The 43,680-nt window shown below is 42.8% G+C and carries 44 protein-coding genes and 1 pseudogene (1 of these 45 cut by a window edge); 22 read left to right on the forward strand and 23 right to left on the reverse strand.

What is annotated here, in order from left to right; genetic code table 11:
- Positions 1-2,543 carry the 5' portion of a hypothetical protein gene (locus F6K51_RS10840; protein WP_293020219.1) on the reverse strand. 2,221 nt of this gene lie to the left of the window's left edge, so the window shows 2,543 of its 4,764 coding nt (coding positions 1-2,543); its start codon is at positions 2,541-2,543; its stop codon lies beyond the left edge, outside the window.
- Positions 2,540-3,841, reverse strand: a complete 1,302-nt coding sequence (locus tag F6K51_RS10845) for an AAA family ATPase (protein WP_293020295.1) — start codon at positions 3,839-3,841, stop codon at positions 2,540-2,542. Before F6K51_RS10845 ends, F6K51_RS10840 begins: the two co-directional genes overlap by 4 nt.
- 454 nt (positions 3,842-4,295) lie before the next feature.
- Here F6K51_RS10845 and F6K51_RS10850 point away from each other — a divergent pair, with 454 nt between their 5' ends.
- Together F6K51_RS10850 and F6K51_RS10855 are read left to right on the forward strand one after the other, a co-directional pair.
- Complete coding sequence (locus F6K51_RS10850; RefSeq protein ID WP_293020221.1) at positions 4,296-5,321, forward strand: Yae1 family protein; 1,026 nt, start codon at positions 4,296-4,298, stop codon at positions 5,319-5,321.
- Between the two features lie 103 nt (positions 5,322-5,424).
- Entirely contained in the window at positions 5,425-6,426 is a 1,002-nt protein-coding gene (locus F6K51_RS10855) for a hypothetical protein (protein ID WP_293020223.1), read from the forward strand.
- A gap of 36 nt (positions 6,427-6,462) precedes the next feature.
- Here F6K51_RS10855 and F6K51_RS10860 read toward each other — a convergent pair whose 3' ends face one another.
- Positions 6,463-7,098, reverse strand: coding sequence for a restriction endonuclease subunit R (locus tag F6K51_RS10860; RefSeq protein WP_293020225.1), 636 nt, complete (start codon positions 7,096-7,098; stop codon positions 6,463-6,465).
- 22 nt (positions 7,099-7,120) lie between these two features.
- Here F6K51_RS10860 and F6K51_RS10865 point away from each other — a divergent pair, with 22 nt between their 5' ends.
- Positions 7,121-7,285 carry a hypothetical protein gene (locus F6K51_RS10865; RefSeq protein ID WP_293020227.1) on the forward strand — a complete coding sequence of 55 codons (165 nt, stop codon included), beginning with the start codon at positions 7,121-7,123 and terminating at the stop codon, positions 7,283-7,285.
- On the opposite strand, the gene F6K51_RS10870 is transcribed toward F6K51_RS10865, so the two are convergent.
- Positions 7,248-8,852 carry a Gldg family protein gene (locus tag F6K51_RS10870; protein WP_293020229.1) on the reverse strand — a complete coding sequence of 535 codons (1,605 nt, stop codon included), beginning with the start codon at positions 8,850-8,852 and terminating at the stop codon, positions 7,248-7,250. The genes F6K51_RS10865 and F6K51_RS10870 overlap by 38 nt on opposite strands.
- 96 nt (positions 8,853-8,948) lie before the next feature.
- A complete protein-coding gene (locus F6K51_RS10875; protein ID WP_293020231.1) occupies positions 8,949-9,167 on the reverse strand; it encodes a hypothetical protein in 219 nt (72 codons plus the stop codon).
- A gap of 494 nt (positions 9,168-9,661) precedes the next feature.
- Here F6K51_RS10875 and F6K51_RS10880 point away from each other — a divergent pair, with 494 nt between their 5' ends.
- Positions 9,662-11,578 (forward strand): serine/threonine-protein kinase, encoded by a 1,917-nt coding sequence (locus tag F6K51_RS10880; protein ID WP_293020233.1) that lies wholly within the window; start codon positions 9,662-9,664, stop codon positions 11,576-11,578.
- On the opposite strand, the gene F6K51_RS10885 is transcribed toward F6K51_RS10880, so the two are convergent.
- From F6K51_RS10885 to F6K51_RS10895, 3 genes are all read right to left on the reverse strand, one after another.
- The gene (locus tag F6K51_RS10885; protein ID WP_293020235.1) at positions 11,571-12,491 is read right to left on the reverse strand and encodes a pyridoxamine 5'-phosphate oxidase family protein; all 921 of its coding nucleotides are present in this window, start codon (positions 12,489-12,491) and stop codon (positions 11,571-11,573) included. The genes F6K51_RS10880 and F6K51_RS10885 overlap by 8 nt on opposite strands.
- 384 nt (positions 12,492-12,875) lie before the next feature.
- On the reverse strand, positions 12,876-13,676 hold the full coding sequence (locus F6K51_RS10890) for an ABC transporter permease (RefSeq protein WP_293020297.1): 801 nt from the start codon (positions 13,674-13,676) through the stop codon (positions 12,876-12,878).
- Between the two features lie 211 nt (positions 13,677-13,887).
- Complete coding sequence (locus F6K51_RS10895) at positions 13,888-14,916, reverse strand: ABC transporter ATP-binding protein (RefSeq protein WP_293020236.1); 1,029 nt, start codon at positions 14,914-14,916, stop codon at positions 13,888-13,890.
- Positions 14,917-15,055: 139 nt separating this feature from the next.
- On the opposite strand from F6K51_RS10895, the pseudogene F6K51_RS10900 reads away from it, so the two are divergent.
- The 5 genes and pseudogenes from F6K51_RS10900 (at position 15,056) to F6K51_RS10920 (ending at position 18,517) form a co-directional block, all read left to right on the forward strand.
- Positions 15,056-15,700: pseudogene (locus tag F6K51_RS10900) on the forward strand (DUF1565 domain-containing protein).
- Positions 15,681-16,028: a hypothetical protein gene (locus F6K51_RS10905; protein WP_293020238.1), complete on the forward strand. Its 348-nt coding sequence runs from the start codon at positions 15,681-15,683 to the stop codon at positions 16,026-16,028. Before F6K51_RS10900 ends, F6K51_RS10905 begins: the two are co-directional and overlap by 20 nt.
- Positions 16,029-16,105: 77 nt before the next feature.
- Complete coding sequence (locus tag F6K51_RS10910; protein WP_293020240.1) at positions 16,106-16,540, forward strand: S-layer homology domain-containing protein; 435 nt, start codon at positions 16,106-16,108, stop codon at positions 16,538-16,540.
- Between the two features lie 332 nt (positions 16,541-16,872).
- The gene (locus F6K51_RS10915) at positions 16,873-17,685 is read left to right on the forward strand and encodes a hypothetical protein (RefSeq protein ID WP_293020242.1); all 813 of its coding nucleotides are present in this window, start codon (positions 16,873-16,875) and stop codon (positions 17,683-17,685) included.
- 325 nt (positions 17,686-18,010) lie between these two features.
- A complete protein-coding gene (locus F6K51_RS10920) occupies positions 18,011-18,517 on the forward strand; it encodes a hypothetical protein (RefSeq protein WP_293020244.1) in 507 nt (168 codons plus the stop codon).
- A gap of 297 nt (positions 18,518-18,814) precedes the next feature.
- On the opposite strand, the gene F6K51_RS10925 is transcribed toward F6K51_RS10920, so the two are convergent.
- Positions 18,815-19,336, reverse strand: a complete 522-nt coding sequence (locus tag F6K51_RS10925) for a phycobiliprotein lyase (RefSeq protein WP_293020246.1) — start codon at positions 19,334-19,336, stop codon at positions 18,815-18,817.
- Positions 19,337-19,457: 121 nt separating this feature from the next.
- A complete protein-coding gene (locus tag F6K51_RS10930) occupies positions 19,458-20,129 on the reverse strand; it encodes a HEAT repeat domain-containing protein (RefSeq protein WP_293020247.1) in 672 nt (223 codons plus the stop codon).
- Positions 20,130-20,483: 354 nt separating this feature from the next.
- Between F6K51_RS10930 and F6K51_RS10935 the strand changes: the two genes are divergently transcribed.
- Complete coding sequence (locus F6K51_RS10935; protein ID WP_293020248.1) at positions 20,484-22,916, forward strand: GAF domain-containing protein; 2,433 nt, start codon at positions 20,484-20,486, stop codon at positions 22,914-22,916.
- 121 nt (positions 22,917-23,037) lie between these two features.
- Here the strand turns inward: F6K51_RS10935 and psbN are convergent, their stop codons facing one another.
- A complete protein-coding gene (psbN, locus tag F6K51_RS10940) occupies positions 23,038-23,169 on the reverse strand; it encodes a photosystem II reaction center protein PsbN (RefSeq protein ID WP_008180512.1) in 132 nt (43 codons plus the stop codon).
- Positions 23,170-24,573: 1,404 nt separating this feature from the next.
- Here psbN and psbH point away from each other — a divergent pair.
- Both psbH and F6K51_RS10950 read left to right on the forward strand, forming a co-directional pair.
- The gene (gene psbH, locus F6K51_RS10945) at positions 24,574-24,777 is read left to right on the forward strand and encodes a photosystem II reaction center protein PsbH (RefSeq protein WP_293020251.1); all 204 of its coding nucleotides are present in this window, start codon (positions 24,574-24,576) and stop codon (positions 24,775-24,777) included.
- Positions 24,778-25,083: 306 nt separating this feature from the next.
- On the forward strand, positions 25,084-25,386 hold the full coding sequence (locus tag F6K51_RS10950) for a TatA/E family twin arginine-targeting protein translocase (protein WP_075899160.1): 303 nt from the start codon (positions 25,084-25,086) through the stop codon (positions 25,384-25,386).
- Between the two features lie 273 nt (positions 25,387-25,659).
- Here F6K51_RS10950 and F6K51_RS10955 read toward each other — a convergent pair whose 3' ends face one another.
- The gene (locus F6K51_RS10955) at positions 25,660-26,388 is read right to left on the reverse strand and encodes a response regulator transcription factor (protein WP_075899162.1); all 729 of its coding nucleotides are present in this window, start codon (positions 26,386-26,388) and stop codon (positions 25,660-25,662) included.
- Positions 26,389-26,614: 226 nt separating this feature from the next.
- Here F6K51_RS10955 and F6K51_RS10960 point away from each other — a divergent pair, with 226 nt between their 5' ends.
- Together F6K51_RS10960 and F6K51_RS10965 are read left to right on the forward strand one after the other, a co-directional pair.
- Positions 26,615-26,809, forward strand: coding sequence for a hypothetical protein (locus F6K51_RS10960; protein WP_293020254.1), 195 nt, complete (start codon positions 26,615-26,617; stop codon positions 26,807-26,809).
- Positions 26,810-26,929: 120 nt separating this feature from the next.
- Entirely contained in the window at positions 26,930-27,556 is a 627-nt protein-coding gene (locus tag F6K51_RS10965; protein ID WP_293020256.1) for a CPP1-like family protein, read from the forward strand.
- 710 nt (positions 27,557-28,266) lie between these two features.
- Here F6K51_RS10965 and F6K51_RS10970 read toward each other — a convergent pair.
- Positions 28,267-28,965, reverse strand: coding sequence for an HAD family hydrolase (locus tag F6K51_RS10970; RefSeq protein ID WP_293020258.1), 699 nt, complete (start codon positions 28,963-28,965; stop codon positions 28,267-28,269).
- 155 nt (positions 28,966-29,120) lie between these two features.
- Here F6K51_RS10970 and F6K51_RS10975 point away from each other — a divergent pair, with 155 nt between their 5' ends.
- The gene (locus tag F6K51_RS10975) at positions 29,121-29,414 is read left to right on the forward strand and encodes a hypothetical protein (protein WP_293020260.1); all 294 of its coding nucleotides are present in this window, start codon (positions 29,121-29,123) and stop codon (positions 29,412-29,414) included.
- 99 nt (positions 29,415-29,513) lie between these two features.
- Here the strand turns inward: F6K51_RS10975 and F6K51_RS10980 are convergent, their stop codons facing one another.
- Positions 29,514-30,929, reverse strand: a complete 1,416-nt coding sequence (locus F6K51_RS10980; protein ID WP_293020262.1) for an NYN domain-containing protein — start codon at positions 30,927-30,929, stop codon at positions 29,514-29,516.
- A gap of 504 nt (positions 30,930-31,433) precedes the next feature.
- On the opposite strand from F6K51_RS10980, the gene F6K51_RS10985 reads away from it, so the two are divergent.
- Complete coding sequence (locus tag F6K51_RS10985) at positions 31,434-32,939, forward strand: UbiD family decarboxylase (RefSeq protein WP_293020264.1); 1,506 nt, start codon at positions 31,434-31,436, stop codon at positions 32,937-32,939.
- Between the two features lie 347 nt (positions 32,940-33,286).
- Here F6K51_RS10985 and F6K51_RS10990 read toward each other — a convergent pair whose 3' ends face one another.
- Positions 33,287-33,655, reverse strand: a complete 369-nt coding sequence (locus F6K51_RS10990) for a hypothetical protein (RefSeq protein ID WP_293020265.1) — start codon at positions 33,653-33,655, stop codon at positions 33,287-33,289.
- A gap of 97 nt (positions 33,656-33,752) precedes the next feature.
- Between F6K51_RS10990 and F6K51_RS10995 the strand changes: the two genes are divergently transcribed.
- Complete coding sequence (locus F6K51_RS10995) at positions 33,753-33,980, forward strand: hypothetical protein (RefSeq protein WP_293020266.1); 228 nt, start codon at positions 33,753-33,755, stop codon at positions 33,978-33,980.
- A gap of 286 nt (positions 33,981-34,266) precedes the next feature.
- Positions 34,267-35,034 carry a hypothetical protein gene (locus F6K51_RS11000; RefSeq protein ID WP_293020267.1) on the forward strand — a complete coding sequence of 256 codons (768 nt, stop codon included), beginning with the start codon at positions 34,267-34,269 and terminating at the stop codon, positions 35,032-35,034.
- Positions 35,035-35,440: 406 nt separating this feature from the next.
- Here F6K51_RS11000 and F6K51_RS11005 read toward each other — a convergent pair whose 3' ends face one another.
- Positions 35,441-35,608, reverse strand: a complete 168-nt coding sequence (locus F6K51_RS11005) for a hypothetical protein (RefSeq protein WP_293020269.1) — start codon at positions 35,606-35,608, stop codon at positions 35,441-35,443.
- A 712-nt stretch (positions 35,609-36,320) separates the two neighbouring features.
- Between F6K51_RS11005 and F6K51_RS11010 the strand changes: the two genes are divergently transcribed.
- Together F6K51_RS11010 and F6K51_RS11015 are read left to right on the forward strand one after the other, a co-directional pair.
- Positions 36,321-36,641, forward strand: coding sequence for a recombinase family protein (locus F6K51_RS11010; protein WP_293020299.1), 321 nt, complete (start codon positions 36,321-36,323; stop codon positions 36,639-36,641).
- Positions 36,604-37,272, forward strand: a complete 669-nt coding sequence (locus tag F6K51_RS11015) for a helix-turn-helix domain-containing protein (protein ID WP_293020301.1) — start codon at positions 36,604-36,606, stop codon at positions 37,270-37,272. Before F6K51_RS11010 ends, F6K51_RS11015 begins: the two co-directional genes overlap by 38 nt.
- Positions 37,273-37,409: 137 nt before the next feature.
- Here F6K51_RS11015 and F6K51_RS11020 read toward each other — a convergent pair whose 3' ends face one another.
- From F6K51_RS11020 to F6K51_RS11040, 5 genes are all read right to left on the reverse strand, one after another.
- The gene (locus tag F6K51_RS11020; protein ID WP_293020270.1) at positions 37,410-37,538 is read right to left on the reverse strand and encodes a hypothetical protein; all 129 of its coding nucleotides are present in this window, start codon (positions 37,536-37,538) and stop codon (positions 37,410-37,412) included.
- 102 nt (positions 37,539-37,640) lie between these two features.
- The gene (locus F6K51_RS11025; RefSeq protein ID WP_293020271.1) at positions 37,641-38,987 is read right to left on the reverse strand and encodes a transposase; all 1,347 of its coding nucleotides are present in this window, start codon (positions 38,985-38,987) and stop codon (positions 37,641-37,643) included.
- 80 nt (positions 38,988-39,067) lie between these two features.
- Positions 39,068-39,634 (reverse strand): hypothetical protein, encoded by a 567-nt coding sequence (locus F6K51_RS11030; protein WP_293020272.1) that lies wholly within the window; start codon positions 39,632-39,634, stop codon positions 39,068-39,070.
- Positions 39,635-39,774: 140 nt separating this feature from the next.
- Positions 39,775-40,689, reverse strand: coding sequence for a DUF1822 family protein (locus tag F6K51_RS11035; RefSeq protein ID WP_293020274.1), 915 nt, complete (start codon positions 40,687-40,689; stop codon positions 39,775-39,777).
- Positions 40,690-40,725: 36 nt separating this feature from the next.
- Positions 40,726-41,382 carry a hypothetical protein gene (locus F6K51_RS11040; protein WP_293020276.1) on the reverse strand — a complete coding sequence of 219 codons (657 nt, stop codon included), beginning with the start codon at positions 41,380-41,382 and terminating at the stop codon, positions 40,726-40,728.
- A 187-nt stretch (positions 41,383-41,569) separates the two neighbouring features.
- Between F6K51_RS11040 and F6K51_RS11045 the strand changes: the two genes are divergently transcribed.
- Positions 41,570-41,755, forward strand: a complete 186-nt coding sequence (locus F6K51_RS11045; protein ID WP_293020277.1) for a hypothetical protein — start codon at positions 41,570-41,572, stop codon at positions 41,753-41,755.
- Here F6K51_RS11045 and F6K51_RS11050 read toward each other — a convergent pair.
- Complete coding sequence (locus F6K51_RS11050) at positions 41,752-41,931, reverse strand: hypothetical protein (protein WP_293020279.1); 180 nt, start codon at positions 41,929-41,931, stop codon at positions 41,752-41,754. The two genes, F6K51_RS11045 and F6K51_RS11050, sit on opposite strands and share 4 nt — an antisense overlap.
- A gap of 84 nt (positions 41,932-42,015) precedes the next feature.
- On the opposite strand from F6K51_RS11050, the gene F6K51_RS11055 reads away from it, so the two are divergent.
- Complete coding sequence (locus F6K51_RS11055) at positions 42,016-43,008, forward strand: BadF/BadG/BcrA/BcrD ATPase family protein (protein ID WP_293020281.1); 993 nt, start codon at positions 42,016-42,018, stop codon at positions 43,006-43,008.
- Between the two features lie 40 nt (positions 43,009-43,048).
- On the opposite strand, the gene F6K51_RS11060 is transcribed toward F6K51_RS11055, so the two are convergent.
- On the reverse strand, positions 43,049-43,680 hold a 632-nt coding region (locus F6K51_RS11060), incomplete at its 5' end, for a DUF4351 domain-containing protein (protein ID WP_293020283.1).

Here is a 43,680-nt window from a genome sequence, read left to right on the forward strand (position 1 = left end):
ATAAAAGTAACGAGATAGTCATGTTCCAATTGATAGCGATTACTCGGATGTTCTGGCACACGTAAAACTAATCCCGATTTAACTAAAATATTTAATATTAAATCTAGGTTTTCTGTCTCATTTATCCCTTCCAATATATTGGAGTATAATTCTGCTTTAGTCTTGAGTATTCGATTGTTATTTTCATCTGTTAGACAGTATAAAAATAGTTCTGCATTACGTTCATTTTCTTTACCACAGTCTTTAATAACTCCATTTAAAAATTCTTCCAATAGCTTTTCTTTATAACCGATTTTTTGATATTCAACCAGTTTAGTTATTTTATCTTCTTGCAATTGTGATCCTACAATCTGCAACTCAATGGGACGAACTTCCCCTAGCTCTCCTGCTAAATCTTTGACTAACTCATTAATTAAATCTTTATCTAAATAATACTGATTATTTTTAGATAACTTTTCAAAAATAATACGAGCTTCTTGAGGATGAAAATTACCTAAATAGTAACGATTATTTCGATCGTCAATCGCTTCTATTTTAGTTAGCCTCTCTAAGAGTAACAAAAAGTGCCAAGAATCTTCTCTTTGCGAGAAGACTATATGAAGATAAGGTATTTGATCTATACATGTTTTTATGAAATTTGCAAAAGTCTGTCTTTCAATTCGATTTGAAAAGCGTAAAAAGAACTCTTCAACCTGATCAAAAATTAAAACTGTTAACAAATTTATGTTATAATTTTCTTGTAACTCTTCCAAAATACTGTTGACTGATTCGGAATTAATAGATGCACTAAAGCCTCTTGTATGTAGAGCCTCTGCCAATAATTTGCCCAACTCTCTGACCCAGTCAGTATAGACTCCCATGACAATTGGCAATACATCTCGCTGACCAATAGCTCGCTGCTTGAGAACTGGAACTAATCCTGCATAGATTAAAGAACTTTTTCCTACCCCAGATGGACCATAAAGGACGGTTAATTTATGATTAGGTTTGCCAATTTTTTCAAGCAAATTATTGATATCGCGTTGTCTGCCAGAAGCGATGATTTCGTCTGCAACCATTTCAGTCTGCTCAAAGGCTGGAAGTTGAGAATTTGCTCTCCTTCGTTTTGGCTCTAATCTCCCTGTACCTATAAAGGCTCGCAAGCCAAACTGTTGCTCAATGGATATTCGTTTTTGTTTAACTCTAAAAGCAGTTAAATAGTCACCCTGTTTAAAGTATGCTTCTCGCAAGCTTGCCAAAATCATAATATAAAGCTCTGGAGCATAATGGGCTTGAGTTTCTGCTTTAGATCTCTGGAGATACTTGATACTCTCTTGATAGTTACCAAGACCATTTTCTGCTATTGCTAATAATAATAAATACCAAGCTTTATCAACAGATGACATCCCATCTAATTTGGCTTTATGTTCCGATGAAGTGACTGTTGATTCAGCTGACAAACTAGTTGGCAGGATGGAGAGTGCTTGCTCTGCTAATCCCTTAGCTTCAGTCCAAGCTGATTTGGCTAAAGCTACCTCCGCCAGAAAACCATAATCTTTAGCTAACTCAATTGAATTACCCTTGGCTCTATGGAGTCTTAGAGACCTTTGGGCTAAGGTTTCCAAGTCTTCCCATCGTTGTAAGCGTTGCAAGACTCTGGCAAATTGAGTAATCAATCGGTTAGCTAAATCCTGATCAGATATCTGAGCTAAACTATCAATACATTGTTCAACTAAATTTTTTCCTGCAGTTGTTCCATCATAAGGACATAAACCGATATGAAATAAAACCATCCCTTGCCAATCGATGCGGGTTAGTCTTTGCCATATCTCTAAGCTTTTATGAAAGTAAATTAAGGATTCTTTAAACTGTTGTTTAGCATAGTAATTGCGACCTACCATCAAGTAAAAACTAGCTTCTAACTCTGGCTCTATATCCTGGTTATGATGGTGTAAATCTTGCCAAGCTGACTCAAATTCTGATAGATCATCTATCCCCCGATTCAGATCATACAAAAATTTGTCAGGATCAGAGTCTGGAAAGGTAGCCAAGATCTCCTTAGCTTTTTGAGAGAGAGTATAGATTAATTCATAAGATAAGGAATCAGGAGGGGTTTGAAACTCCCTAGTTGTGCCCCAACTCTCGAAATCAGGAGCAACCCGAACCAATTTGGTTTGAACCTGATCATTAATCCACAGCACTAGGGGGAAATGGAAATTTTTCCGAAACTCTTCCCGCACTTGGTTAGTAGCAGCCAGCAAGCTATCAATATCATCAACAGCCTCTAAGCCAAAGACCATCACAGCCCCTGGGTGCTGATCTCCTAAATCCTGCCGAATCTTGCGATAAAGTTTGCTATCAGACTTTTTCAGCACAACCTCGCGGATTTGAACAGGACAAGTTTCTAGCAGCCGCTCAGTCATTTGCTGCTGTACATAGGTATAGTTACAGTGTGCAAAAATCAGTGAAAATTGCCCCTGAGAAGCTTCAATTGCCCAAGCCAATCTTTGCAACGCACGCTCGTTGTAGGCAGCAACATCTTTGGTTTTATCGGAGGCACTCATAGCTGTAGTTCCTTAGCTTCTGCCAAAATCGGATTAACATCAAACCAAGGTTCTTCTTGATCATAATACTCATAAACAAAGCGACTGCGGATTAAGATTTGATATCCATCATCTCCAGTCACTTTCTTATCCTTAGCTACTTTACGCAGTAAATCCCATTCATCATCAGTGATCGCTAACACAAGTTTATGATGCTGAGCCTTAATCATACGTTCTAGACCATTACGGGAAAGGGGTAGTTTTCCTTCCTCCATGATCCAATCATTGAGAAACCGAAGCAAATTCCGCACATGACCGCCACTAGCACTACATAAACGGTCTAAGGTTTCAGCACTGTCAAAAATTGCTGTAATTTTAGTCAGACGCTGGTTTGGCTGTAAATCTGGGAATGCTCTTGCCAGCACCATCTGTCGCAGCAGTGCCATTCCTTGTTCATGTTTACTACCGTCCCGTAAATGCACAGGTACCATTGGCAGGACTTTGGGGTCGGTCATAAACCGTTCAGTCACCATCCCAAAGTCATTGGAAAACCGCAGTGACAGTGGAATAGTGTAAACCACGTGACAGTGCAGTCCCCCCAACTGTGATCCTCGATCCGCAAACAAATATTCTGGCTGAAGACGACCAAAGGGCTTTTGAATAGAATCCACCCGGTCAAGGTTATCAACAATAACTACTAGTCCCTTTTTCCCGGTCTGTTTCAATTTCTTGATAGCAGGCTCCAGCACCTCTTGATTAATGGCTTCAATAAGTCCATTGGTTCGAGGCTCTAGATATCCTCTCAACTTATCCCGCTGCTTAGGGCTAGCTTTCGCTTGACTGGTAATGGTGGCAATCCCTACAGAGAATTCTACCTCCGATAGCTCCATCGGTGTTTTTAAGATATCTTTGACTTCACCAAATAACCTCTGGAAGTACCCTGGTTGAAGGCTAATGCCAGCACTTTCCAGACTTTCACTGACTCGACGAGCGATCGCCAGTAAAATATCGCTGATATCAACATCACTCATTTCCAAGTCTTGATCAGACTCGAAGTAAACCACATGAAATCCTGACAGTTCTAAATCCACCTTTAACCTGAGCAACTCCGTAGACTTGCCGCAGCCAATATGCCCAGTAAACAGTTCACAGGTAGGTTGATTAGGTGAAAAGATAGCAATCTTTTTTCTAAGTTTTTCAATAATCTGACCGCCGCGTACTGAAGATAAATCAATGTAATACTTGCGATCCTCCTCATTGTCCACCGCTAAGGTTTTACTGGGGTTGGTCGCTCGGTAAAACGTTTGTAAATCGGTCATCTTACTTTTATATTGGTAGAGTTTTTTCCCTATTCTGTACCAAGCTGCGGTTGGAACATGGAACGGTTCATCCGAGCTGGCATTCTGCACCCACTCTATTTTATCTCATTTTCGGTTGAACACTTATAAATAGTAGGGAACAGGGAATAGGGAATAGGGAACAGGGAATAGGTAAGAGTAGGAAAGAAATCCGATAAATTTTTGGGGTGATGCGAAATAAGTATTGATTTTTATGGTCAGTTTTTAAAAACTTATTACAGTTTTTTGCTGTATTTTTTTGGAATCACAAATTCCTAATTATCGGTTATAATAATTATGAGTTAAAGATAATTTTCTCCTACTCCCTACTCCCTACTCCCTACTCCCTACTCCCTACTCCCTACTCCCTACTCCCTACTCCCTACTCCCTATTCCCTATTCCCTACTCCCTTTCCGATAGTCTTTAAAGTGTTCCATGACCAGAAACGTCCATGACCAATTTGCCAAACAATGTCTTAAAGAACTCCTCGACCCCCTGGGGAAAGTGGAAACAAGCTGGAAAGTGCCTGGGGAAGTTCAAGAAATTGATGTTTACTTTTTGCCATCCCAGCCACTAACCACCAATGGACAAAGCCTAGGATTACTCGGACAACTGGCCACAACCCCTGCTATTTTTGAACCCTTCCGCAACCCAGTCAGTAAATTTGAAGTGCTCACTTGTATCGGTAAACTGATTCAGGTTCATGGTCAAGTTTTCCGTCAGGCTAAGCGAACTAATGCCCAAGTTAGGGTGATAGAACTGCCTCGTTTATGGATTCTCTCCCCAACCGCTTCCGAAGAGTTTTTAGAAAGCTTCAATTTCCAAGCAGATCTAGTTAATTATCCCAGGGGGATGTACTTTCTGGGTAAATCCTTGTATACGGCAATTGTGGCGATTCACCAACTGCCAGTTACCTCAGAAACCTTATGGTTGAGAATTCTTGGTAGAGGTAGAGTGCAACAGCAAGCAATTGAGGAGTTGAAATCCCTACCGAACGGGAGTCAGCACAAAGACAATATCCTAGAATTAGTATATGACATGCTGGCGATATTAGACGCACGTATCAAACAAAATCAAAACCTTGAGGAAGATGACCGGGAGTTAATCATGCAATTATCTCAGATATATCAACAACGACTGGAATTGGCTACCGAGCTTGGCAGACAAGAGGGAATAGTGCAAGGTAAACAAGAAGGACTAGTCGAGGGCAAACAAGAAGGACTAGTCGAGGGCAAACAAGAAGGACTAGTCGAGGGCAAACAAGAAGGACTAGTCCAAGGCAAGCAAAACGAACGTCGTAGTATGGTCACTTACTTATTGCGTAGCCGTTTTGGTGAACTAGACCAGGAACTGCTGGGAATCATTGAGCCATTGATGGCACTCTCTCCAGAAGAATTTATCCCCCTACTCTTACAATTGTCTCGACTAGAATTATTGACTCGATTTGGAGAGCGAAATTAGGTGATTAATCCCCAATGTCGTGCCGGTTGACTAGCTCGATCATCCGCTTATTACTTAACTCGTAATTAAATACTAATTAAATCAATAGTCCTGAGGGTGTTCCATGACCAGAAACGTCCATGACCAAAAGCCCATCCAATGTCTTAAAAAACTCCTCGACCCCCTGGGGAAGGTAGAAACGAACTGGGAAGTGCCTGGGGAAGTTCAAGAAATTGATGTTTACTTTTTGCCATCCCAGGCACTAGCCACCAATGGACAAAGCCTGGGATTACTCGGAAAACTGGTGACAACCCCTGTAATGTTTGAACCGTTCCGCAACCCAGTTACTCAATTTGAAGTCCTCAGTTGTATCGGTAAACTGGCCCAGGTTCATGATCAAGTTTTCCGTGAGGCTAAGCGGGCTAATGCCCAAGTTAGGGTGACAGAACTGCCTCGTTTATGGATTCTTTCCCCAACCGCTTCGGAAGAGTTTTTAGAAAGCTTTAATTTTCAACCAGATCTAGTTAATTATCCCAAGGGGATGTACTTTCTGGGGAAATCCTTGTATACGGCGATTGTGGCGATTCACCAACTACCAGTGACCCCGGAAACCTTATGGTTGAGAATTCTCGGTAGAGGTAGAGTGCAACAGCAAGCAATTGAGGAGTTGAAATCCCTACCGAACGGGAGTCAGCACAAAGACAATATCCTAGAATTAGTATATGACATGCTGGCGATATTAGACGCACGTATCAAACAAAATCAAAACCTTGAGGAAGATGACCGGGAGTTAATCATGCAATTATCTCAGATATATCAACAACGACTGGAATTGGCTACCGAGCTTGGCAGACAAGAGGGAATAGTGCAAGGTAAACAAGAAGGAATAGTGCAAGGCAAACAAGAGGGACTAGTCGAGGGCAAACAAGAAGGACTAGTCCAAGGTAGGCAAAACGAACGCCGTAGTATGGTCACCTACTTATTGCGTAGCCGTTTTGGTGAACTAGACCAGGAACTGCTGGGAATTATTGAGCCATTGATGGCACTCTCTCCAGAAGAATTTACCCCCCTACTCTTACATTTGTCTCGACTAGAATTATTGAATCGATTTGGAGAGCGAACATAGTCGCTAGGGAGTATGTTCACAAATCAAATGGAAATGCTATAGAAGCGCTATAGCTTTAATAACTTGTAGTAATTTAATCGATGACTCCGATTCCATCAGGTTTAATACTGGCATCAACTGATAAATCGGAGGATTGCCAGCTTGGAGATAAATAAACTGATAAATGTATCCGTTAGTCGATAGTCCCCAAACTGAGTCTTGATGGTCTAAACTCTTATAGGCATAGGTCAGTAATTGAGGTAACCCGACGGATACGTCAGCACTACTGTTTTTAGTTTCGATAACTAAGACCCAAAACGATACTTTATCTACTGTCTGTTGAGCTTTGTTAATTGCTAGAATATCTAGTCTGCCAGTAATTTTGGTATCCTGCTCTTGAATATCAATATCAGCAATCTCTTCTTCCAAGGAAATCTTTATTGGAGAGCGATAGAAGCCAGCTAATCGCAGTAAGGGAAAAACAGTTAGGGCTTTTACCAGTCCTTCAGATACTTTACCCGCGATTAAGTAATTATCAAAATCAGTCCGAATTTGTTCCAATTCCCGTTGCTCAAATTCAGTAATAGTGTCTAGGGATAACCGGGAAGTTAATGAACTATTGTATTGCCGTTGAAAGCCAAAGGTATGATGCACATCTTCTAGAGATAGGTGACTAGCTTGTATAATTGTCATAAGTTTATAGGATTATGATAGGTTGATAGGGATCCGTGTAGGAATTCTAAAAATTCTTGATCCCATATTCCCTACTCCCTACTCCCTACTCCCTATTCCCTGTTCCCTGTTCCCTACTCCCTTTCCTATAGTTATATCAGTTATCAATACTAACGGCGTTGCCACCATACCAACCCAGCTGTGGTAAACCCGACTAAGGGCATAAGTAACAGGGCAGTCCAACCCAGTAACTCAGCCTGGATTGCTGTTAGGTTAATCCGTCGATTGTTTTGTTCTTTAGGGCGGATAGATAGGACTTGATCATCTTGCTTGCTTAACCAGCTGATGGTGTTGAGAAAAACATCACCATTTAATTGCTGATCAAACCAACCATTGGTGGCAAAAGTAGAGTTACCATAGACTACTAGACGAGATGAAGAGGTCTTTTTGTTACCATCCTCTTGAGGAGTAGCTTGATCAATCCCTTCCGCTTGGCGGCTTAATGCTACACCTAGGATTAACGGACCAGGGCGATCGCTTTCTGGATTCAATTCCAGTGGCTGCTGTTTAGGATTGCTCTCAGCCCAAGTTCTGTCATTGGTAATTAGCAGAGGAGTTTCCTGGATACCATCTACTGGGGTAATTAAGAGCGATCGCGCCCAGGGATAAAAGGAAAATCCGTCGGCAAATTCCGTGGTAATGGGATGATTCCCGTAGCTGGTGACCATGGGAGTTGCTGCACCAAGCACTAAGGAACGTTCTGGAGCAGACGGGTCAATCACTAACCTACTGTCTAGCTTAATTCCCCAGTCTTTGAGAAAGCTATCCAATTCAGGATTAGTATCAGGGTCGAGCATCAATAGTAAGCTACCACCCTTAGATAGATAGTTACGTAACCCTTTGACTTCTTTTTCTAATAATGGTCGCATCGGACCTGCACTAACCACGATTGATGCATCGGCTGGAACCTCTGAGCGTTCAGCTAGGTTAAGGGGTTGAACCGTAAAATTTTTATCCTCTAGAACACGTACTGCCTCAGATAATCCCCCTTCTACTTCTGCTAAGGATTTTTCTCCGTGACCTTGGAGGAAGTAAACCCTAACCGAAATTTCCCGAGTCAGGGTTTCGATACCACTAGTAAGACTAGCTTCTGACAGAGGTTGGGTATCATTAACAGCTTGCAATAATTGTTGCTTGTCTTTATATTGTAGATAAACTTCTCCGATAGACTGAACACCAAATTTCTGAGCTAGTGCTGGTTTTAGCTGAGGGTCAACAAACTGAAATTCAAAGTTTGACCCATACCGACGAAAGTTCTCTAACAACTCTCGGTCATCTGGATTGGGTTGTGGATTAAAGATCCAAACCTTAAGGGGCTGTCGTAAATTTTGCACCACTTGCTGGGACTGGGGTGACAGAGTATATAACTTATTTTCTGTGAAATCGATCCGTTGGGTATAGCGCACCCCTAAAAAGTTAATCAGCCCCAAAATCACTAACATAGCTAAGGTAGAAATAATAGCATTGGTTCCGACTTGGGTAGAACGGCTTTGCCAGAATTTCGGAGCCAACTGGGCTAAAAATACTAGCCCCACAAGACTAATGACAATACCAGCAATCAGTAACCCTAATGCGTCTGGGGACCATTTTTCAGTCATAATCCTGACAGTGATTCCCGCCATGGTCAGTAGTGGCCCGAGCCAGAAAAGGTAAAGGAGATACTTCTTGGTTTTGCTTGTCTTCATCTCAAACCTCACGGCAGCTGCAACTATCATTACTGATTGTAAGCATTCAGCTTAACCCCCTAGGTATTAGGCATTAGGCTTAGGCGTTAGGCATTAGGGGGTTTGACAGGGTAATCCTGGGTTCCCCTAGCGGCTGTTTGAGAGCATCCCATGGAACTTCACCGGGTAATCCTGGGTTCCCGTAGCGGCTGTTTGAGAGCATCCGATGGAACTTAAGACGGTAGTAATGCGATCGCGTAGCAGCGCTGAGCATCCCGTAGCGGCTGTTTGAGAGCATCCGATGGAACTTAAGACGGTAGTAATGCGATCGCTATAGAGTCGAAAATTAAAATAACTAATTTTCATAAGTCCTAATTATTTAGCTATCAGCTATCAGCTATCAGCTATCAGCACTCAGCACTCAGTCTAGGGAGCCGTGTAGGAATTGTGATAATTTTTGATGCCATATTCCGTACTCCCTACTCCCTGTTCCCTATTCCCTATTTCCTTTGCTATAGTCATTCCACACATCCAGCCACACTATTAGTTGGGTGTATTAGTTGGGTGTATAAATTGGTAAATAAGTTTACACTATTTTTATCCATAAAAAGATTATCCTTCATAGTTTTTTTGTAAACTTTGTATAAAGGCTTTGCTTGAATATAAGGTTTGTATAAAATTTATGGGGACTACAATTGCTCCACAATACTTACCAGCTCTAGCTTTCAGGTCACTATCACCCCAAACTCTAAATAGACTTGGGGTGTCAATTACTTAAAATTCAATCCGTTATTATTTTGTTTAAGTTGGAGTAATATAAAGCGTATACATTTTATAACTGATGCACAAACCTACATTCAATGAGCGAATTTCCTGATTTTTCTAACTATGGCTACCAAGTCAAAAAACGATTAGGTCAGAACTATCACAGTGGTCGAGTAACTTATCAAGCCATCCATCTTCAAACTAAGCAAAAAGTTGTAATTAAGCTATTTCAATTTGCTCAATCTAACAGTAGCTGGCATGGTTACCAATCTATTGAAAGTGAGATTAAGGTACTAAAACAGTTACACCATCCTAGGATTCCTCGGTATCTTGACTCCTTTGCTCCTGAGGGTGGTGTTTGTTTGGTACAGGAGTACAAAAACGCTCAACCTTTGTCTGCATACCCAAGCTTTACACCAGAGCAAATTCAGCAAATTGCAGTTCAAATTCTCGAAATTTTGGATTATATCCAACATTTTTATAATCCGATAATTCACCGAGACATTAAACCAGAAAATGTTTTGTTAGATTACAAAATGCGGGTTTACTTAATTGATTTTGGTTTAGCTAAAATTGCCTATGGTTCAATTTATGGAAGTACTACGATGGCTGGCACAGCTGGATTTATGCCACCAGAAAAATTATATAATCAACCCCTCAATAAAGCATCAGATATTTATAGTTTAGGAGTGACACTTATTTGTTTGGTTACGGGAATTAAAACGGCTGAAATTAGTAATTTAATTGATTTAAGCAATCATCGTCTAAAATTCAGGCATTTAGCTTCAGGTTATAGCAAAGAATTTCTTGACTACCTAGACAAGATGGTAGAACCTGACCCTAAAAAGCGTCTTGCCAATCTAGAACGTATTTTTAAATCGGTTCCATCCCCACAGCCAATTCAAAGAAAAGTACTAGCCGAGTTTAGCAACAATCTCAAAGTAAATAACCTGAATAAACGACTAAGTTATGCTATAGTTACTGTAATCACTTTAGGGTTAGGTCTTACCTATGGATTAAACCAAATTGAGCAACTAGTAGTAAGTAAAATCCAACAGCATTTGATAAATGGAGACTATGAAAAATGTATTAACTTAGCTCAAGACGTTCCGGAGTTTTTGAGCATCAATGAAAAATCGATATGCCTCTTAAATGACTGTTCTGTAGCACAACTAAATAAAGCAACTAAACTAGTAGATAACTCTCGACTTATATATAAAGCAATTACTGAAGCAAAAAAAATACCTGCTGAGAGTAATAGTTACGAAGAAGCACAAACGTTAATTACTCAATGGAAAGAATGGCAAAGTGATCAAAATTTAATTAAAAAAGCTCAACAAGACCTAAAAAAACGTAAATGGCAACAAGCCAAAGCAATGGCAGCACAGGTTAAGGCTGAACGTTTCCAGCACCAAGCAATCCAAATTATTAAAACTGCTGAAACAAAACTAAAATATGCTGAATTAGAAAGACTAGCTGCTGAATTAGAAATACAAGGAGAAAAGCTGATCATCAAGGCAAATCACTATGCTAATCAGCGACAGTATAGTCAAGCAATATCCATCGCCAAACGGATTCATAACGCTACGCCATCTTATCAAGAAGCACAACGATTAATTGCTGAATGGCAAAACGAAATACCTCAAGTTTTTATAAATTATTGGTCATCCCCAAAAGTTAATGGCGCTCGCTTCGTTGTCGAGAAACTAGAAAAGTGGAAAAATGGCCAATTAAAAATTTATTTTAAAGCTTATAATTACACTAATAAAGATAGCAGATTTTCCGATTTTATCGCCGTTGATAATTTAGGAAATACTTATAGAGGTTATTCAGGCTCTAGTTGGGATGGAACAGTGATGCCTTCTAGGATACCAACTAAAGGTTCTATCACCTTAAAACAACCACTAGATCCTAATGCCTCAGTGATTACACTTAGTTTTCGTCGTGTTTATACTTATAATCCACTAATTAGACTAATCACTCTCAAAACAAAAGGAATCAGAGTTAAGTAGTAAGACTCTCCTTCTTAACAGCAGGATTAGCGGGAGAATACTCTCCAAAGCGCCAGCGTATAGGGCTAGCATTAGTTGTCTCTAAGACCTGCTCAATATGAAACTCCACTAACCGTTGCGCTCCTGGAACGGTAGTGAATTGTGACTGATCCCAAATCACCTCGGCTGTTCCGGTCAGTTGTAAGGTATTGCCTCGCTCAAAATCGATGAACAGCAGACCAGCACGGGGATTCACTGTCAGGTTACCTAGGGTTTGAAACATATTATTGCCAGCATAATCGGGAAACACTAGCTGATGATCACTGATCACCTGGATAAATCCCGGATATCCACCCCGATGAGAGGCATCTGCGCCAGTTTCTGGATTGAAACTGGCAATGAAAAAGGTATCAGATTGGGTAATCCAGTCTTGCTCGGTTGTGGTCAAAGCCTCAAAGCTGCGAATTTCAGGCTGCGTTGACTCAGGGATATCAGTCTCTAGATGACGCAGCTGGATGTATTTGGGACAGTTGAAAAATACCTCAGTGGTCTGCATCACAATCTGCCCTTTGCCTTCTACTCTACCCAAGCCATTCATCCGCAAGCGTTTACGGGTAGTTAGGTCAATCACCAGAAGTCCCAGTACTCCATTTTTCGCCAAGTTTTCGTACAACGGATCCCCATCGATAGGGATACAGTTAATCTCGACAGTTTGATTATCTAAAACTCGGACAAAACCAGGTTTACCAGTCAGCAGTGATGCCCAAACCAAGCCATTGGTATCCACACTACTAGCGATCGCTAATTGTTGGGTTGTCAGGAGCATCTGAGCAGCAGTTTTGATCACGGGAGTAATCATCGAGCTGAGTTTCTCAGCTTCTTCGGTTACCCCAGCCCGAGTTTGAACAGCAATCTCTCCAGTGTGAAAGCTCATAATCTACTCCTTTGGGGATCGTGACACAGAAAACAGCAGTTTTCTTATACACAGAATTTCTGTATATGTCTGTATCTAAAATATAAAACTGTCCAGATTTGGGCTAAAGAAGACTATCACCGAGCACCGGACAGGATACAACCAGTCAGGGGTGTTAGGTCAATAGTTGCCTATCCCTGAAGTTTCTATAATTTCAGACTACTGGGAAGACAAGAGCAAAATGTCTCAGTTTTTGTCTCAGTTTTTTCTGGTGTTGTTTAACTGACAATGACTAGCCTCAGTTCGATGTCATAAATTGCTGTAAAAAATTGTCAGGTTTTGAGGAAAGCATTCAGCTATCAGCTATCAGCTATCAGTTATCAGATATCAGCATATGCTTACATACTAAGAACGCTCAAATCTCAATGCATCAATAGACTGAGCAGTTAGAAAAATACCGATAAAGATATAACTCAAAAACAGAATTATACTACTAGTATCCAAAACACCCTGAATCAGATTTTTATAATTTTCCAGCAACGATAAATGACCTAAGGCTTCCCCAAGGGGTCCACTAACATTTTTAGCAATCAAATCAATCACCCAAAGTCCTAAAACCAGAGCAAAGGTGAGGATTGCTGACAAAATTGAGCTATCAGTTAGGGAAGAAATGAACATCCCCAGAGAAAGCACCGATGCTGCCAGTAAAATTAATCCGACGTGGGCTAGTAACGGTAGCACAGGTTGAACCGGGGGGTCTGTAGCACTAAATGCGATCGCTTCATAGGCAAGTAAGGGTAGCACCATAAAGCTATAAAATGTTACCACTCCCAAGAGTTTACCTACGGCTACAGCCCAATTCGTTAGTGGAGAAGTGGCCAAAAGCTCCAAAGTCCTGCGTTTGCGTTCCTCAGCATAGAGTCCCATGGACAGAATTGGTAACACAAATAACGACAGTGAACCCATCACTTCCAAGAATTGACGCAAAAATACATAGGCAACATCCACTGGTGGTATCGGTAAACCCAATTGTTCTGCCGTTGCAACTTGGTTAATAATACCCTCTTGATCCAAAAGAATTTCTACAAAAAAGGAGCCAGACAGCCACCAAAATACACCGGCGATAACATAAGCGAATGGTGAAGCAAAATAGCCCTGTAATTCTTTCCTAAAAATTGCTAATATATTCCAAATTATAATCATTATTTATTTTATTAAAAAGGGTGCTTTTTGGGGTTTAAGGTTTAAAATTGAAGGTTTAAGGTTTAAGGTTTAAGGTTAGTTAGTTTAAGGTTTAAGGTTAACTCTTAGTTAGTTTGAAGGTTGAATGTTAGTTAGGTAAGGATTAGTTATTCAGGATTAGTTATTTTAAGGTTACTTAGTTAAAGGTTTTCAAAATAACTTTCATCCTTCATCGTTAATCCTTCATCGTTAATCCTTCATCAGATTCCTGAGACTCCTGTAAATCAGACTCCTCTAAATCAGGATCGGGTTCAGGCAGTGGTTTTTCGGTGGTAGTCAGTTTCAAAAAGACATCTTCCAGGGTAGCGCGAGTCCGTCGCATTTCGTATATCCCTACACCAGCTCCCACGGTCACAGCTGCAATATCCCGTGCGGGTTCTGCTCCCGGTGCTGATACGATGTGGAATAAAGAGCGTCCGCCAGGTAAATTTTGATCATTAACCAGTTCCACCAGGCAAACTCCTGGTATAACTTGTAATAATTTCTGTAACTCCTGTGCATCACCATCTATTTCTAACTCATAACCTGATCCCCCGGTTAACTCCGCCAGTAACTTGTCTGGACTATCTGTTGCTACAATTTTGCCTTCATTGATAATGGCTACCCGGCTACAGGTCATACTCACTTCTGGTAGAATGTGGGTAGATAGGATAATAGTATGGTCACCAGCAAGGCTCTTAATTAAGTTACGGACATCAATAATTTGCCGAGGATCAAGACCCACTGTAGGTTCATCTAAAATAATGGCCGGTGGGTCATGTACAATCGCCTGAGCGATACCCACCCGTTGACGGAAGCCCTTAGAAAGCTTGCGGATCAGTAGCTTGGCCTTGCTCGTTATGTTACAGCGCTCCATGGCAGTTTTGACCTTAGTAGTGCGATCGCCTGCAGCAACACCTTTAATACGGGCAACAAAGTGCAAAAATCCTTCAACGGTCATGTCCGGATACAGTGGCGGAAATTCCGGTAAATAACCAATTCGGCGTCGTACTGCCATAGAATTTTCATGAACATCATAATTAGCAATTCGGGCAGTACCATGGGTTGCTGGTAAATAGCCTGCCAAAATTCGCATGGTAGTGGTTTTCCCTGCACCATTCGGTCCAAGGAACCCTAGGATTTCTCCTGGTTCAACCCTGAAAGTAACATTCTCTATCGCTGGGGTGGTGCCATAGATTTTGCTTAGATGCTCTACTTCTATCATATTTTTAAGTATTACGTGTTAAGTATTAGCTGTTAAGTATTAGGTATTAAATCTTAAGTATTAAATCTTAAGTGTTAAATCTTACGTGTTAAATCTTACGTGTTAAGTATTATGTGTTAATTGCCATTTACTGACTAATATGGTTAAATCTACTATTTACGTTAACCCAGTCACTGGTAAGGATAGCGATACTGGTGATAGTGTTCCGTTTAAAACCTTGACTAAGGCACTTTCTATTGCCACTGCTGGAACTACCATTCACTTAGCAGCTGGTACCTATAATGCTGCTAGGGTCTAAGTTTTTCCCCTCGTTATTCCTAAGGGAGTGATGGTTCTTGGCAATGAACCGACCAAGGGTAAGAATATTGTGATTTCCGGCAGTGGGAACTATGTCAGCCCGACGTTTAATCGTCAAAATATTACCATCCGTTTAGATTCCAAGGCTCAATTAAGAGGAGTAACGGTTACTAATCCGGGCAAATTGGGGACAGCGGTCTGGATTGAATCTACCTCACCGATTATTGCCAATAATACCTTTACTCGCTGTGGTCGTGAAGGGATATTTGTTACTGGCACAGCCAAACCCATGATTCTGGATAATGTATTGTACGCTAACGCTTCCAGTGGCATCTTTCTGGTGCGTAATGCCAAAGGGGAAGTGCGAGGCAATGTTTGTCAAAAGACTGGTTATGGGATTGCCATCAGCGACTTGCCCCCAGCAAAATCTGACCAGAGTTCAAGGTCTGGTATCCCTAGTCAAGGGTTTGGGGTTAACAGGTGGTGAGTCTAGGGAACTCGGGTTTTATCGCGATCGCGTTCAGATTCCCAGCTATGCTACCCAAGCGGTAGCGACAGCAACTCAAAGACGAATGGTAGTGAATTATCCCCAACCCAATCAGCTCAATCCCATGAGGCCGATTACCCGTGGTGAGGTGGTAGCATTGATTTACCAGGCATTGGTAGCAACAGGCTCTGCAGATGCGATTGGCCGTAGGCCACGCGGGGCGCGATCGCATCTCCTTATATTGTTAACCCTAACCCTTACATTACCTCCTTCAGCGATATACCTGGACACTGGGCAGAAGATTTTATTCGCCGCCTCGGTAGTCTAAACCTGATTAGTGGCTTTGCCGATGGCAGCTTTCAAGCAGATGCCCCTCTAACTCGGGCTGAGTACGCTGCCCTACTGGTGAAAGTGTTTGACCCCAATCCGATCCGTCCAGCTACCCAATTTATTGATGTCCCCCTGAATTTCTGGGCATTACCAGCTATCAACCAATCCTATCGTGGTGGCTTTCTCTCGGGATACCCCGACCAAACCTTCCATCCTCAGCAGACCTTGCGGCGTGTTGATTTGATTGCCTCTCTAGTCAATGGGCTGTCTTTAGCCAAAACTGTAGACAAGTCAGTGAAAGAGTCTTCTGACATTTCCAAAATTTACGAAGATTGGAAGGATATTCCTGCTTATGCTACCGAAGCAGTTGCGTACGCTACCATCGCCAAAATTGTCGTTAACCACCCCAACCCGACCCTGTTGCATCCCAAGCGGGAAGCAAAGCGAGCTGATGCGATTGGCCGTAGGCCACGCGGGGCGCGTTCGCATTTATCTATCAGGCCTTGGTGAAAACAGGACGTGTCACTGAGTTCAACTCACCGTATAGTGTTGTCATGAGTCCTGAGTCCTGATTTCAGTGACCAACCAACTCACTACCAAAACTAGTTGCAGGTTGTAGGTTACAGGTTGCAGGTTGCAGGTTGCAGGTTACAGGTTACAGGTTGCAGGTTGCAGGTTACAGGTTGCAGGTTGCAGGTTGCAGGTTGTAGGTTGCAGGTTGCAGGATATAGGTTATATTACCAAGCGACGTTGCCAGAAGCCGCTGTGGCTCCATAATTTGCCACATGTGCGACCTTTCCACCTGGAATCGTACCACCTTCCCACCTTGAACCCTTTTACCCATGACCAATGACTCAGATTTAGCCATTGCCTATGCCCTTGCCTTGCTCAGTCACTATGGGTTTGAGCTCAGGGGTTACACTGTAGAAGAATTAGTCAATCTATGGCTTGAGAACTATCCTGCCAATTGGGTGCGTCTAGCGGTGATTGAGGCACTTTATCAAGGGCGTTACAAAGCGATATCTGTAGAGCAAATTTTGGCAGTCTGGTTACGACGAGGACAGCCTATATATCGCTTTAATCATGAGTTTGAGCGGATGGTTTGTCGTAAATTTCCCCAAAATTTAACCGCTCCGGTCGATAGTAGATCCACAACCGAGAGCTTAGAACTAAGTTTACAGTGGGTAGACAATGTTGCTGAAACCTCTCTAGGTACTAGTTCCGATGAAATTACACCAGAGCAAGGGATGCTTGAGTCAAAGACACTCCAAGCACCACCAACAGGCCAACAGGAAACTTCCCCCCCAGCCAATACCATATCATCCAAAATACCTGAAAAATCAGTCAAGCCCAGAGAAAGCTTCCCAAAGCCTCTGAGCAAAGCCCGTGCTAGTCCTAGCTACAATGTAGATTGGTCAAGTTATGAGCTTAACAAAAAGCCAATTCACCAATTTCATCCACCACCAGACTCTTCAGATGTCTACCTTAAGCTGAAGGCAGTTGTCCAGCACCAAGACTCTGGTACAGTCACAGCTACCGTAGTCGATAAGCAGGTCAGTGATTCAGCTTCGAGTGCCTTGGAAGATCAGGAGGTCGAAAGTAGCTCAGAGGTAGAGAGTCCTTACCAGGCCACTGTTAACCTGGATCAAAGTTAACCATCCCACGATTAATCCCCGTGGGATGATTGGCCGTAGGCCACGCTACGCGAACGGATCTAATCATACCAAATCCTCCCTGATCCCCCTATGGCATACCCCATTGTGATTCAATTATTTTTTATAAACTTTCATCAAACTATCAAGTAATATTCATTAAAATTTCATATATTAGGTAGATATCTAGCAATTAATTTATATAATTAATTCCAATATAAAGTCCTTTATTCACAAAAAAAAAATTATATATTATTATCTAGCTATTAATTTATATAATTAATTCCGATATAAAGTTCTTTATTCACAGTAAATCTAGGTAAATTGGATGCATGAAAAAAGTTTTTGTTTTCCCCTATTTTCTGGTTTAATAGCCGGACTAATTTTTGGAATACAGCTGACTTTATTTGTACAAATAATTTTTGAAAACTACTCTGCCCGAGCCTGTGCCAAAATTCCCGATGGCAAATTTGCTGTTTTTGTACCAACAAGTTATTTATTGAATAAAATAAATCTTAAACGAGTCGTTATATCTAACAAATGGGCTTACAATTACAATTGTAAGCTATTTAAATCCAAGCATGATTATATTAAAAATTCTAAGGTCATTAAGTCGGATTCATTTATAAAAGATAACTATGCCCCAACCGGTTATATACAGGTGCCATCAGAGAGATATATGCTCAGGAAAGTGTGGCGAGGTACCCTGATTGGCTATTTTTCTGAATATGAGGCAAATTTAGTCAGGAACAAAGTCCTGGAAAGTGCTTACAGTAAAGAACCAAAACCTATCGATAAGCCTTTTGTAGTCAATAACATAAATACTAATAATTGAGACTGTAAGCATTCAGCGGTCAGCGGTCAGCGGTCAGCGGTCAGCGGTCAGCGGTCAGCGGTCAGCGGTCAGCGGTCAGCCGTCAGCCCTGAGACATTCGCGTAGCCTGGCCAACGGCCAAGGCTAACGCTACTGTTCGCGCAGCGTGCGCGTAGCGCAATCGGTGCTTATTTTATTCAAAAGTATCTCAAGTAGCCTGGCCACAGGCCCAAAGCTGATAGCACCTCAAGTAGCGCATTAGCTGATACGCGACACGCTGATACGCGACACGCTGATAGCTGACTCAATGCTTAACTTTCACGTAACACCAAGACGAATTTCTGTGGCCAGAGAAGCCATGGTTAATTGCCCCCCCTGCTGGAGAACGTTAGTGCGTAACCGAAAGTTAGGGCTAGCAAACCAAAAACGTTCTTCAGCATATAGAGTTTTCCCCTCTGTAATCATTGTTAAAACATCATCCTGGCCGATACTGTAACGACATTTTAAGGAAGTTCCTTCAACATCACCATTAGTCCGCAATAGCTTGCCAATGTCAGGATTTTCTGGGTTGGGAACAGGTACAACAACAGTCGAACCAGTTTGCTTTTTCTGTTCTCCTACTACTGTACCGTCCCAAATCACTTTTACACCAAATATAGCCATACCAGGCTCTATTTGGTATTGTTTACAGAGTTTGATCACCTCTGGGGCATCACCAGATAGCATTTCCATAGTGATGTTGGACTTACCATTTTTAATGGGTTGAGAAGTAATATGATTACTAGTACGTTGAGAAAACCATCTGCCAGCACTCTGCTCAAAAAACTCTTTAATATCCATTGGCTAAGATTGTAAAAATTTGTGGTAGATCGTGGTGGATCAGTGATGTTGGTAATTTCAATCAAGTGGTTCACTATTGATTCTATCGTGCTATGGTTAGCCGAATTACCAGGATGCTACGCTAGCTTGAGGCTTCAGACAAACGCAATAGAGCCATTTGAGCGGCTTCAGATACTTGAGGATGGCTGTCTTTTGCCAAATAGTTTAATGCCGAGATACTTTTGTCCTGACCCAGTTGACCGAGGGCTTCTGCTAAACGTTGACGCACTATCCAATCCTCTGACTGGGCAAAGCGTAGAATATCGTCTATAGCTTCTGTAGCTTTAATTTCCCCTAAAGCAGCAATAGCAGCTTGTTGGACTAGTACTTCCTGACTATCTAAGGCCTTGGTCAGCACATCACGAGCACGGGGATCTTGGAGATTACCTAGGGACACAGCAGCACTAAAACGTACCAACCATTCAGTATCTTCGTAGAACGCCCTAACTAGAGGTTCAAAGGCTTTGGGGTCACCTAGATATCCCAAAGCCCCAGCAGCAGCAGCACGAATTCCGTAATCTGGGTCAGTTGCCATGAATTTGACCAAAATTGGGTAGCATTCTTCCGTAGGCTTCACTCCCAGGGCGAATATAGCCATAGAGCGAACTGGTAAATTGGGATCATCAAGTACCTTTTTAATTAGGGGCACGGCATCACTGGCTTGAACAGCCCGTAGTGATGCCAGAGCCATCAAGCGATCGCGCATGTTGGGGCTTTCCAGCTGAGCCGAAAGTTGTTCTAAATTAGAGGGCATCGTAGTTTGTTGGGGTTTGGTTGACAATTAACCTCAGCGGAGTATGAGCATCGGTTGTGATCGGTTGAGAATCTACCCAGCTGTCTGGTAAAGTAATCGCTCTGACCTGCTTGCTAGATCAATCTTTATACACAATTGTCGCTCTGAGTCATGGTTTTGGGAATGCTATGGCTGTATCTATGGAAATTTTTTAGTCAACTAGCTATGGCAAATCAATTCAACTTTCGGCATCTGAGTACAGGGAAGAATAGAAAACAGGCTGATGTGAGAAATACAACAACCCAAGTCACTTCTGCCACAGTTGCTGATGGTAACTGTTGAATTGAGAGCTGATCGTTCGATTTTGAGACATCAATGATGAGATTAGAGCAGTTCCAGATTCTACGTGAGCTTACAGTCGATGAGGCAGCCTTTGAGCAGCTTCAAGAAATTTTATTAGCTCAGGAAACCAAATACCAAAAGGCACAAGAGCAAATTCACTTTCAGGCTTGTTTATTAGATAACTTACCGAGTGGGATTATTGCCATAGATATGGATGGAAAAATTATCCATTGGAATAGTTATGCCTGCAAGCTATATCAATGGCAAGCCCAAGATGTTATTGGGTCGCAGCTATCCGAGATCATGTTTCCCCCTAGAAGTGATGCTCCCATCAAAGAAATTTTTGCTCAATTGTCCCACTTAGAGGTTTGGCAGGGTGAGTTGCTCATTCAACGCCAAGACGGTAGCCGATTGGCTAGCGATTTTACCATTAGTGTCCTGCAAGATCAGGTAGGGAAACAGATTGGTTTTGTAGCAACTGTCGTTGATGCTAAAGAGGGCAAACAGGCAGAGATTGACCGTAGGTCACGCTACGCGATTGGCCATAGGCCACGCTACGCGAACGCACTGTCTAACCAGGTGGCTCAAGATAAGCTGAGGCAGGCAATGGGTGATTCCCTTCGGGAAAACTTTGCAGCCCGCATTCGTAAGTCTTTAGATGTGGAGACAATTCTAAATACCACAGTTAATGAAGTTCGTCGATTGTTACAAGCAGATCGGGTAGCGGTTTATCGCTTCGAGTCGGATTGGAGAGGTAGATTTACAGTAGAGTCTGTAGAATCACCCTGGCAGCCGATTACAGGTAGGGAAATGTATAATCCCCACTTCTGGGAAACCCATGCTAATCAGTACCGGTATGGTCCAATCCAAGCCATTGAAGATATCTATTCTGATTCTGGGGGCTTGTCCTCCTATGAAGTTAATTGCCTAGCTCAGCTTCAAGTCGTTGCTAACTTGGTAGTTCCGATTATCTGTCACCCTCAACTAGACCAAAACCAACCTAAAGACTCACCTCTGTGGGGACTATTGGTTGCCCATCAGTGTAGTAGACCACGACAGTGGCAGCTTTGGGAAAGAAATTTGTGGAAATCAGTAGCAGACCATGTAGGAATTGCGATTCAGCAGGCTCAAATTTATCAGGAAAACCAACTCAAAGCTCAACGGGAAGCAACGCTCAATAAGTTTACTCAAAAGATTCGTAGCTCTCTTGATTTAGAGCAGATTTTTACCACAGCCACTCAAGAAATCAGTCAGCTGTTGGACGTTGACCTAGTAGAAATTCAAGAATATCTGCCACAGCGGCAGGTTTGGTTAACCGTATCTCAATCCAGTAAACAAGCTAACTTGAGTAGCCCTTTGGGTGCTGAAACTCCCGATGTGGACAATGAGATTAGTCGCAAGATCAAAAATCTGGAAGTGGTGCGTATTAACAATAGCTGCAACTTAAACCTTCAGGACAGTTGCCATCAGTTACTTGTACCACTAAGGTTTCAAAACCGCCTCTGGGGAAAATTGTGCCTGATCAATATTCATAGTGACTACCAATGGTCTGATGGCGCAGTGACTTTGGTGCAGTCGATGGCTGAGCAACTTGCGATCGCAATTCAGCAAGGCCAGCTTTATCAGCGGCTGGCTAACCTCAACACCGACTTAGAACGGCAAGTACTCGAGCGCACCCAACAACTACGAGAGAGAATCAAGGAACTACAGAGACTAAACATCCTCAAAGATGATTTCTTAAGTACCGTTTCTCATGAACTGCGCACACCTCTATCCAATATGAAAATGGCAATACAGATGCTCAAAATTGCTCCAGAGAGTCAACGACGACAGCGCTATACAGAGATTTTAGAATCTGAGTGTTACAGAGAAATTGAACTAATCAACGATTTACTCGACTTGCAGCGTTTAGAAACCGCCTCTTATCAGGTTTCGCGAACAGTAGTAGACTTGAAAATCTGGTTACGCCGAATCATTGATTCCTTTTGCTCCCGTATCCAGGCACAACAGCAAATTCTGAAGTTGACTCTGTCAGATAATTTGCCATCGGTTTTGATTGACAAGACCAGCTTCGGGCGAATTGTGACAGAACTGTTCAACAATGCTTGTAAATATACTCCAGGCAACAGGCAGATTATTCTTGAGTTTTTTTACCAAAACAATCGGGATCTGATCCCATCAGATACCGTACCCAAGGTAATATTTAAGATCAGCAATCAAGCCGAGATTGCTGATACGGAATTACCCCACATCTTCGATAAGTTCTATCGCATTCCTAATGCTGATCCTTGGAAGCGAGGTGGTACAGGATTAGGTCTGGCTTTGGTGAAGCAGCTAGTCAAGCAGCTCGACGGCATCATTCAGGTAGAAAGCTCTCAGAGATGGACTACATTTACCGTGCAAATTCCGGCTCCTCAAGGCTCCGAACTCAATGAACACGAAAACAGTTTGACGATCAAGTTTTAATCTACCTTCTATGCTTAAGGGACTGCTTTGTCTTTTGCCTAAGGGTAGCGGTTAACTGATAGTTGAGTTGTGCTACCCTAATCACTTGTGACTTTCCCGGTTTTAATGGAAAACTATTATATTAGTCTTCATGTTCTTCAAACTGATCGACTAATTCCGCTGAAGGGGGTCCAAAAGCGGTGTAAATGGATATACCAGTGATACCGATTACAAAAACAAGGATAACAATGCTAAGGACTATTGCGGGTTCCATGGCTCAAATCAAATATAAGTGTGTCTGTTGATGCAGTGGCTTGTGGGGGAAACCCCATTGAGGCTACTGCATCGTTATATGAGTCTGTTTTCTTTTTGACATTCTGCTCTCTAAAATCTCGACAAACCTATACATTTAGTTCTCTCTAGATCGAGAGCATGGCAGGGGATACCCCGACCTGTGCTTGGACGATCACGCCAAAGGCGAGCTAAACGGGATCTATTGTCAGAAGTAGATTCAGAGTCAATTGTAGCTTTTTTTGATGTTGTGTTAACAAATTTTAATTTTATTGCTTTTTTTTAAGAATACCACAGAATATTAATACTGTTAAGATACATTTCCAAAACTATAACTACTAGACAAACTTAGACAGTAGTTGACAAAATTTATTTTTTGTCAACTACTGTCTAAGTTTGTCAACTACTAATCTTCAAAAAGATTAGTTGTTGTGAACGGCAGGCTTGAAAAATATCAGGTACTGTGTTAACAGTGTGTTAATTTTCTTGGGAAAAGGTGAGTTGGCGCCTCATCACGGGGTATGTAGCCCAAAATCCGGAAAATTTTCACGACCTTTACCTCACCAGGTACTTAGGCAAAAACCACGCTTTGATAGTCCTGGCAGTTAATCATGTCTATTGGATGTGCCACTGCCGCAAACTCTCTCAAACAATTTCCGAGTCTGGATTGATTGAATTCAAGCGACTTGTGCAACATTTAACCTGTACAAACCTACTCACAAGCAGATAGGACGATGGTATAGCATTAGTTTTAACTAATGGTTGTTGCCGACAAAGCAATGCCAAAAGCATTGCGCTAATTTTATTAATGGAGGCTCTGCTGCCTACTCTCAAACCGCACTGTAACTTCACTCAGTCCATTATTTTACGTCGCTTAACTTACGACCAGCTGTCTTCGCTTTTAGTTCTTCGTTGGGCGGCAGTGTTCCGAAGTTAAACAAGTTACTAACTTATTTCATTATAAAACAGTGGATAATGTTTCACAAGGTTTAGATAGCTATAAGGCTAATAGTTGCACCTCGAGTATAAATGTCTTTGGTTTAGTGCCTCCTTAGTGTAAGCTGAAATCAAAACATCCGCTCGTCGTGATAGCCCCTTATTTCTAAGGAGGGGTTCAAACGCGAAGTGAACGCACCCCGCGTCTCCTATGGAGAACGGGTTTTGACCCGACGTGTCTATAATCTTAAGAAGGTATGGGAGCTTTGACACTCCCGCACCGGTAGGATTCTGTTTAAATTTCTAAGTAGATCCTATCTGACTTGAAGCGAAGTGGCACGGTTTCAAGCTGCAACTTCGGCACCTTGTAGAATCCCCCGTGCGAGCAATCCCTCGCACGGGGGAGATGTCAATAACATAAATCTCAATTAACATAAATCTCAATTTACCCATGGCACAAAAAACTCGGCTAGGAGATATTCTCAAACCCCTTAACTCGGAATATGGCAAAGTTGCCCCAGGTTGGGGCACTACCCCTGTAATGGGAGTCTTTATGGGGCTATTTTTCGTCTTTTTGCTGATTATTTTGCAGATTTACAACAAATCAATCATCATTCAAGGTTTCAATGTTGATTGGACAAGCCTAGGGCAGTAGTCTACTCCATGGCTTAACTGCTAATCATTAACATTTCAAATATTTCAGCTCCCTCCCGGCTTGTCCGGGTTTTTTAATGCTGTTGACAGCAATGGATAGGCTAGGAAGTCCCTGGGATGACTACCTAACTTAGTTAAACTGGCTGAGTTAAACTGGCTGAGTTAAACTGGCTGAGTTAAACTGGCTGAGTTCAACGGAACAGCGGTCAATTTGGGTCAAATGTGGAATACTAAGAACAGCAAACTAGTAACAGCAAACCAGTAAAAGCAAACCAGCACTTGACAAATCCCAGGAGGTTATATAATAATGAACGTTTTTGGTATGGGTTTACCGGAAATGGTGTTGATTATGGTCATTGCCCTATTAGTATTTGGCCCTAAGAAGTTGCCAGAAATTGGTCGTAGTTTGGGTAAAGCCATTAGAGGCTTTCAAGATGCTTCCAAGGAGTTTGAAAATCAGTTTAAGCTAGAGGCACAACAAATAGAGCAAGGGCTGAACACCCCTACCCCAAGTGAATCTGAGAAAACTGCCACCAAAGAAGTTGCTACAGCAGAAGTTGCTACAGCAGAATCAAACAATCATGCTACGACGTCTTCTCAACAAAGCTAATCCCAGGGAAGTCGAGCCACTTCAGCAAGAGGCTAGACCCAAGCAGGCATGATGACTAGTACTGCTCCGGGGAATTAAAAATTATGGTATTAACAATTCTTGCATGCTTATTACATAAGCGTTTTGCTATTTTTGAATCGTATATTTATTTCCGCCGTGCTGTACTAGATGACTCTTGAACTGTAAGCCAGTAGCTCATTGGTCGATTGCCTTGGCAACCATTGACGCTCCACGAGCAAGGGGTTTGAGTAGTCGTGGAGTGTCAACAATGAGTTAGCTACTGGATTTACCATTTTTCTCATTCTTCTTACTAGAAGGTGCCTCAAACTTGTAGCCAACACCTCGAACTGTCTGAATTAAGGAAGGGTCACTGGAATTAACCTCAATTTTACGGCGAATTTGACCGATATGGACATCAACTACTCGCTGATCTCCCACATAATCGTACTCCCAGACTTCCTGGATTAACTCAGAACGGCGCAAGACTCGACCTGGATGACAGGCCAGAAAATGGAGTAGATCAAATTCCAGAGCAGTTAGAGGGATAAGTATTTCGTTGATAGTTACCTCCCTGCGCCCTGGATCGATCACTAAATGGTCGAAGACGAGGCGTTCTGCTTCAGTAGCAGTAACAGCCCGCTTCCGTTTCAAAATTGCTCTAACTCGATTTTCCAGCTCTTGTAAATCAAAGGGCTTGGTGATGTAGTCATCAGCACCTTGTTGAAATCCTTGATTTTTGTCAGCAGCATCCGACCGACTGGTGAGCAAGAGGACAAAGACATCAGTGCGGGTCTGCATTTGCTGACACAGGTTGTAGCCAAGGGCGTCAGGCAAATTCACATCTAGAATGACTAAATCTGGATTAAATTGCTCAAATGTGGCAAGAGCCGTCTTGCCATCTTGAGCAGCCTGCATTTGAAAATTCTTTTGACTTAAGAAGCGTAGAATTAAATTTCGGATTGCCGGATCGTCATCTACGACAAGAATCTTGGCGGCGGTCATAACTTTCCACGGAAAACGGGATCACAAATTTAAGACGCAGAGTGTTTTGACACCAACGGTGCTGTTGGGCATTGTAGACAATTATCCTCAGATTATTAGGCAATGCCAATAGTTGGTAAATCGCATAGGCAGATCAGTTATTTTCAAAATTCCCCCACAGTAGGACTTCCCGAACCAAGGGAAAAAGTCTTTTTTTCTGGTTCTAAAGAGCAAAAAACCCATAGCCTTGATGGGTCTATATGGATTTACTAACGGTTCTAACATCATTCAGGAATTCTCCGGTGATTTGGTCACAAAACAGCAGATGCACCGGCATTGTGTTGACTTCACTTCGGGACTGCTGCTTGAAGATCAAGCTACACTAGCACCCAGGGGCATTGGCACCACCCTCAACCAAAACGACTCTGTGACCAGTGGTTAGCCAGAGCAAGGTTGAGAGTTTCTCGTGCCTAACCTTAACATATACATAACTAGTTTAAAGTTGCTGTCATACTAGTGAAAAGAAGGGATGTGAAAACAAGGGATGTCTCGGAGGTCTTGAATGAGTGATAACAATCCCTATGATCAGCTTGGGGTTACGGAAGAAGCGTCCTTTGATGAAATTCAGGATGCCAAAGGTCGCCTGATGCAAAAGCATCGTGGTAACCAAAAGCTTTTAGATACCGTAGAGGCGGCCTACGATGCCATTATTATGGATCGACTTAGGATGCGCCAGGAAGGAAAGATTAAAGTTCCTGATCGCATTCGTTTCCCAGAGAAGGTTTCTCAAGCTCCACCGAGTTTTCCCCAAACACCAGTTAATAACTCTCCTGAGTGGCTGAAACGGTTGTGGGATACTCCGACAAGAGAAGACATCATCTGGCCGAGTGCAGTGTTCTTAATCTTAAGCAGTGCTACTGTCCTTTACACCTCATCGGCAAACTCGATTTTGCCGTTGGTGATGGCTATAGGCTTCGGATTCACGATCTATTTCCTAAATCGGAAAGAACAACAATTTGGTCGTGCGGTGTTGCTAACCCTGGCAGGTCTGTTTTTAGGTGTGGGATTGGGTAGTTTGCTGGGGAATTCTCTGGGAAGCCAATTCACCAACCTAGACTTGACAACAGAAAAACTGGCTACATTGGTGACATTTGTATTGCTATGGCTGATTAGTTGTTTCTTACGTTGAAAATAGGCATGGGGGATTGGGGATCAGGACGTGCCTCCAAAAGCACGTTCCTTGTCTAGCTAGGGTGCTTTTCCCCTTGATGTGATATCTGCCAAACTTCTCTACCCTTGCTTGGGTTTGCCTGGTGGAAACCACGCCAGTCGCTCATGGGGAGCGACTGCATCATGGCCATAAAAAGCAATTTTTATGAAAATTGCTTTTTTAAATAACCACAAACCTTGTAAGCCAAGACTTTAGCGCGATTATTTTATAAAAATTTTTCATAGCCACAGGCTAGAGAGCCAATTTTTTTAACTATGTTAAGAAACTTAAAGTTGCTCAAACCCTTTTTGTGGCGTTTCGTCAGTCTTTGAATGAATAGGAGTAGAGTGGGCATCCTGCCCGCCCCAAAAGATCAAGAACAGGCAAGATGCCTATTCCACAGGTGCGACCCAAGGGCGCGAGGGATTGCTCGCGCCCTTGGAGGCGCGCACCTACTCTTAAAATCATTCCATTATTAAGCAACGCCCTTTTTGTTCCCTAATCCGAAGTTCCCTTGTCTGCACAGCTAGTTAGTGATATAATTACCTAAATTTCGAGACAATCTAACCAGGATAGCCATAGCTTTTTTGACATAAAAAATGACTTGAACTTTAACAGTTCATTTCATCCTACCCTGACCGAGGGTCAGGCGTAGGGCGCGCTCTAGCCGGATCAGCTAAAATCGCAAATCATACGGCTTGTAGCAGTGCTGTGTCTAGAACTAAATCTACCGCTTCAGTGAGATTATTGACGATAAAATCTGGTTCGTAGAGATTGAGCTGGGTGCGATCGCGTATTCCAGATAAAACTCCAATTGCTTTAATACCGTGGGTTTTGGCAGCCACTATATCCGCTTCTGTATCGCCAATCATCCAGACATCAGACTGAGCTGGGAGTTTTTTGAGGGCTTTTGCCATTAGCAAAGGTTTATCCTTAGTGTCACCGGTCTTAACATAGTCGTTGCTCAGGCAATACCGTCGGTTAGGGGGAAAAAATTTATCCAGGTCTAAGCGACTGAACGCTTCATCAAGCTCCCGCACCCGACGCATGGTCATGACGGCTAAATCTACACCTGCTTCTTGTAATTTTTCCAGGGCATCTATAGCTCCGGGAACCGGTTGATCATGAACCAAGTAGGGCAGAGTGTGTACAGTTTGACGGCGCAGCTGAGCAAATGCTTCAGCTTGGCTGGGATCGAGACCTGAACGAATTCCAATAATTATCTCGGGAACACGCCCCCTCTTACACTGCCAAAACTCCGCCTTGGACATGGGCAGGATTGGCTGGTTAGGGCGTTGGATTTCTTTGAGACAAAACTGGTAAACCCGATAGTAACGCTCCGACACATTCATGATCGGACCGTCAAAGTCTGTAAATACTCTAATCATTATCTAACAAAATGTAATATTTATTTACATTATTATCTCATCCCGTGAGTATTTATCACTAAAATTACGAATTTGTAACATTTCCAATGTCTTAGAACTTACCCATTACTCCTGACAATGGTAGGTTTTTGAGATTTGGGTCGGGAAATGGGGAAATGGGGAGATGGGGAGATGGGGAAATGGGGAGATGGGGAGATGGTGAGAATTCTCTGTCTGTTGCACCTTATGCCGTCACGAATCGGGGAAACGGGGCATCTTGCTGTGGAACGGGCATTTTGCTGTGGAACGGGCATCTTGCTGTGGAACGGGCATCTTGCTGTGGAACGGGCATCTTGCCCGTTATCAATATTTTCACCGCAGGCAGGATGCCCACCCCACTTATTCATATTGATCCGAAGATACTGATCTTGTGGGGCAGGCAGGATGCCCACCCCACTCATTCATATTGATCCAAAGATTCAGCAATGCCAGATTTTTTACCGATTCCCGACTCCCGATTCCCCACTCCCGATTCCCGATTCCCGATTCCCTGACAATTGCCGCGAATTCTACTGTTCAATAACTAGTGCATTCAACCCGTCTAACCTTAAAGCAACTTGATAAGCTTTACCAACTTTCTTTAGTTTAAACGCTCCCAAGGATTGCAAAAATTTGGGGAATGTACCTTTGAAATTTAAGTCTCTCATCAACTGAGTAATGGGTCGAGAGTATTGTTTTTTAAATTCAGTAGCTATATGAGCGATCGGAACATAAGGTTCTTTATAGTTTGTCTTCAAATCCTTGAGGAGTTTAACTAGTATCTCTTCCAAATCTGATTTAGATTCAATTTTAGATAAAGGCTTAACAGTAGGTTTTAACTGAATAGTATTCAAAGAAGAGGTCTTTTTAATGAAAGAAATTGGCTTGTCAAATAGAGTTATATAAAAATTTGAAGTCCCAGGTATGTGATGAGTCACAAACTCCTTAGGGTAATCACTAAAAATATCGGTTGTTAGTTTTCCAGGCAAGCGCAGAGACACAACTTGATTGAGGGTAAGCTGATACTTAGCCTCAAATAGATAAGATAGTCTAGACAGGTTTATCCAAGCATTGGAAGTGCGTTTTTGTTCAGCTTTGAGGATGTCTTTGAGTTGATTAATAAATTCCTCAAGGGTGGGAATTTCTGGTACAGAAACCAGAGAATGGGCTTGAGTTTCACGAGTCTTGTTATTTAAAACAATGATCTTATCGTTTTGCTTACGCACCAAATAGACTGTTAGTCCATGGGTTTGTAGGGTGGTGCAAAGATGAGTCATTACCCCATCAGAGGAACAGACTAAGACTTCCTTGGCGGTTGGGTAATGGACAAAGATAGAAGACCCAACGCTAGCCATCTTGAAATCAGCGCTGTCCTTTCCTGGTGGGACGTGAATTAGCTCATAGCCACGAGTATGAAGTTCAGTGTCATACTTACCCATAGCACGCCAATTGGCAAAAGCAATCTTGATTTGAACCGGGTAGGAAGAAATTTGAGCTAGGAACTTTTCGGTTTCAGTATTGAGCCGTAAATTTTCGGCATCTAGGAGTAAGATGGCAATTCCTGTCTCTAGCTTTGGCAAAGGGGAAACCCATGTTGGGGTTTTATTATTAGTAGAGACAGCTAAGTTATGGGAATTATTCCCTGGCTTGGGTCCGATAGAGTGACGAAGTTTTTGGGTCAGTTCTCTAAAGCTGGGGGAGTTGAAATAACTAGGAATGAACAGAACTTGCAGTAATTTCCTGACTTTGATAATTCGTCGGGGCCAATCTTGCTCTTGGCTGAGTTCTGATTTCAAATTGGCCAGGAAAGCAGATTGATGACGGGGCTTATCCCAAGCGATTTTTCGGTATTTTTCCTTGAGTAATTCGGACTGCTGCTGCTGAAGCTCAAGGATGGCTTGGTAGAGGTAAAGGCTAATTTCGTTGATCGCGGCAGAGTCATTCACGAATGGTTTCTGGTAGAGAGGGTGAGTAATTTTGGGCAGAATACAAAAGCAGATCTATGAACCCAGTATATGTGAAATAGCAAAGAGAGTAGGGAGTAGGGAGTAGGGAGTAGGGAGTAGGGAGTACGGAACAAAAATTCCCACAATTCCTACACGGATCCCTCAAGGATCAGCAGTGGGTAGTGGAAAAACACGAGTTCCCTAGAACTCAAGTGCTGGTAGATTGAAGGAGCTTCGAGCCAGAAGCCAGGAGTCAGAATCCTTGATAACGGAAATATTTTCCGATCACTTGGTTTGTTGACGGGGTTAAATTTGCTATTATAGCGCTTCTGTTGAGTAATCAGGTATACAGAATTTTTCCCCTGTTCCCTATTCCCTGTTCCCTATTCCCTGTTCCCTACTCCCTACTCCCTACTCCCTACTCCCAATTAACCCAAGACTAAACTCCCTCAGCCAATTGTGAACTGGTATAGTAAGAGTAACTCAGCTTTACAAATTGTAATCATGGCCAGAGACCTAAGGGGATTTATCCAAGAGCTAGAACAGAAGGGACAATTGCGGCGGATTAAGGCTTTAGTTGACCCAGATTTGGAAATTGCTGAGATATCAAACCGGATGCTACAAGCGGGTGGACCTGGGTTGCTGTTTGAGAATGTAAAAGGGTCATCCTTTCCGGTTGCGATTAATTTAATGGGAACAGAAGAACGGGTTTGCTGGGCGATGAACCGGTCAAGCCCAGAAGATTTGGAAACTCTGGGCAAGAAGCTAGGGATGCTGCAACAACCAAAGCCACCTAAGAAAATTTCCCAGGCGGTGGATTTTGGCAAAATTTTGTTTGATGTGGTGAAAGCTAAACCAGGGCGAGACTTTTTCCCTCCTTGTCACCAGGTGGTGGTGCAGGAAAATGATTTGGATTTGAATAGATTACCCCTGATTCGCCCTTATCCCGGTGATGCTGGCAAGATTATTACCTTAGGATTGGTGATTACCAAGGATTGTGAGACTGGTATTCCTAATGTGGGGGTTTATCGGCTACAACTGCAGTCTAAGACTACGATGACTGTGCATTGGCTCTCGGTCAGGGGTGGAGCACGACATTTGCGCAAGGCGGTGGAGAGAGGACAGAAATTAGAAATTGCGATCGCACTCGGTGTTGACCCCCTGATTATTCTGGCCGCTGCTACTCCCATACCGGTTGACCTGTCGGAATGGCTCTTTGCTGGACTCTATGGTGGGTCTGGGGTTAACCTAGCCAAATGTAAAACCTTAGATTTAGAAGTACCAGCGGATTCGGAGTTTGTCCTGGAAGGCACGATTACTCCAGGGGAAATGTTGCCAGATGGTCCCTTTGGTGACCACATGGGCTATTACGGTGGAGTGGAGGATTCCCCCTTGATTCGCTTCCACTGTATGACTCACCGCAAGGATCCGATTTATTTAACTACCTTTAGTGGGCGTCCACCGAAAGAAGAAGCAATGATGGCGATCGCACTCAATCGGATTTATACCCCGATCCTGCGGCAACAAGTCTCAGAAATTGTGGATTTCTTCTTGCCCATGGAAGCTCTGAGTTACAAAGCGGCCATTATTTCGATTAAGAAAGCCTATCCAGGACAAGCGCGACGGGCTGCTTTGGCGTTTTGGAGTGCGTTGCCTCAATTTACTTACACCAAGTTTGTGATTGTGGTGGATGAGACTATTAATATTCGGGACCCCCGTCAAGTGGTGTGGGCGATTAGTTCTAAAGTTGACCCGGTGCGGGATGTCTTTATTTTGCCTAATACTCCCTTTGATAGTTTGGATTTTGCTAGTGAAAAGATTGGCTTAGGGGGACGGATGGGTATTGATGCTACTACTAAGATTCCACCGGAAACCGAACATGAATGGGGTGCAACGTTGGAGTCAGATGGGGATGTAGCAGCGATGGTAGATAGGCGTTGGGCTGAGTATGGGTTAGGAGATTTGGATTTGAAAGATGTTGATCCCAATTTGTTTGGTTACCAGATGTAATTTATAGGTCAGCGGTCAGCGGTCTGTGGTTAGCTAACCCATTAAGTATAGGTAGTTTACCCAGAAAGCTTTAACTCACCACTAATCAGACAAGGTAAAATACCAGGTCAAAATCTGGATTAGCTCACCCTCTACAGTTGAGGGGATCATGGGAACAGGGAATAATGGGAGCAATGGGTAAGTCCTGTATATAATAGCCTATGGTGTTGATATGCGATTATTAATGCTAATAATTCTAAGTATCCTGGTTATTGTATCGGAGCTGGGGAGGGAGCGATCGCCTTTGGCGATCGCTGAAAGGGGCTGCCCAAGGCCAGATCGCCCCCAGAATTCTTATACATAACCACTTAACGAGGGGATGAACTTAGCTGGCTGGTTTCCTCAGTTTCTTCTTCTTCGGTATTGTCATTTGCTGCACTACTTTCTCTTGTGTCTATTTCAGTTGTTATCGTGATTCCCTCGACGCTGATCTCTAACTTGTTAATATATTGCCCTTTGAACATAGATTTTGCAATCATGTGAGGTCCTAGGATAAATATTATAGATACAGATATCACCAGGAAGGCAATTCCCCTGATGGAAAATTGCCTTACTACTGGGGACTCACCGTTTTTATCAGTTGTTGGGGTTGTGACTACAGTAGTTTTGTCTCGATTCTGTTGCGTATTATTCTGTGCCTTAAAAGTGCTAGTAAATTGCTTTAGTAAGTTGGTCATGGTTTTGTCCTGATGCTTGATTGCTTATAACACCATCCTAGATTTTGCAGATGGGTGTATCAAGCCCAGTAAAGGACAGATAAAGGACAGATAATAAGTGTCTTTTTCTAACTTCTTGAGTGACAGTTTCGGATCAATAAGTGTCCTTTTCTGTCCTTCTGAACAAGGACAATCACACGGATTGATTATCTGTCAAAAGGGCAAGCCTCGTAGCTTTAGTGCCAGTTCTGAAGGAATAAGGCGTCTTAACCAAGCTAGAGCCAGTGAAACAGATGACGAAGGTAAGCCCCTAACTTATGAGCGCCTTGCACCAAGAGCAAACTGAGCGCTAAAATAGTTCAGCAACAGTAAAGCAAAGATAGATAAGTGTCCTTTTCTAACCTCTTGAGTGATAGTTTTGGACTGATTGACTGACTTTACTTCTAAAACCCTTGATTTTACCTAGAGCAGTGGAGCGGTAGTGAAACCCAAGCAAACCCTTGCCAGCGTTAGATTTCACTATGTTCCACCCAACCTACTAAGCCAGAAAAGTCAGTCAAGCAGCAGTTTTGGATCAATAAGTGTCCTTTTCTGTCCTTCTCAACAACGACAATCACACGGATTTGTTATCTATGAATAAAAAGCGCAACCGTGATAGCGTTAGTGCCAGTCCTGAAGGAATAATGCGTCTTAAGCAAGCTAGAGCCAGTCAAAGAGATGACGAAGGTAAGCCCCTAAGTTATGAGGGCCTTGCACAAAAAGCCCAGATCAGCAAGAAAACAGTTGAGCGCTTCTTCAACCAAGAACGTGTGGATCGGGGTTATGCGAGCGCAATTATCCAAGCTTTAGGTCTAAGAGAGGAAGATGTACTATATCTAAAAGAATCCTTAGTATTAGAATCTATAGAACCAATCCAAGCCAAGGATACAGGAGACTCGGAGCGTCCGGGGGAGTTCATTAAGGGAGTAGAGACAGCACTAAGTGAGTTGAAAAAAGGTGAGGAGGCTAGCCTTGAAGCTATGGAATGGCTCAAGGCTAACCGAAAAGCGTTATCCCAAGAAGCTGCTGAAGCAGCTTTAAGGAAGCATTATGACCAGAATCCAAACAATGTAGATACAGATTACTCAGGGGATATTGAGGTATTTTCTCAAGAAATCATAAAATATTTGCAGTTGATATATGACTGTTTAGACGTAGGAGATTGGGAGATGATGGATAGAGCAATACAGGAATCCAAGATTCCTGTGAATAGGGATTTACAGCTTTATGTAGATGCACTAGATTTTATTAAAAACAAAAAAGTTAGTCTAAGTTTTGCTCCTGAAAAAGCTAAACAACTAACCCTTTGCTTGGACTATCTAATCAAGATAATTCCTATAAGATTATCAGCCTACTTTTGAGTTAACGCTTCTATAAAAAATGTGAGATTTTTCCAGAAATGCTTACCAGTATTCATTCTCATACTTTAGCCGAAGCATTCCTGTCATTTTGTTTTTTTTCTTGCTTAATTTTTTCAATTAGTAATTATAAAATTTCTGCATATTATGGAAATTATTGAATAAGTTTATTTAAGTGATCAATGAATTTGTCTTGACGAAGTTGTGGCATTTTTAGTCTTTTATTCTCTGCTTTGTATAAGTTTGCTATAGCTAAGCTAGCTTCAATTAAATTATAAAATCTAGGAAAGTTAGGGGCACCTAACTAAGTGTCCCTAACTTTCCTTTTCTGTCCTTTTATAGTTAATTTAGTTTTTCACTAAATTTTGATTAAATTTAAATTTAATCAAAATTTAAATGTAGAATAGCCTTATTTCCAATCATTATTATTATCAAAGTTTTTGAGTTTTGCTTTGATTTGTTCTTCTTTTCCTTGTTCAAGTTTATCAATCAATAATTGCAAAATTTCGGCATATTCTTTGTAAGTTTCTTTAAGCTTTATTAATGCCTTGATAAACTTCTGGTTAGGTAGTGTCATCTTAAATTACTTGTGTTTTGGTTTTGGAATAAATAACCCTGGTTTGCCCCAAGGGACAATCAATACCGGGTACATGATAAATTATCCAGAAGTGATTTCTGGTTTTCCATATCCTATAAATTTTTTCTGGATTCAAATCAGATATCCGGAAATAGCTAAAGTTTTTTTATAACCCCTAACTGTAGCCAATCTCTGCAGTAACCCAGTGGTAAATGCTCATCAGTTACATTACTCTTGACGGAACTAATCACACATAAGTTCCACCATTGTCCCTGGAAGCTATCCCCTCAAAACCCCAACGTCTCCACCGCCCTCCCCTTAACCTGCTCCTAGAGAGGTTGTCAAAGATTTTTCCAAAAAAAACTGTCAGGTATTGACCACAACGAGACCATCACACTGGTAAAACCGGTTACAAATAATAAACGAGATAAACCAATAATGCTCTGACTATTGATGTGAGGTAGCATTAAATAATCAAATCATTGATTAATCGTTGATACCACTTATTTTTGACTATACTAGTAATAGTAAAATTAAGCGGTTATTAACGAGAGATGTCACGCCGAATAAAGCCGCCACAATTCAAGGAGTCAACTCAAAAACACTTAGGTGATGGGAAACAGAAGCCAGGCTCAAAGCAATCAGGAAGCCAAAGGGTCAAAGACGCTACAACCTTGAAGAAATCGAGGAGGCAGCAGCAAAACCCTGACCAATTGTCACTGTTTGCTATGCGCGGGTCTCAACTTATTCCCAGCGCGATGATTTTGAAAGACAAGCTGAACTACTACGTTCAAGATTCCCAGAAGCAAAACACATATCAGAAATTGGCTCCGGACTCAATTTTAGGAGGGGACAAGTCCTCGCCATTCTGGACAGATTTCTCCGAGGCGATCTCCAATGCCTTGTGGTTGCCCACCCAGACCGATTGCTCAGATTTGCCATCGAACTGGTTAGATGGCTGTGTGAAAAAAATCAGTGGCAACTCATGGTTTGGGGTGAGTGCAAGCTCAGCAAGGAGCAAGAATTGGTCTAAGATCTGCTGTCCATCCTCCATTGCTTCAGTTCTAGGCTTTACGGATTGGGAAAATACCAAAAGAAATTCCGGGAAGCGTTACAAGCAGACAAAAAGGCACAGCAACTCCCGAAAATCCACCAAACTAGCACCAAACAGTGTTAGGAAAATCAGGCTGTATCCAACTGTTGAACTGCACAAGGTTTGGAAACAATGGTTGGCAGCCTACCGGCAAGTTTTTAACTGGGCACTGGAGCAGTTAAAAAACGGGTTTAATCTCAAAGATGACCTCCAAAAAGCCTACCGAAACAGTTTGGCAATACCAGATTGGGTTAGGGAGTTACCTGGGCATCAAGCTCAAGAAGCTTGCGATGAGGCGATAGACGCCTACAGGCAAGGGAAAGCTAATGGCGGTGAAGCCAAGTTCAAGTCCTGCCGAAGTAAATCTCAAACCATTCAGTTCAACTCCAATTCCCCTCCCGTTATAGCCCTTAGACAAGCGCGGGAGGGGAATTGGACATCGAATTTGTTGCGTATCCTAAATATTTCCGCTACAACAAATATATTATTACGCTCTATTGAGTGTCGGTTTAAGTGCAAGCTGAAAAGCCTCTGCTGGAAACTTAAATCAACAAAAACCTTAAAAAAGTAAGCCCAATGATTTTTTTTATTCGGAGGGTGTAGAGGCTGTTTTGCTCAGCCGTTAAGGGTTTTCTACTCTTAAGAATCCCAGCTCCTTTGGAGCCGCTACGCGAACACTATAATCGCTTGATGAGCGTGATGGGAATGTCAAAACTGCTGATTCAACTCCGATGCCTGGGGTTCCTGCCGCCAGGTAATTTGTGCCCCCGCCTGACCCGCCAACTCTTCCAACGCCTGCTGATCAGCTTGCTGGTTAAGATTGGCACCCTGACCCAAAATTGCCAGAATTATAACCTTGCCCTTAGGAGTAGTCTGCCGGTTAAGGGGGTTGGGACAATCGTAATGAAACTTCCCCCACCTGAACGAGGTGGGGGTGTCCTATGCTAATCTAGGGCGAGCCGTAGCCCACAGATCACACAGAGAAGCCCAGCTTCTAGGCGGTCGTCCAAAACTTTTGCTGGAACGACCCTCACTACCATTTCTGTGAGTGAGTTTAAGCACGCCTCTAGCACCGATGTTGTAAGCACCGTTTAAATCGGCATTGAACCGCTTACCTGAGGAGAAGGTTGCTAGGGCATAATTCTTTGAATCACGCTTGACCTTGCCGGAGCCATCAAAGGCGAGTTTGGAGGTGTAAGCCGCCACAACTTCTATTACTTTTCCACCTAACTCAGCCCATTTCTCAAGCGTAAAATCGCGAATTTTTGCCTTTAGCCATCCATGGAACCTTTGCCGGAGGTTAGACCTTTTCCTTCCACCTTTTGGCTTCCATCCCTTAAGGTTCTCAAAAACAATCGCCTCAGAGTTAAACTGATCAGCAATCTGAACAATTCGCTTAGAAACGATGTGGCCAATTTGGTTGTTGATTCGTGCGGCTTTTTGATAGGTTTTAGAGCAGAAACCTTTATGGAGTTTTCCACCCTTTCCCATCGTCTTAGATGCCCGTACAGATACAGATTTTAGTCGCTTGTCCCTGCGGTCTATGTCTCTACCAGGATGAATAAACTCCCTATGGATTACAGTTCCGCTGTGGGTTACGACTGCTATTGTTGCGGTGGTATTAATCCCTAGATCTACCGCAGTTACGTTGGCTTCTGGTTTCCGTTTTTCTGGTTTGCAGTTAAACGGAACCGATAGATGACAGTACCTTTCATTGAAAATCAACGAAGGGGACATCATCTTATTACTAGCCACCTGATGTCTTTCCCTTAACCCAGTGATTTGGACACCAGTCCAAATCCAATCAGATCCATTAAATACTTTGATTTCGACTTGATCAAAACCGTGTAATTTGTAACACTGCCCCTTGTAGAGGGCTGGGTAACAACCAGTATTAGCATTTAACCGTGGAGGACTAGCATTGCGTCGTTTCCGTGTACCCGACCGCCATTCGCTGTAACGGGTCACATAACTACTAACAAGACCCGCTGCAAATGCGATTGCTGCACGACGGTAATAACTGGGAAATTTGTAAAAGGCTTTATTGAATTGGGGGTATTTGATGTCGGGGCGCTTGGCTGTTTGATGCATCAAGCGCTCAACAGCAGGAGTCAGCAGATCTGCTGTCAAAGAACCTAGATCAGACCAGTGAGTATAAATAATGCCAACCAAATATCGACAAGCACGGCGATACACCTTAACCGTTTCCCCGAAAAGTAGTTTTTGATCGGGAGTTGGGTTAAGTTGCCACTTATCGGTTCTTATGATTTTAGTCGGCGTTTTCACTGGCCTAAAAAACTGGTTTATAGTTAGTATTTTAGCCTAGGAAAAGTAAGACGGCAATCATGTAATTTTCCTTTTAGATATTAGCGACTAGTAACGGCCTGCTCCTTAACCCCCACCTGGCAAGCCGTTCGCGTAGCGTGGCCATAGGCCAGGTGGGGGAATGCGTTGCTAATTTGTTCAATCGCACTCAGGGCAACGTCCGCCTGGGCTTCCGCCAGTAAATCCCAGCGGTGCCAGGGAAACCGACGCAGCCAGGGATTATTGGTCTGTAACAGAAGTTGAAATTTTTTCCCCGAGCCCAATAACTTATCCCGAATCGAGCGAAACTCTGGGTCAGTATTGAGCCAGTGATTAAGACTCTCTTCCAAAACCTCAGCTGCTTGCCGACAAGCCGCAAAGGCTTCCCCCCGCTGGGATGAATTGGTCACCTGTTCGGGATTGGCACTCAGAGCACGAAATAGCATTTCCAAACTCAGATACCGTTGCTGCCAATGGCGATAACAGTTGAGTAAGTCTCGATTCCCCGACAACCGCCCTTTTATCCGAGTTTGGGACGGAGAATGAAGATCCCCTTGCCGAATTTCCAGGGTGGCATCAAACCCTTGGTCAATTTCTCCGTCTAATATTAACGTTAACAGCCTCTTCATTGATCTATGTTTGAAAATTTTAAGTACGTAGGGTGCGTTAGGGGCGGACTTGCCCAGATTTTTCCCCTCATAGCCAGCATTGGGATAGTCCGCCCCGTAACGCACCACCAGCATTGGGATAGTCCGCCCCTGACTTTAGCTCAAACCTGAAACCTTTCCGTTACACTAGCTTCACCTAAAGAAACCTGAATTCCGAAGTCATCTCCCCGTTGGGCATTAAACTGATATTGGATGAATTCATCATTACTTCTGGCGGTTACTTCGGTAAAAACATCACCGGTTGCAGTCAGTACCGATAGTTTCAAATTCGGAGGCAAGGTTAGTGCTTCACCGTTGGGATAAACTTGGGCTCGAACGCTGGCAGTTTCCTTGTCAATTTTTCCGACAGTAATAATTAAAACGACAGGATTACCCGCTAATTCTAGCCCTAAATCAAATAAATCAATTGGTTTAGCTCGTTGTTGCTGGTATTCGGTATTTCTAAATGCTGGTCTAAGTTGTGGAGACAGCAAATCGGTAACCGACTGCCAACCTACTTGAAAATTACCTTTCAACCATTCCCGTAAGTTCACCACATTTGATTCCAGCTCTGGTAATTGGTTAATTAACTGCTCAAGAGACTGGATTTTACTAATCTCCAAGCTTCCTTCCAGTGCAGTTTTAGCAAATCCTAGCAGTTTAGCTTGATTACTTGATTGATTAATTTCTACTACCACATAACCAACTCGGTCTTGCCGACTTTCTGGCGGTATGTCACAAACTTGGTCACCAGGTAAAACAGGACGACATTCCAATTTACCCCAATCTTTAACCATCAAGTCGGATACATTCATCAGCGATCGCAGGGCTGGATTACTGCTATCACTTGCTGCTAAATCAGTTTCTACTTCCATACACTGTAAGTAGAAATTTACCGCATAAACCGCTAATGTATTTAGGTAAACGTCTTGAGCTTTGTCCGGTTCGTGTTGTTCCTGACTAAAGGTTTCTGCATCCTGATACCATTTTCTGGTAATAGGCACAGAAAATGCTAATTTTTCCGTTAAGTTATTCATTGTTACTCTCTCGATACATTGAATCTTGTTTGTGAGTTATTCCTGCAAGTATTCCTTAAACGTGTCAGCAAAATACTTGCAAGAGCGCCAGTAGAAACTTTGCACCGTTGACCATTGCTTTGGCTTTAACCCAACCGCAACAGCAGTCTCTTTCCAACTCTTCCGGTCTAGGTATAAAAGAGCTATAGTTCTGAAGTTGGCTTTAGGATGTCCTTTAACGTGTTTGCTGGCAAACAGCCCATCAGAGTCTTCTTCAATACACTGACGTATAAGCTGTGAAGGTAACGGAGTGTCTTCTGGTTGGGCAACGGTATCTAAATAGGTCATACCTGATTGATTGACTTTACCCCCATCGGAAGAGTTTATTGGTGCATCTAGGGAGTACACCCGTCCCTGTTTGGTATGTCGTTTCTTGGCATCAATCAACCGCCACTTGAGGACACTATTAATCCAGTTAATCACCGGACCTCTCGGTTGATAAGTGTCAATTTTTCTACACAGATACCACCAAGTCTCTTGAAGTGCTTCATCGTAAACCTCCTGGGGGGTGTCATATCTCCTGCGAGATAATTTGCCGGATGCTTGAATCATTTGAATCAGCCGAGTCAGGGCTAGACGACGGTCACAGCTTTTTGGGGAATGCTTTTGAGCCTTCAAAGCTAGCTGTTGCAGTCGTTCCTCCAGTGCGTCCATGGGTTAACTCCATCTCAATCCATCTCCTGGATGCACCTTTCTAAATAACTAACGGTGGCTAACCCTGGATTCTATGCAAAGTCGGAAAAAATTTTTTAAATGGGCTCTCTAGGGGGATTTGGCATGGAATGGCTATTTGGAGAGAGTTAACAAAAACAGATGAGGCTGTTGTTTTTTATCCCTGCCCATGTACAATCGTAAAACCATCAAGCGTTGGCTCGTCGGACTTATTGCTATTCCTTTAATTTGGTCAGCCTACTCCGAGTATCAAGGTAAACCCTTTACCCAAGCCAGGGATGTGATCAATTCCCTGGTGCAAGTCACGGTATTAGTGGATGCCCTTCTCAAGCCAGAAGACTCAGATAACAACTAATTGTTGGTTTTTAGCTGGTTTTGAATGCGATCGCTAAACTGGCATCTTAGTAGAACTGGCATCTTGCCAGTTTCATTTCTTTGCTGATGTGGAACTGGCATCTTGCCAGTTTCATGTATTTCATCTTGGGTAGAACTGGCATCTTGGTAGAACTGGCATCTTGGTAGAACTGGCATCTTGGTAGAACTGGCATCTTGCCAGTGTCAATGTGCGTAGAAATGGCATCTTGCCAGTGTTTCATTATAGTCAACTAACTATACATGACAAGCTGTGTAATCGGAATAGATGGCGGTGCCAGTAAAACCCTTTGTGTAGTCCTCAACCACCAAGGTCAAGTCCTAGGTCGAGGAGAAGCCGATGCCTCCAATTATCACACCGTTGGTATCAACACCGCTTTCGCCTCCATAGAATCAGCTATTCGCCTCGCCACCCAACAAGCTTTCGCTAAACTATCCATGGAATCCGTCACAGTGGAAGCCATTTGTTTGGGATTAGCCGGTGTTGGTCGTCCACGAGGTAGAGAAGTGGTGCAAGGCTTCGTCCAACAGTTGTTGTCAAGTCAGACAATTCCCGTCACTTGGGCATTACTCCCCTCTAATGTTGTTATTTGTGATGATGCTTTGATTGCCTTAGTGGGGGGAGTCGGTAAGCCTGTGGGAGTTGTTGCGATCGCAGGCACCGGCTCAATTGTTTTTGGACGCAATGCCCAGGGAAATACCAAGCGAGTTGGTGGCTGGGGACATATCCTAGGAGATGTTGGCAGTGCCTATCACATTGCCGTCTCTGGATTACGAGCCGCTATCAACGCCTATGATGGCTTTGCAGTAACTAGTCTAACAACAACTAGTCTTCAGGAGCGCTTCACCACCCATTTTAACTTATCAAACTTCAATTATATCACAGATATCATCTATCGGCAAGGGTGGGGTGTCAAAGAAATTGCATCCTTAGCGCCAATTGTGGATCAAGCAGCCGCTGAAGGCGATCAGGTAGCCATTAGCATTATCGAAGATACAGTTAATCAACTAGCAAAAGCTACCCAAGTTGTAATTGAAAGCGTCTTTACCCCTGACTCACAATGTGAGGTAGTAACCACCGGAAGTGTCTGGCATGGTCTTTCCTCAATCCGTCACCGATTTGAATCATCCCTTGTCATGCTTAGCCCTAATGCTAACGTGATTTGGCCTCGCTATGAGCCTGCTTATGGTGCCGGTTTGTTAGGGTTGCGGAGTCTAGGCAATAGGCAAGAGTAACCCACCCCTAACGGTCGAGGTGGGGTGTGGCACTATTTAATTACTGGGGCAAATGTTGAGTAAACTCATCTAGGGAGTTAACCGTTAATGCTGTTGCCATCAACTCTTCTAGTTGTTCGAGAGTTAAGGCTTGAATTCTGACGGATATCTCTGAAGGAATCTCTGAAAATCGCAGTTTAAGGATGCGCTCTAAACTGCCTCGACGTTCTTGTTGGATGCCTTGTTCAATCCCTTGTTCAATCCCTTGTTCAATCCCTTGTTCAATCCCTTGTTCAATCCCTTGTTCAATCCCTTGTTCAATCCCTTGAGCAACACCCTCTTGTAAAATCTCTTGATACCAGGGTGATTCCCGTAATACTGTCATATCCCACCTCATGATTTGTTGAATTAAGGGTATCTCTAAAACAAAACTAGCAAAGAACGCTAAGAGCGGTTCTAGTTGATTCAAAGTTTGATCCGCTCGTAGAGCCTGCACCGCTGACCGCAATTTCGATTCACTACCACCTCCAAATAAGATCGGGACAAATGGAAATAGGGGAGGTAATGGTTGTTCTAATACTAATTCAGCCTCTACTTCCCACAGATTAATTACCCGATAATCTTGACGAGCCTTTAATCCCATGAATTCCCTGTCGTAGCAATTTTCAATAGTAACCGTGGTTGGAGGTGGCA

The organism is Moorena sp. SIO3I8, from assembly GCF_010692325.1.
GTDB lineage: Bacteria > Cyanobacteriota > Cyanobacteriia > Cyanobacteriales > Coleofasciculaceae > Moorena.

What these genes read in the sequence shown, in the direction of transcription:
- F6K51_RS10845 (WP_293020295.1), bottom strand. Translation starts at nt 3,841, where the DNA reads ATGACCGATTTACAAACGTTTTACCGAGCGACCAACCCCAGTAAAACC.
- F6K51_RS10850 (WP_293020221.1), top strand. Translation starts at nt 4,296, where the DNA reads ATGACCAGAAACGTCCATGACCAATTTGCCAAACAATGTCTTAAAGAA.
- F6K51_RS10855 (WP_293020223.1), top strand. Translation starts at nt 5,425, where the DNA reads ATGACCAGAAACGTCCATGACCAAAAGCCCATCCAATGTCTTAAAAAA.
- F6K51_RS10860 (WP_293020225.1), bottom strand. Translation starts at nt 7,098, where the DNA reads ATGACAATTATACAAGCTAGTCACCTATCTCTAGAAGATGTGCATCAT.
- F6K51_RS10870 (WP_293020229.1), bottom strand. Translation starts at nt 8,852, where the DNA reads ATGATAGTTGCAGCTGCCGTGAGGTTTGAGATGAAGACAAGCAAAACC.
- F6K51_RS10875 (WP_293020231.1), bottom strand. Translation starts at nt 9,167, where the DNA reads ATGAAAATTAGTTATTTTAATTTTCGACTCTATAGCGATCGCATTACT.
- F6K51_RS10880 (WP_293020233.1), top strand. Translation starts at nt 9,662, where the DNA reads ATGAGCGAATTTCCTGATTTTTCTAACTATGGCTACCAAGTCAAAAAA.
- F6K51_RS10885 (WP_293020235.1), bottom strand. Translation starts at nt 12,491, where the DNA reads ATGAGCTTTCACACTGGAGAGATTGCTGTTCAAACTCGGGCTGGGGTA.
- F6K51_RS10895 (WP_293020236.1), bottom strand. Translation starts at nt 14,916, where the DNA reads ATGATAGAAGTAGAGCATCTAAGCAAAATCTATGGCACCACCCCAGCG.
- F6K51_RS10915 (WP_293020242.1), top strand. Translation starts at nt 16,873, where the DNA reads ATGACCAATGACTCAGATTTAGCCATTGCCTATGCCCTTGCCTTGCTC.
- F6K51_RS10920 (WP_293020244.1), top strand. Translation starts at nt 18,011, where the DNA reads ATGCATGAAAAAAGTTTTTGTTTTCCCCTATTTTCTGGTTTAATAGCC.
- F6K51_RS10925 (WP_293020246.1), bottom strand. Translation starts at nt 19,336, where the DNA reads ATGGATATTAAAGAGTTTTTTGAGCAGAGTGCTGGCAGATGGTTTTCT.
- F6K51_RS10930 (WP_293020247.1), bottom strand. Translation starts at nt 20,129, where the DNA reads ATGCCCTCTAATTTAGAACAACTTTCGGCTCAGCTGGAAAGCCCCAAC.
- F6K51_RS10935 (WP_293020248.1), top strand. Translation starts at nt 20,484, where the DNA reads ATGATGAGATTAGAGCAGTTCCAGATTCTACGTGAGCTTACAGTCGAT.
- psbN (WP_008180512.1), bottom strand. Translation starts at nt 23,169, where the DNA reads ATGGAACCCGCAATAGTCCTTAGCATTGTTATCCTTGTTTTTGTAATC.
- psbH (WP_293020251.1), top strand. Translation starts at nt 24,574, where the DNA reads ATGGCACAAAAAACTCGGCTAGGAGATATTCTCAAACCCCTTAACTCG.
- F6K51_RS10950 (WP_075899160.1), top strand. Translation starts at nt 25,084, where the DNA reads ATGAACGTTTTTGGTATGGGTTTACCGGAAATGGTGTTGATTATGGTC.
- F6K51_RS10955 (WP_075899162.1), bottom strand. Translation starts at nt 26,388, where the DNA reads ATGACCGCCGCCAAGATTCTTGTCGTAGATGACGATCCGGCAATCCGA.
- F6K51_RS10965 (WP_293020256.1), top strand. Translation starts at nt 26,930, where the DNA reads ATGAGTGATAACAATCCCTATGATCAGCTTGGGGTTACGGAAGAAGCG.
- F6K51_RS10970 (WP_293020258.1), bottom strand. Translation starts at nt 28,965, where the DNA reads ATGATTAGAGTATTTACAGACTTTGACGGTCCGATCATGAATGTGTCG.
- F6K51_RS10975 (WP_293020260.1), top strand. Translation starts at nt 29,121, where the DNA reads ATGGGGAGATGGGGAGATGGGGAAATGGGGAGATGGGGAGATGGTGAG.
- F6K51_RS10985 (WP_293020264.1), top strand. Translation starts at nt 31,434, where the DNA reads ATGGCCAGAGACCTAAGGGGATTTATCCAAGAGCTAGAACAGAAGGGA.
- F6K51_RS10990 (WP_293020265.1), bottom strand. Translation starts at nt 33,655, where the DNA reads ATGACCAACTTACTAAAGCAATTTACTAGCACTTTTAAGGCACAGAAT.
- F6K51_RS11000 (WP_293020267.1), top strand. Translation starts at nt 34,267, where the DNA reads ATGAATAAAAAGCGCAACCGTGATAGCGTTAGTGCCAGTCCTGAAGGA.
- F6K51_RS11005 (WP_293020269.1), bottom strand. Translation starts at nt 35,608, where the DNA reads ATGACACTACCTAACCAGAAGTTTATCAAGGCATTAATAAAGCTTAAA.
- F6K51_RS11030 (WP_293020272.1), bottom strand. Translation starts at nt 39,634, where the DNA reads ATGAAGAGGCTGTTAACGTTAATATTAGACGGAGAAATTGACCAAGGG.
- F6K51_RS11035 (WP_293020274.1), bottom strand. Translation starts at nt 40,689, where the DNA reads ATGAATAACTTAACGGAAAAATTAGCATTTTCTGTGCCTATTACCAGA.
- F6K51_RS11040 (WP_293020276.1), bottom strand. Translation starts at nt 41,382, where the DNA reads ATGGACGCACTGGAGGAACGACTGCAACAGCTAGCTTTGAAGGCTCAA.
- F6K51_RS11045 (WP_293020277.1), top strand. Translation starts at nt 41,570, where the DNA reads ATGTACAATCGTAAAACCATCAAGCGTTGGCTCGTCGGACTTATTGCT.
- F6K51_RS11050 (WP_293020279.1), bottom strand. Translation starts at nt 41,931, where the DNA reads ATGCCAGTTCTACCAAGATGCCAGTTCTACCAAGATGCCAGTTCTACC.
- F6K51_RS11055 (WP_293020281.1), top strand. Translation starts at nt 42,016, where the DNA reads ATGACAAGCTGTGTAATCGGAATAGATGGCGGTGCCAGTAAAACCCTT.